Origin of the sequence: Entomomonas asaccharolytica (genome assembly GCF_016653615.1) — a bacterium.
GTDB classification, from domain to species: Bacteria; Pseudomonadota; Gammaproteobacteria; order Pseudomonadales; family Pseudomonadaceae; genus Entomomonas; species Entomomonas asaccharolytica.
On record NZ_CP067393.1, the window covers coordinates 2,420,843 to 2,478,513 of the forward strand.

At 37.4% G+C, this 57,671-nt stretch carries 54 protein-coding genes, 1 tRNA gene and 1 other RNA gene (2 of these 56 running past the window's edge); 20 read left to right on the forward strand and 36 right to left on the reverse strand.

Features of this window, described 5'->3' with window-relative positions; translation table 11 throughout:
* On the forward strand, positions 1-1,177 hold the 3' portion of the coding sequence (locus tag JHT90_RS11215) for a malic enzyme-like NAD(P)-binding protein (RefSeq protein ID WP_201090983.1). Its footprint begins 92 nt before the window's first position; the window shows 1,177 of its 1,269 coding nt (coding positions 93-1,269); the start codon falls outside the window, past its left edge; it ends in the stop codon at positions 1,175-1,177.
* A 112-nt stretch (positions 1,178-1,289) separates the two neighbouring features.
* Here the strand turns inward: JHT90_RS11215 and JHT90_RS11220 are convergent, their stop codons facing one another.
* From JHT90_RS11220 to JHT90_RS15380, 9 genes are all read right to left on the reverse strand, one after another.
* Positions 1,290-2,084: a leucine-rich repeat domain-containing protein gene (locus tag JHT90_RS11220; RefSeq protein ID WP_201090984.1), complete on the reverse strand. Its 795-nt coding sequence runs from the start codon at positions 2,082-2,084 to the stop codon at positions 1,290-1,292.
* A gap of 15 nt (positions 2,085-2,099) precedes the next feature.
* Positions 2,100-2,765: an epoxyqueuosine reductase QueH gene (locus tag JHT90_RS11225; RefSeq protein ID WP_201090986.1), complete on the reverse strand. Its 666-nt coding sequence runs from the start codon at positions 2,763-2,765 to the stop codon at positions 2,100-2,102.
* 108 nt (positions 2,766-2,873) lie between these two features.
* Positions 2,874-3,335, reverse strand: a complete 462-nt coding sequence (gene azu / locus JHT90_RS11230; protein ID WP_201090988.1) for an azurin — start codon at positions 3,333-3,335, stop codon at positions 2,874-2,876.
* A gap of 1 nt (position 3,336) precedes the next feature.
* On the reverse strand, positions 3,337-4,827 hold the full coding sequence (locus JHT90_RS11235) for a leucyl aminopeptidase (RefSeq protein ID WP_201090990.1): 1,491 nt from the start codon (positions 4,825-4,827) through the stop codon (positions 3,337-3,339).
* Positions 4,828-4,854: 27 nt separating this feature from the next.
* On the reverse strand, positions 4,855-5,166 hold the full coding sequence (locus tag JHT90_RS11240; protein WP_201090991.1) for a DUF2845 domain-containing protein: 312 nt from the start codon (positions 5,164-5,166) through the stop codon (positions 4,855-4,857).
* A 139-nt stretch (positions 5,167-5,305) separates the two neighbouring features.
* On the reverse strand, positions 5,306-5,614 hold the full coding sequence (locus JHT90_RS11245) for a DUF2845 domain-containing protein (RefSeq protein WP_201090992.1): 309 nt from the start codon (positions 5,612-5,614) through the stop codon (positions 5,306-5,308).
* A gap of 206 nt (positions 5,615-5,820) precedes the next feature.
* Positions 5,821-6,180: RNase P RNA component class A (gene rnpB, locus JHT90_RS11250), an RNA gene on the reverse strand.
* A gap of 159 nt (positions 6,181-6,339) precedes the next feature.
* Entirely contained in the window at positions 6,340-7,206 is an 867-nt protein-coding gene (gene rsmI, locus JHT90_RS11255; protein ID WP_236253932.1) for a 16S rRNA (cytidine(1402)-2'-O)-methyltransferase, read from the reverse strand.
* A 32-nt stretch (positions 7,207-7,238) separates the two neighbouring features.
* On the reverse strand, positions 7,239-8,198 hold the full coding sequence (locus tag JHT90_RS15380) for a M23 family metallopeptidase (protein WP_201090993.1): 960 nt from the start codon (positions 8,196-8,198) through the stop codon (positions 7,239-7,241).
* Between the two features lie 158 nt (positions 8,199-8,356).
* Between JHT90_RS15380 and JHT90_RS11265 the strand changes: the two genes are divergently transcribed.
* Positions 8,357-8,731: a DciA family protein gene (locus JHT90_RS11265; RefSeq protein WP_201090994.1), complete on the forward strand. Its 375-nt coding sequence runs from the start codon at positions 8,357-8,359 to the stop codon at positions 8,729-8,731.
* Between the two features lie 28 nt (positions 8,732-8,759).
* On the opposite strand, the gene lpxC is transcribed toward JHT90_RS11265, so the two are convergent.
* The 16 genes from lpxC to mraZ form a co-directional block, all read right to left on the reverse strand.
* Positions 8,760-9,671, reverse strand: a complete 912-nt coding sequence (gene lpxC, locus JHT90_RS11270; RefSeq protein ID WP_201090995.1) for a UDP-3-O-acyl-N-acetylglucosamine deacetylase — start codon at positions 9,669-9,671, stop codon at positions 8,760-8,762.
* A gap of 156 nt (positions 9,672-9,827) precedes the next feature.
* The gene (ftsZ, locus tag JHT90_RS11275; protein ID WP_201090997.1) at positions 9,828-11,006 is read right to left on the reverse strand and encodes a cell division protein FtsZ; all 1,179 of its coding nucleotides are present in this window, start codon (positions 11,004-11,006) and stop codon (positions 9,828-9,830) included.
* 183 nt (positions 11,007-11,189) lie between these two features.
* Positions 11,190-12,431, reverse strand: a complete 1,242-nt coding sequence (gene ftsA / locus JHT90_RS11280; protein WP_201090999.1) for a cell division protein FtsA — start codon at positions 12,429-12,431, stop codon at positions 11,190-11,192.
* 116 nt (positions 12,432-12,547) lie between these two features.
* Entirely contained in the window at positions 12,548-13,411 is an 864-nt protein-coding gene (locus JHT90_RS11285; RefSeq protein WP_201091001.1) for a cell division protein FtsQ/DivIB, read from the reverse strand.
* 1 nt (position 13,412) lies between these two features.
* A complete protein-coding gene (locus tag JHT90_RS11290; protein WP_201091003.1) occupies positions 13,413-14,345 on the reverse strand; it encodes a D-alanine--D-alanine ligase in 933 nt (310 codons plus the stop codon).
* Positions 14,332-15,828: a UDP-N-acetylmuramate--L-alanine ligase gene (murC, locus tag JHT90_RS11295; protein ID WP_201091005.1), complete on the reverse strand. Its 1,497-nt coding sequence runs from the start codon at positions 15,826-15,828 to the stop codon at positions 14,332-14,334. The genes JHT90_RS11290 and murC overlap by 14 nt, the downstream gene beginning before the upstream one ends.
* Positions 15,821-16,894 (reverse strand): undecaprenyldiphospho-muramoylpentapeptide beta-N-acetylglucosaminyltransferase, encoded by a 1,074-nt coding sequence (gene murG / locus JHT90_RS11300; protein WP_201091007.1) that lies wholly within the window; start codon positions 16,892-16,894, stop codon positions 15,821-15,823. The genes murC and murG overlap by 8 nt, the downstream gene beginning before the upstream one ends.
* Positions 16,884-18,107, reverse strand: a complete 1,224-nt coding sequence (gene ftsW / locus JHT90_RS11305) for a putative lipid II flippase FtsW (protein ID WP_201091008.1) — start codon at positions 18,105-18,107, stop codon at positions 16,884-16,886. Before ftsW ends, murG begins: the two co-directional genes overlap by 11 nt.
* Entirely contained in the window at positions 18,104-19,456 is a 1,353-nt protein-coding gene (gene murD, locus JHT90_RS11310; RefSeq protein ID WP_201091009.1) for a UDP-N-acetylmuramoyl-L-alanine--D-glutamate ligase, read from the reverse strand. The genes ftsW and murD overlap by 4 nt, the downstream gene beginning before the upstream one ends.
* Before the next feature lie 12 nt (positions 19,457-19,468).
* Entirely contained in the window at positions 19,469-20,557 is a 1,089-nt protein-coding gene (gene mraY, locus JHT90_RS11315) for a phospho-N-acetylmuramoyl-pentapeptide-transferase (RefSeq protein ID WP_201091010.1), read from the reverse strand.
* Positions 20,557-21,924 carry a UDP-N-acetylmuramoyl-tripeptide--D-alanyl-D-alanine ligase gene (locus JHT90_RS11320; protein WP_201091011.1) on the reverse strand — a complete coding sequence of 456 codons (1,368 nt, stop codon included), beginning with the start codon at positions 21,922-21,924 and terminating at the stop codon, positions 20,557-20,559. Before JHT90_RS11320 ends, mraY begins: the two co-directional genes overlap by 1 nt.
* Position 21,925: 1 nt before the next feature.
* Complete coding sequence (gene murE / locus JHT90_RS11325) at positions 21,926-23,392, reverse strand: UDP-N-acetylmuramoyl-L-alanyl-D-glutamate--2,6-diaminopimelate ligase (RefSeq protein WP_201095863.1); 1,467 nt, start codon at positions 23,390-23,392, stop codon at positions 21,926-21,928.
* A gap of 2 nt (positions 23,393-23,394) precedes the next feature.
* On the reverse strand, positions 23,395-25,107 hold the full coding sequence (locus JHT90_RS11330; protein ID WP_201091012.1) for a peptidoglycan D,D-transpeptidase FtsI family protein: 1,713 nt from the start codon (positions 25,105-25,107) through the stop codon (positions 23,395-23,397).
* A complete protein-coding gene (ftsL, locus tag JHT90_RS11335; RefSeq protein WP_201091013.1) occupies positions 25,104-25,394 on the reverse strand; it encodes a cell division protein FtsL in 291 nt (96 codons plus the stop codon). The genes JHT90_RS11330 and ftsL overlap by 4 nt, the downstream gene beginning before the upstream one ends.
* Positions 25,394-26,338: a 16S rRNA (cytosine(1402)-N(4))-methyltransferase RsmH gene (rsmH, locus tag JHT90_RS11340; RefSeq protein WP_201091015.1), complete on the reverse strand. Its 945-nt coding sequence runs from the start codon at positions 26,336-26,338 to the stop codon at positions 25,394-25,396. Before rsmH ends, ftsL begins: the two co-directional genes overlap by 1 nt.
* 5 nt (positions 26,339-26,343) lie before the next feature.
* Positions 26,344-26,799 carry a division/cell wall cluster transcriptional repressor MraZ gene (mraZ, locus tag JHT90_RS11345; RefSeq protein WP_201091016.1) on the reverse strand — a complete coding sequence of 152 codons (456 nt, stop codon included), beginning with the start codon at positions 26,797-26,799 and terminating at the stop codon, positions 26,344-26,346.
* Positions 26,800-27,172: 373 nt separating this feature from the next.
* Here mraZ and JHT90_RS11350 point away from each other — a divergent pair, with 373 nt between their 5' ends.
* Positions 27,173-27,493, forward strand: coding sequence for a DUF2388 domain-containing protein (locus JHT90_RS11350; RefSeq protein ID WP_201091017.1), 321 nt, complete (start codon positions 27,173-27,175; stop codon positions 27,491-27,493).
* 129 nt (positions 27,494-27,622) lie between these two features.
* The gene (locus tag JHT90_RS11355; protein WP_201091022.1) at positions 27,623-28,381 is read left to right on the forward strand and encodes an NUDIX hydrolase; all 759 of its coding nucleotides are present in this window, start codon (positions 27,623-27,625) and stop codon (positions 28,379-28,381) included.
* Positions 28,382-28,421: 40 nt separating this feature from the next.
* On the opposite strand, the gene pgi is transcribed toward JHT90_RS11355, so the two are convergent.
* On the reverse strand, positions 28,422-30,086 hold the full coding sequence (gene pgi, locus JHT90_RS11360; protein WP_201095865.1) for a glucose-6-phosphate isomerase: 1,665 nt from the start codon (positions 30,084-30,086) through the stop codon (positions 28,422-28,424).
* A 257-nt stretch (positions 30,087-30,343) separates the two neighbouring features.
* Here pgi and JHT90_RS15420 point away from each other — a divergent pair, with 257 nt between their 5' ends.
* Entirely contained in the window at positions 30,344-30,421 is a 78-nt protein-coding gene (locus JHT90_RS15420; protein ID WP_379971721.1) for an SEC-C metal-binding domain-containing protein, read from the forward strand.
* 111 nt (positions 30,422-30,532) lie between these two features.
* Here JHT90_RS15420 and JHT90_RS11370 read toward each other — a convergent pair whose 3' ends face one another.
* Positions 30,533-33,994 (reverse strand): autotransporter domain-containing protein, encoded by a 3,462-nt coding sequence (locus tag JHT90_RS11370; protein ID WP_201091027.1) that lies wholly within the window; start codon positions 33,992-33,994, stop codon positions 30,533-30,535.
* Between the two features lie 207 nt (positions 33,995-34,201).
* Here JHT90_RS11370 and dinB point away from each other — a divergent pair, with 207 nt between their 5' ends.
* Positions 34,202-35,266: a DNA polymerase IV gene (gene dinB, locus JHT90_RS11375; protein ID WP_201091033.1), complete on the forward strand. Its 1,065-nt coding sequence runs from the start codon at positions 34,202-34,204 to the stop codon at positions 35,264-35,266.
* 92 nt (positions 35,267-35,358) lie between these two features.
* Positions 35,359-36,975 (forward strand): FMN-binding glutamate synthase family protein, encoded by a 1,617-nt coding sequence (locus JHT90_RS11380; RefSeq protein ID WP_201091035.1) that lies wholly within the window; start codon positions 35,359-35,361, stop codon positions 36,973-36,975.
* A 72-nt stretch (positions 36,976-37,047) separates the two neighbouring features.
* On the opposite strand, the gene JHT90_RS11385 is transcribed toward JHT90_RS11380, so the two are convergent.
* Positions 37,048-37,266: a DUF2061 domain-containing protein gene (locus JHT90_RS11385; RefSeq protein WP_201091037.1), complete on the reverse strand. Its 219-nt coding sequence runs from the start codon at positions 37,264-37,266 to the stop codon at positions 37,048-37,050.
* A gap of 188 nt (positions 37,267-37,454) precedes the next feature.
* Here JHT90_RS11385 and JHT90_RS11390 point away from each other — a divergent pair, with 188 nt between their 5' ends.
* The gene (locus JHT90_RS11390; protein WP_201091039.1) at positions 37,455-38,495 is read left to right on the forward strand and encodes an NAD(P)H-dependent flavin oxidoreductase; all 1,041 of its coding nucleotides are present in this window, start codon (positions 37,455-37,457) and stop codon (positions 38,493-38,495) included.
* Here the strand turns inward: JHT90_RS11390 and JHT90_RS11395 are convergent.
* Positions 38,478-39,584 (reverse strand): saccharopine dehydrogenase family protein, encoded by a 1,107-nt coding sequence (locus JHT90_RS11395; RefSeq protein WP_201091041.1) that lies wholly within the window; start codon positions 39,582-39,584, stop codon positions 38,478-38,480. The two genes, JHT90_RS11390 and JHT90_RS11395, sit on opposite strands and share 18 nt — an antisense overlap.
* Positions 39,585-39,595: 11 nt before the next feature.
* Positions 39,596-40,516: a 1-aminocyclopropane-1-carboxylate deaminase/D-cysteine desulfhydrase gene (locus JHT90_RS11400; RefSeq protein ID WP_201091043.1), complete on the reverse strand. Its 921-nt coding sequence runs from the start codon at positions 40,514-40,516 to the stop codon at positions 39,596-39,598.
* 179 nt (positions 40,517-40,695) lie between these two features.
* On the opposite strand from JHT90_RS11400, the gene JHT90_RS11405 reads away from it, so the two are divergent.
* The 12 genes from JHT90_RS11405 to JHT90_RS11460 all read left to right on the forward strand — a co-directional run bounded on the left by JHT90_RS11405 (position 40,696) and on the right by JHT90_RS11460 (position 53,480).
* The gene (locus JHT90_RS11405) at positions 40,696-41,577 is read left to right on the forward strand and encodes a universal stress protein (protein WP_201091045.1); all 882 of its coding nucleotides are present in this window, start codon (positions 40,696-40,698) and stop codon (positions 41,575-41,577) included.
* A gap of 135 nt (positions 41,578-41,712) precedes the next feature.
* Positions 41,713-42,513: a hypothetical protein gene (locus JHT90_RS11410; protein ID WP_201091047.1), complete on the forward strand. Its 801-nt coding sequence runs from the start codon at positions 41,713-41,715 to the stop codon at positions 42,511-42,513.
* A 68-nt stretch (positions 42,514-42,581) separates the two neighbouring features.
* Positions 42,582-42,657, forward strand: a tRNA-Ala gene (locus tag JHT90_RS11415).
* Positions 42,658-42,904: 247 nt separating this feature from the next.
* A complete protein-coding gene (locus JHT90_RS11420) occupies positions 42,905-43,573 on the forward strand; it encodes a CatB-related O-acetyltransferase (protein ID WP_201091049.1) in 669 nt (222 codons plus the stop codon).
* Between the two features lie 484 nt (positions 43,574-44,057).
* A complete protein-coding gene (locus JHT90_RS11425; RefSeq protein ID WP_201091051.1) occupies positions 44,058-44,573 on the forward strand; it encodes a hypothetical protein in 516 nt (171 codons plus the stop codon).
* Between the two features lie 11 nt (positions 44,574-44,584).
* Complete coding sequence (locus tag JHT90_RS11430; protein WP_201091053.1) at positions 44,585-45,157, forward strand: hypothetical protein; 573 nt, start codon at positions 44,585-44,587, stop codon at positions 45,155-45,157.
* Entirely contained in the window at positions 45,154-45,282 is a 129-nt protein-coding gene (locus JHT90_RS15425; RefSeq protein ID WP_201091055.1) for a DNA methyltransferase, read from the forward strand. Before JHT90_RS11430 ends, JHT90_RS15425 begins: the two co-directional genes overlap by 4 nt.
* A gap of 422 nt (positions 45,283-45,704) precedes the next feature.
* Positions 45,705-47,930 carry a type VI secretion system Vgr family protein gene (locus JHT90_RS11440; RefSeq protein ID WP_201091064.1) on the forward strand — a complete coding sequence of 742 codons (2,226 nt, stop codon included), beginning with the start codon at positions 45,705-45,707 and terminating at the stop codon, positions 47,928-47,930.
* Positions 47,906-48,772: a DUF4123 domain-containing protein gene (locus JHT90_RS11445; RefSeq protein WP_201091066.1), complete on the forward strand. Its 867-nt coding sequence runs from the start codon at positions 47,906-47,908 to the stop codon at positions 48,770-48,772. Before JHT90_RS11440 ends, JHT90_RS11445 begins: the two co-directional genes overlap by 25 nt.
* A gap of 2 nt (positions 48,773-48,774) precedes the next feature.
* A complete protein-coding gene (locus JHT90_RS11450; RefSeq protein WP_201091068.1) occupies positions 48,775-52,128 on the forward strand; it encodes a hypothetical protein in 3,354 nt (1,117 codons plus the stop codon).
* Positions 52,112-53,167, forward strand: a complete 1,056-nt coding sequence (locus JHT90_RS11455; protein WP_201091069.1) for an SEL1-like repeat protein — start codon at positions 52,112-52,114, stop codon at positions 53,165-53,167. The genes JHT90_RS11450 and JHT90_RS11455 overlap by 17 nt, the downstream gene beginning before the upstream one ends.
* A gap of 16 nt (positions 53,168-53,183) precedes the next feature.
* Complete coding sequence (locus JHT90_RS11460; protein ID WP_201091071.1) at positions 53,184-53,480, forward strand: hypothetical protein; 297 nt, start codon at positions 53,184-53,186, stop codon at positions 53,478-53,480.
* Between the two features lie 524 nt (positions 53,481-54,004).
* Here the strand turns inward: JHT90_RS11460 and JHT90_RS11465 are convergent.
* The 6 genes from JHT90_RS11465 to JHT90_RS11495 all read right to left on the reverse strand — a co-directional run.
* Complete coding sequence (locus tag JHT90_RS11465; protein ID WP_201091073.1) at positions 54,005-54,583, reverse strand: hypothetical protein; 579 nt, start codon at positions 54,581-54,583, stop codon at positions 54,005-54,007.
* A gap of 648 nt (positions 54,584-55,231) precedes the next feature.
* A complete protein-coding gene (locus JHT90_RS11475) occupies positions 55,232-56,092 on the reverse strand; it encodes a hypothetical protein (protein ID WP_201091076.1) in 861 nt (286 codons plus the stop codon).
* A 6-nt stretch (positions 56,093-56,098) separates the two neighbouring features.
* The gene (locus JHT90_RS11480) at positions 56,099-56,359 is read right to left on the reverse strand and encodes a hypothetical protein (protein WP_201091078.1); all 261 of its coding nucleotides are present in this window, start codon (positions 56,357-56,359) and stop codon (positions 56,099-56,101) included.
* A gap of 10 nt (positions 56,360-56,369) precedes the next feature.
* A complete protein-coding gene (locus JHT90_RS11485; RefSeq protein WP_236253934.1) occupies positions 56,370-56,885 on the reverse strand; it encodes a hypothetical protein in 516 nt (171 codons plus the stop codon).
* 8 nt (positions 56,886-56,893) lie between these two features.
* A complete protein-coding gene (locus tag JHT90_RS11490) occupies positions 56,894-57,349 on the reverse strand; it encodes a hypothetical protein (protein WP_201091081.1) in 456 nt (151 codons plus the stop codon).
* Positions 57,346-57,671, reverse strand: the 3' portion of a protein-coding gene (locus JHT90_RS11495; RefSeq protein ID WP_201091083.1) for a hypothetical protein. Its footprint extends 247 nt past the window's final position; only the last 326 of its 573 coding nucleotides appear in the window; its start codon lies off the right edge, out of view; the stop codon is at positions 57,346-57,348. Before JHT90_RS11495 ends, JHT90_RS11490 begins: the two co-directional genes overlap by 4 nt.

Genomic DNA, 57,671 nt, shown 5'->3' on the forward strand with positions numbered 1-57,671 from the left:
TAAAGACCTCGCCTTAGCCTATAGCCCAGGAGTGGCTGAACCTGTTCGTGAAATCGCCAGAGACTCAGAACTAGCCTATAGCTATACAGGCAAAGGTAACCTTGTAGCTGTAATTTCTAATGGTACCGCTATTTTAGGTCTTGGTGATCTAGGCGCTCTAGCTTCTAAACCAGTGATGGAAGGAAAAGGCGTATTATTTAAACGTTTTGCTGGTATTGATGTATTTGATATTGAAGTTGATACAAAAGACCCACAGGCATTTATTAATACCGTAAAAAATATTGCTGGTACTTTTGGTGGTATTAACTTAGAAGATATTAAAGCGCCTGAATGTTTCGAAATTGAGCAAAAACTGATCGAGCTTTGTGATATTCCTGTATTCCATGACGATCAACATGGCACAGCGATTGTAACCGCAGCTGGTATGCTAAATGCTTTAGAAATTGCTGGCAAAAAAATTGAAGAAGCGAAGATTGTGTGTTTAGGTGCAGGGGCAGCTGCTACTTCTTGCATGAAATTATTAGTGAGTGTTGGCGCTAAAATAGAAAATATCTACATGGTTGACCGTAAAGGTATTATCCATGCAGAACGTACTGATCTCAATCCTTACAAAGCACAATTTGCTAATAAAACTGATAAGCGTACATTAGAAGATGCCTTAACAGGTGCGGATGTGTTTGTCGGTTTATCTGGTCCTAACTTATTATCGGCAGAGGGCTTAAAACTAATGGCAGCAGATCCTATTGTATTTGCTTGTTCTAATCCTGACCCTGAAATTAGCCCAGAGCTTGCTCACGCTACTCGCCCTGATGTTATTATGGCGACAGGTCGTTCAGACTACCCTAACCAAGTGAATAATGTTTTAGGTTTCCCATTTATCTTCCGTGGTGCATTAGATGTACGTGCTACTGCGATCAATGAAGAAATGAAAATAGCCGCTGCTTATGCATTAAGAGATCTGGCTAAACATGATGTTCCTAAAGAAGTGTGTGATGCTTATGGTGCGGACTGTTTTAACTTTGGCCGTGAGTACATCATTCCTAAACCCAATGATCCACGCTTATTAACTGTTGTATCAGATGCGGTAGCTAAAGCTGCAATAGATTCAGGGGTGGCAACATTACCTTACCCTAACAACTATCCATTACAATCAGTGGAAGATGTATTTACCAAGTAATCTTTGCAATCAAAAAAGGGTAGTTTAACTACCCTTTTTTATTTTATAAAATAAATAGTAGCGACTGCTGTTACTGCTTAGCTACTATAAGCTAATCACTCAACGCCATCCCTTAATACGATTGATTATTTATTGCTGATATACCATTAACCACACAATTGGGTAATTGTTTTCGTAGTTCTGTTATCTGTGTCTGTTTGCCACTGATCGTTAAATACTTCAAATATTTTAATTTTGATAACTGTTTAAACACTTTAGGATTATCTAATAATTCCATGTCTAGCAATTGCAAAAAAACTATCTGGCTACTGGCTAACAAAAAACTTAAATCTGTTAATTGCTGATTACCTGATAAATCTAACCACACTAATTTTTTTAGTTTTTTAATAAAGCTAAAATCAGTTAATTGCGGACATTGATTAACAGCTAAATACATCAATCCTTTTGCTTGCTCTATTTGCTGTAGATGCTGTAACTGTGCTAAGTAACTTAGCTCTAATGCTTCCAGTTGCTTACCTGCTGGAATTATTACGGTTGTTATCGTATCAGAAGTACTTATCACTAATTTAGTAAGTGCTTTTGTTAAAACAGTAAAATCTAAACATTGGCTGCTGTCTTTATACAGATAGAGGCCATGATAAAAATCCTCTAAACCATTTTGCTTAATATATTCTTCAAAATGATCTTGAAATAGATTATATGCTGGCCCATCTTTAATATAACGGTGCTTTAATAAAGTAATAAAGGCTAATAATTCTTTTTTAGAAAGTGCCTCAAAAAATAAAGGCTTTATATCAGCTAATAATTCAATATGGGGAACATCTTGTAACCACTGCCCTACATCCGCATAGCCAAAACCTGCTGGTGCTGTTTGCAGTTTATTTTGTAGAAAGGCTAAATCCACCATATTGACAGTTATTAACTAAACCTTTTCATCATCATAGCCGTAGAACTTAACACCTAATTTAATAACTTCACGGCCTTTTTGACGACGCCAACGGTTTGTATCACGCAGTGAATAAATACATCCACAATACTCTTGTTGGTAAAATTCTTCGCGCTTGCTAATTTCAATCATGCGTTGCGAGCCGCCCTTTTTCCGCCAATTATAATCCCAATACACAATATCAGGGTATTTAGCTGCTGCTCTTACACCACAATCATTAATCTGTTGCATATTTTTCCAGCGTGAAATCCCTAATGAGCTACTAATTACATGAAAACCATGTTCATGGGCATATAATGCGGTACGTTCAAAACGCATATCAAAACACATGGTACAGCGTATGCCACGCTCTGGTTCATCTTCCATTCCTTTGGCACGCTCAAACCAATTATCCGTATCATAATCCGCATCCACAAAAGGAATATTATGTTTTTCTGCAAAACGAATATTCTCTTCTTTACGAATTAAATATTCTTTTTCAGGATGAATATTAGGATTATAGAAAAACACGGTATAGTCGATACCAGAAGCCTGTAATGCTTCCATTACCTCACCCGAACAAGGCGCACAGCAAGAATGGAGTAATAACTTATCTTGCTCATTAGGTAACACTAGTTTTTCACGGATAACAGCTGTACTCATTTATTAATACCAAACAACAACAAAATTAAAATTATATCACTATCCCCAAGTCAGCTATAGTTATTGTTATACAATTTTAGACAAGGCGAATGACTGAAAACACTACAATTAATCTACTAATTCTAAAGTGCCTTGCATTAATCCTATATGCTCTGGATAGCTACAAAAAAAGCTATATTGTTGTCCCTGCTGTAATTGGCTTACTCCAAAAGTGATGGTTGTACGTTGTCCACCACCAATTAGTTTTGTATGAGCAATAATACGCGGATCATTATTAATATAATCCGTTTCTTTTTCAAGAATAACTGCTTGGGCTACTTGCTCTTTATCTTGGGCTTTGGTTAACACCCAATTATGCCCCATCACACCTTTATCTAAATGGCCATCATGGATAAGATTGATAGTAAAGCTTTGACAGCTTTGACTGACTTTAATATGGTCTGTATCCCATTCAATTCGATCATTACTATGAATGGTTATGCTACAGCTAGGAGAAGCTATTACATGACTAATAGCTCCTAGCAACATAACTAAGCCAACAATGACTGGCTTAATATACCCCGTTGTCATACTAATTTTTAACTTGGCTTAACAGATACTCTGTTAACAAGGGTACAGGGCGACCTGTTGCGCCTTTTTCTTTACCACCACTTACCCATGCGGTACCTGCCACATCTAAATGGGCCCAAGGATATTTGCTAGCAAAACGAGAAAGGAAACAACCTGCAGTAATAGTACCTGCTTTAGGCCCTCCGATATTCGCCATATCTGCAAATGGGCTATCTAATTGTTGCTGATACTCATCAAATAACGGCAATTGCCAAGCTCTATCATCTACTTGTTTACCTGCTTCAAGTAAATCGTTGATTAACTCCTCATCATTACCCAATAAACCACTGACTTGCGTACCTAAAGCAACAATACAAGCCCCTGTTAGGGTAGCAATATCAATCACTACTTTTGGTTTATAACGTTCTGCATAAGTTAATGTGTCGCAAAGCACTAAACGACCTTCAGCATCTGTATTTAGGATCTCTACTGTTTGTCCATTCATGGTTTTTACAATATCGCCTGGACGAGTAGCATGGCCACTTGGCATATTTTCAGCACAAGCCATTAACCCCACCACATTAATTGGTAATTGCAATTCAATTAATGCTTTAAATACACCTAATACCGAAGCAGCACCACACATATCATATTTCATTTCGTCCATGCCAAGCGCAGGTTTCAGGCTAATACCACCCGTATCAAAGGTAATGCCTTTACCCACTAATACAATGGGTTGCTCAGATTTTTTCTTAGCCCCATTATATTGTAAAGCAATCAATCTTGGTGGTTGTTCACTGCCTTGTGCTACCGCCAAAAAAGCGCCCATTTTCAGGGTTTTCATTTTCTTTTCATCAAGCACTTCTATCGTCACACGCTTATCTAATTTAGCCAATGCTTCTGCTTGTTTTGCAAAATAGCTAGGATGGCAAATATTAGCAGGGGTATTACCTAAATCACGGGTTAAAGCCATACCCGCAGCAATCGCTTGCGACTCAATAATTGCTTGCTCAACCAATCGGCTGTTTACTTTGTCAGTACATAAGGTAACGGTTGAGAACTTATAAGGTTCTGCTTTCTTACTTTTATATTCATCAAAACAATAACTACTTGTTTCTAAAGTTTCTACCAATAAGCGCGTTTTACTGTAAAGATCTCGACCTTTAACATCTACATCATCTACTACAAATAGCGCATCTGTACCACCTAATTGCTTTAAGGTATTAAAACAAGTTATAGTCCATTTACGGTATTGGGCATCAGATAAAGGTTGCTCACCCACACCTACTAGTAATACGCGATTAGCCTTTAGTTGCTGATTAGTTTGCAATATAAATGTTTGTACCAAGTTGCTCTGAAAATCACCCCATTTAATAATATTTTTAATCGCACCTTGGGTTAATGTATCCACTATTTCGGCTGTCGCACTCAGTTTGCCGCCCTTACCAACAGCTACCACCCACGTTGAAATTTTAAGCGCTTCTGGGCGATTATTCTTAACATTAAATTGCATGTTTATCCTCTAATTCATTCACTTATTTCAATAACTAAAATGACTGGTAATCTCTTTTAACTCGTTACCTTCAAACTTCAATACATAATAAAGGCTATTAGAAACAATATAAACCCATTCCTCAATAGGTACATCCTCAAAATAATTTCCCCAGCCTTTAGTAATTCTGCGTCCCCATCCTAGGAAACTCTTGCTGTAAGGCTCACCACAACGATTAATAACATCCATTTGACTATTACCTGTGCCTACTAAACCCCCACTGCAACGCCAAGTACTAGCAGCAAATGCACTAGGGGTAAGAACACTAATAAATAAAATTAATGCTATTAATTGTCTCATAAATTTTTCATATTAGGATGTAATATTTGTTTAATAATTATAATCACCAAAATTAGTATTGAACTGCAAAATAAGTGCGTTCTATCTGCGTTAACAAAAGTTTATAACAAACAATAACTAGCCGTTATTATAAGGCCACTCAATTGGTTGGAAAATAAGACTCTATGCTAACTAATTTACCACCTTCAAAACGTAATAAACTATAAGCAGTTGCAGAGCCTGTAGTTTGATTATATATCCATTCTTCTATAGGCACATTACCTTCGCTACTTCCATCTCCAGTGAATCCTACAAATAGTTGTGTATCAGGTATGCCACATTTTCTTTCAACTTCAAATACACGTTCGCCTACTGAAACTACTTTTGTACCACAACGCATGGTTTTAAACTGAGCTTGAGCAGAAAAAACACTCATCATCAGAACCAATAATAGATATTTGTTTTTCATATAATTACTCTCTGCCAACAAGGATTAATATTAATTATTCTTTATATATAAACTTTATACGCTTTTATAATAAAACAACTGTTTATAAAATTCATTGTTATTATTGGTATATTGCCTGATATTTCACAAAACATTGATGTTTAGATAAGCTATTCTAAAATTATTTTTTGACGCATCATCTTTTTTGGTAGTTAAAGAATAAGAAAAGCAAGAGCCAGTCGATAAGCCGGGTTCTGTCGCGAACAGTCATTCATCTACGATGGCCATCACTGGACATCTTTAGCAACCTACCCGAATCCAACGCGGGCCACGCTTAGGATTCCTATTTGGTCTTGCTCCAAGTGGGGTTTACCTAGCCACAAACTGTTACCAGTTGTGCGGTGCGCTCTTACCACACCTTTTCACCCTTACCGTTAGCATATGCTACTTAGGCGGTTATTTTCTGCGGCACTTTCCGTAGGCTTTCACCTCCCAGGCGTTACCTGGCACTTTGCCCTATGGAGCCCGGACTTTCCTCCCCTTTTTATAAACATGTTATAAAAAGCAGCGACTGTTTGACCGGCTCTTGCTGGAAGTAAGCATACCCTTTTAAATACTGAGAAACAAGCTAAAAACTTTTTTCCTTTAGTGAGTATAGTTTAAAGTTTTTCTATTAGAGTCACGCATTAAAAAATATAATGATAAAACCAGTAATTACATTAACTACAATCATGACTATATACTGATTACTGTTTATTATTGTTATTAGTTAGTTGCAAGGCATATTGATACAGTTTATTTTTACGCTCTCCTGTAATTTCAGCCGCTAAAGCTGCAGCTTGCTTAACAGGTAAGTCAACTAATAAGATTTTTAAAACTCGCTCAGTTTGTTGATTAATCTCTGCTTGTTCTGGGGCTTTCCAACCTTCAATGAGTAGTACACATTCACCACGCTGCTGATTACTATCCGCTTCTACCCATTGCACTAATTCAGCTAATGGAGCATTTTTAATGGTCTCAAAGGTTTTTGTTAATTCTCTGGCTAATACAGCTTGACGATTTGCGCCAAAAATAGTCGCTAAATCTTGTAAACTTTCTAATAAACGATGGGGAGCTTCATAAAAGATAATGGTTCTTTGTTCTTCTTTCAATGCTTCTAGGGTTGCTTTTCTCGTTGATGATTTAGCTGGTAAAAAACCTTCAAAACTAAAACGATCAGAAGGTAGACCTGCTACTGATAAGGCAGCGATTACTGCACATGCCCCTGGAATAGGGACTACTTTGATCCCTTGTTGTTGTGCTTGCTTGACTAAATGAAAACCAGGATCAGAAATCAATGGCGTTCCAGCATCGGAAATGAGAGCTATATTTTTTCCTGCCAATAATAACTGCACAAAATAGTTTTGTTGTTCTCGCTCATTATGATCGTGACAGGCTTTAAGCGGTGTATTAATGGCAAAATGCTGTAATAGTTTGGTGCTATGGCGGGTATCTTCAGCCGCTACCAAGTCTACTTCACGTAAAATTCGCAAAGCACGATTGGTAATATCTTCCAAATTACCAATTGGTGTTGCCACTATATAAAGTGTTCCACTAGCAGACTGCTCTATCAAAATAATACCTTTTAAACAAATAAAAGGTTATTTTACTCCACCATAGCCATTTGTATAGGTAAATTATCAGACTTACCCACTCGTGTGATGTAAGTGATGGGATTAACAGCTTGATTATTTTTAACTACTTCAAAATGTACATGTGGTCCTGTCGCCCGACCAGAACTACCTAACTTAGCAACTACTTGCCCTACCTGTACCAGATCACCAGCACTTACTAAGTTTTGTTGGTTATGTGCATAAATAGTTTTGTAACCATCTAAGTGGCTGATTTCTACTACATTACCATAGCCTGTTTTAACGCCAGAAAAGGTAACAACACCTGCTGCTACAGACATAATATCAGCACCACGAGGCCCTGAGAAATCTACTCCTTTATGTCCCTTAGAACGCCCTGTAATTGGATCTATTCTTGTACCAAAACGCGAGGTAATATAACCATTTTTAACAGGATAACCTGCAATATAATTTTCTTGTCGAATGCTACGCTTAACAATTAATTGCTCTAATATTTCTAACTGTTTTTCTCTGGTAGTAATTTTATCTGATAATCTATTGAGCTCTTGCATAAAAGTAGGAGGTGTAAACGCTTCCTTACCGTCGCCTACATTTTCTTCAGAACCACCTAAACCGACACTCTCAGAAAAATCAAACTCATTATCAATACCTGCTAATCCTGTTAAGCGCTCACCCATTGCGTCTAAACGAATCAATCGTGCTTGTATATTGGCTAAATAGGCACTGTAAGCATCTAAACGTGCTTGTGCTTTTTGACGTATATTAGCTATCTCTTCCAAGGGCTCTTTCATTACAGTGGCTATTTGCTCATCTGTAATTACATTCGTCTTTATAGCTTGTTTAGTAAACCAATAGCCCAAACTCGCAGAAACAACACACAACACCACTAAACTTAAAATGATGGTAGATAAATCCGTTGCAAAAGTAATGCGACTACGCTGAGCATTTTGTTCAGAAATGAAGATAAGGCGCATACAAACTTCCTTTAATTAAAACTATTCACTTACATAATCCCTGTATTTTGCTAAAATAATTAAGCCATATTAAATACAGAGTTCATATGTCTTTCCGACCGTTATATGCAAAACATTCTAAATCGCTCTTGATAAAAACCTCTTCACTAAAACAACTCGTGAATAGAGCTTCGTACCTTAGCCGCTTACAAGAATGTTTAAATCTGTACTTATCAACTGCTATAAGAGAAAACTGTGCTATTGCTTCCTTCCAAAATGGAATATTAACTATTTTGGTAAATAATGCGCACTGGGCGACTCGCTTACGCTATCAACAAAATAAGTTAAAACAACAGTTACAAAATCACCATGAGTTTAATGGTATTGATAAAGTTACTATAAAAGTTTCCCCCAGACCCTTAAAAGAGCCAGAAGAAGTACATGGTTTAACCATGTCTTCCAAAACAGCAAAAATTATTGCTGAAACAGCTGAAAATATAAACCATCCAGCACTTCGAGAAGCACTGGAACGTTTATCTAAACATACTACATAGACTTTAGTCTAAAGGGGATTTTAACAGATTATGCAGATGTGGCAAGTTGAATATAAGAAATAGGTGCTTTGTCAACGCCTTCAAAGGTCACCATTTCCCATGCATCGGGTTGGCTGATAAGGGTTCTCAGTAATTTATTATTTAAGGCATGGCCTGATTTAAAACCAATAAACTCACCGACTAAACTGTGGCCTAGTAAATACAAGTCACCGATGGAATCAAGGATTTTATGTTTTACAAATTCATCTTCATAACGAAGACCATCTTCATTCATAACGCCCTCATCACCTACAACGATAGCATTTTCTAAACTACCACCTAATGTTAGGTCTTTGGAACGTAAATACTCAATTTCTCTCATAAAGCCAAAGGTTCTAGCACGGCTAACTTCTTTTACAAAGGTTGTACTTGAAAAATCAATAGTGGCTGATTGAGTATGCTTCTTAAAGGCTGGATGATCAAAATCAATTTCAAAACTGACTTTAAAACCATCAAACGGTAAAAAAGTAGCTTTTTTACCATTATCTTCTACAGATACTTCTTTTTTAATACGTATAAATCTTTTTGGCGCGTCTTGTTCTTCTAAACCAGCAGATTGAATTAAAAATACAAACGGACCAGCACTACCATCCATAATAGGTACTTCTGAACAAGAAAGTTCAATACGAGCATTATCAATACCTAAACCTGCCATAGCAGATAATAAATGCTCAACTGTATCAATACGAACCCCATCTTTCATTAATGTAGTAGAAAGTGTTGTTTCACCTACATTTTCAGCCCTAGCTGGAATTTCAACCATAGGGTCTAAGTCAGCTCTACAAAAGACAATACCTGAATCTACAGGGGCTGGCTTTAAGGTAAGGTATACTTTTTTACCTGAATGAAGACCTACACCTGTAGCGCGAATGGTGTTTTTTAATGTGCGTTGTTTAATCATACAATTCTCGTTCCAGCAAAATGCGAATTGCTATCAATAATAGCAGATTGCCCTTTAACTGAACACCCTTCCCACCCTGAAAAACCATTGATAAAATAAAATAGCGTTATAGGTTTTTACCTATAACGCTATTATTACACTGCTTTACTAAATAAATTAGTCAGCTTGATTTCTTAGGAATGCTGGAATATCTAAATAATCTAAATCGTCTTGTGCTTCTAAATTAGTAGCAGCATTGCCATGAGCACCGCGATTACGCATTACCGTTGGACGATCAAAATCACGATAATTAGTTTCTGATAAACTCTCAGAACGCATAGTGGTAGGCTCAACTGCGTTGACAGTAGGAATGGTATTATCAATTACTTTTACAGGTCTACTCATTTCTTGACCTAAACCAGTAACGACAACAGTTACATTCAACTCATCGCCCATGGTTGGATCGATCGCAGAACCAATTTTTACTGTGGCATGATCAGACACTAAGTCTTCAATGATTTCACCGACATCATTGAATTCACCAATCGTCATATCACTCGCCGTAATATTAACTAATACACCACGTGCACCTTGTAGATTAATATCTTCAAGTAAAGGATTACGAATAGCTGCTTCTGCTGCTTCACGGGCACGATTAGGACCACTAGCACTGCCAGCACCCATCATTGCCATACCCATTTCACTCATTACTTCTTTCACGTCAGCAAAATCGATATTGATTAATCCAGGACGTTGCATAATATCTGAGATACCACGTACAGCACCTGTCAACACATCATCCGCCTTAGCAAAAGCAGATAATAAGCTAACGTCTTTACCTAAGATAGTAATTAATTTTTCATTAGGGATAGTGATTAGAGAGTCAACATGTTCTACCAGCGCATCAATTCCCTGATCCGCTACTTTACTACGTTTACGGCCTTCAAAAATAAAAGGACGGGTTACTACAGCAACGGTTAAGATGCCCATTTCTTTGGCTACTTGAGCAATCACAGGCGCTGCACCAGTACCTGTACCACCACCCATACCCGTAGTAATAAACACCATATTAGCGCCTTGTAAGGCTTCGGCAATACGCTCACGGTCTTCTAAAGCAGCTTGTCTACCTACCTCTGGATTAGTGCCTGCACCCAATCCTTTGGTGATATTAGCACCTAATTGAAGAATTGCACCACCAGTGACGCTTTTTAAGGCTTGTGCATCAGTATTCGCACAAACGAATTCAACACCTTCAATATTGCTACGAATCATGTGGTTCACAGCGTTACCACCGCCACCACCGACACCAATTACTTTAATTACTGCATTAAGCTGGGCTTCTACCATCTCAAACATTGCCTCTCTCCTAAACCGAAACAACATGCCTTGTCGTCTATATCTTGTTATTCTAACGTTAGATAGCACGAATATCTAGTGTTCTGTTGTACTATCTTAGTATAAAAATCAAAGTTTTTTCTGATTAATGTTGATAAATTTAATTTCAATCAACAAATCACTACTCTATAAGCCAAAATAATACTAAAAATTACCTTGCACCCATCTCTTTAAACGACCAAACACTGAACCACTTTCTCTATTACCTTTATTATGCTCAACATTACCACTTTCTGCTTGTTGTTGGGCACCATATATCAATAAACCGACTGCTGTGGCATAAATAGGATTATGAATCACACTTTCTAACCCCTTCACATTGTAAGGGATACCTAATCTCACAGGCATATGGAAAATTTCTTCTGCCAGTTCCACAGCCCCTTCCATTTTGGCTGTTCCACCAGTTACCACAATACCAGCAGGAATCATATCTTCATAACCACTACGGCGTAATTCTTTTTGCACGAATTTAAATAATTCTTCATAACGTGGCTCTACCACTTCTGCTAGTGCTTGTCGTGAAAGCTCACGCGGCGGACGCTCGCCAACGCTAGGGACTTTAATCATCTGCCCAGCCCCTGCTAATTTAGCCAGTGCACAAGCATAACGGATCTTAATTTCTTCTGCGTATTGAGTAGGCGTACGTAAAGCCATTGCAATATCATTGGTAATCTGATCGCCTGCTATAGGAATAACCGAGGTATGACGTATTGCACCCTCTGTATAAACGGCAATATCGGAAGTACCTCCACCCACATCAACTAAGCAAACACCTAATTCTTTTTCATCTTCGGTTAACACAGAATAAGAGGAAGCGAGTTGCTCTAAAATGATATCGTCAACTTCTAAACCACAGCGTCTTACACATTTTTCAATATTTTGTGCTGCATTAACCGCACAGGTTACCACATGAACTTTAGCTTCTAAACGAACACCATACATACCTAAGGGTTCACGTACCCCTTCTTGATTATCAATTACATAATCTTGCGGTAAGGTATGTAGCACTCTTTGGTCGGCTGGAATAGCTACTGCTTTCGCTGAATCTAATACACGTTCAATATCCGCTCTAGTAACTTCACCTTCACGAATAGCTACAATACCATCTGAATTTAAACTGCGAATATGATTACCTGCAATCCCCACATAAGCAGAGTATATTTGGCAACCTGCCATTTGCTGAGCTTCATCAATAGCATACTGAATAGATTGAACCGTAGATTCGATATTCACTACCACCCCTTTCTTTAAACCACGAGAGGGATGTGATCCAATACCTACTACTTCTATTTGACCATCAGGCGAAATTTCACCCACTAACGCTACAACTTTAGAGGTACCAATATCTAAGCCAACGATCATTTTGCTACTTTGTTCTTGCGCCATAAGACTCTCTATTCTCCTCTAGGCACTTCACTCAAAATAATGACAAATACTGCCATTTCTCAAATACCTAAACTACTCATTTTGTATTTAATAAATGGCCTATTATGAATAGTTTTTTATTGTCTTGCTACTATCTTAGTTGCATTATTCGTATCAATTTCTTTACTTGGGTCTTTCCATGCTACCGCTAGACCATTACTGTATCGCATATCAACTCTAGCAATATTATCCATTTTAGCTTTTAAATTAATCTCGTAAGCCTTACTAAAACGTTTGATTTTTTCTGCAACATCTCCGCTACCAAGCACTAACTCAAGACCTGTACTAGTTGTTAATGTCCAACTACCACGCTCTGTTAAAGTTAACGAAGTAATACCAAGCTCCATAGGTCTTAATAATTGGCTAATAATTTGGTATTGCTGCATAACTTGGGCATGTGCATAATCTGGCCCTGCTAATAAAGGTAATGATTGATAAACAGCAATATCCTTAACAACAAAAGGCTCACCCACATTATTTAACAAACTATCTTCACCCCAACGAGCAATAGGTTGACGACCATTTAATTCAATTTTTAATTCATTAGGCCAAACGCGTTCTATTTCTACATGAGAAATCCAAGGCGTGTTTTCTAGCTTATTACGCAAACCCTCTAAATCGACATTTAAAAAGCCTGTAGTCACTAATGGTTCTATGCGTCTCTGTAAGTCTTGCTGATCTATATAGCCTAAATCCCCTAAAATACTTACCTTAGAGATAGGTTGATTAACATAAGCCATTACTTTATTAGTAACGTTATAAGTCACAATTGCAAATACAATCGCTACCACTACATAGCCTGCTATTTTTAAATAATCAGCCATTGACTTTAAGGTAGTCATCACACCTTTTTTAGGCATAGGTCGGCTAGCACCACGCTGATTAGCACGTTGCTTCCATGGTGCTATTGGCTCTCCATGTCTTAATCTTACAGTTAACATTTTAACCTCCTTGCTCCAAAGTAGTGGCCAATATAGTTAATACAAGTTGTTGATAATCCATCCCAACTGCTTTTGCTGCCATAGGCACTAAGCTATGATCTGTCATACCAGGGGAAGTGTTAACCTCTAACAAGTAAAAATTACCTTGTTTATCCTGCATTACATCAACACGCCCCCAACCTTCTATACTGATTAACTGACAGGCCTTTAATGTCAGTGCACGTAGTTCTTTTTCCTTAGCTTCATCTAAACCGCAAGGAATTTGGTATATAGTGTCGGTTGCTTTATATTTAGCATCATAATCATAAAAGGTATGCGGGGTTACTAAACGAATAGGTGGCAACACCTGATTATCCACTACTGCGATAGTAAACTCTGCTCCTGTAACCCACTCTTCAACCAGTACTTCAGTGTCATAAGCCAACGCATCTTGCCAAGCAGCGATTAACTCATCAACATTATTAACTTTTGCCATGCCAACACTTGAGCCTTCATGGCTTGGCTTAATAATCATTGGAAAACCTAACGACTGCGCAGCTTGCTGGCAATCATCTGCTGTAGCCAATACAGCATATTTAGGCGTAGGTAAACCAAAACTTGACCAAATTTGTTTAGTTCTCAACTTATCCATTGCCAATGCAGAAGCTAATACACCACTTCCTGTATAGGGAATTTTCAATGTTTCCAATAAGCCTTGAATACAGCCATCTTCACCACCACGACCATGCAATGCAATGAAAACTCTGTCTACTTTGTCCGATAAAAACCTAACTAACCATTCGCCTTTAGTATCAACTGCGAAAGCATCCACACCAGCCTCTAATAAAGCTTGCAATACCATTTTTCCAGAGTTTAAAGAAACCTCTCTTTCAGCACTTTCACCACCAAAAAATACAGCCACTCTGCCAAAGTCATTAGGATTATATTTTTTCATTTTTCTTTTTCCCTTTTTTCAAAGGTTTAACTGGTTTACTAATAAAAGATTTTGCATTCTTCATAATTTGGTTAGCTATACTGCCGATATCCCCTGCCCCTTGGCAAAGTAAGATATCGCCTGGTCTTAAAATCGGCTTAACCACATCTACAATATCAGTATCACGTTCCACATATATTGGATCTAATACACCACGCTGACGAATACTGCCGCATAACTGACGGCTATCTGCACCAGGAATAGGCTCCTCGCCCGCTGGATAAACTTCCATCAGCAACAATAAATTGACCCCAGATAATACTTGTACGAAATCCTCATACAGATCACGGGTACGGGTATAACGATGAGGTTGATAGAGCATCACTAAGCGACGCTCTGGCCACCCATCACGAACTGCTTGAATAACTGCTGCCACTTCTGTGGGATGATGACCATAATCATCCACCACCATCACAGTTCCACCATCTAAAGGTAATTCACCATAAACTTGGAAACGTCTACCCACACCTTCAAACTTGCTAATACCTGCTAAGATAGTTCTATCATTAATACCGTCATCACAGGCAATAGCTAAAGTAGCTAAAGAATTCAATACATTATGCTTACCGGGTAGATTCACCACCGCTTTTAATGGCTCATAGCCTTTTCTTAAAATAGTAAAATAGGTGCGTAATTCTTCTTGATAAACATCTACAGCACGTATATCTGCATCTTCACTAAAACCATAGGTCATAATGGGACGACTGATTTGTGGAATAATCTCACGTACCACTGGATCATCAATACACATTACTGCTAAACCATAGAATGGCAAGTTATGTAAAAAGCTAATAAAGGTTTTCTTTAATTTATTGAAGTCACCATCATAAGTAGCCATATGGTCGGCTTCAATATTAGTCACTACAGCTACCATTGGCTGTAAATGCAAGAAACTAGCATCACTTTCATCCGCTTCTGCAATAAGGTATTGACCGCCACCTAACTTCGCGTTAGTCCCTGCTGCATTTAAACGACCACCAATAACAAAAGTAGGATCTAACTTAGCTGCTGCATATACTGAAGCAATTAAACTGGTTGTAGTTGTTTTACCATGGGTACCTGCCACAGCAATACCGTAGCGATAACGCATTAGCTCGCCTAACATCTCCGCCCGAGGCACAACAGGTATACGTCGCTCCAATGCAGCGGCTACCTCAGGGTTCTCTGTATTAATAGCACTAGAAACCACAAGCACGCTCGCATTGGCTTGGTTTTCAACACAATGACCAATATAAATAGTGGCGCCCATTTTCTTTAAGCGTTCAGTAACAGGCGATGCTTTAATATCAGAGCCTGATATTTTATAGCCAAGATTTAACAAAACCTCAGCAATACCACACATTCCCGAGCCACCTATACCTACAAAATGAATCCAATGGACACGGCGCATACGACGCATACGGCGTGACTCAGGTTGTAAAACTTCATAACGACTTTTAACCATTGGCTACCTCCAAACAGGTATCAACCACGTCGCTAGTAGCTTTAGGTTTCGCTAAGCTTTTGGCGATTTTTCCCATTTCTATCAATTTTTCAGGATTTTTTAATAATGCTTGTAAATGATCAGCCATCACTTGTGGTGTTAATTGGGCTTGTATCAACTTAATTGCCGCCCCTCTACACGCAAGATAATCAGCATTAAAACTCTGATGATCATCAATGGCATGAGGTAAAGGGATCAGTACAGCGGCTGAACCTGTTGCTGCTAACTCACTAACGGTTAAAGCACCTGCCCGACAAACCACTAAATCAGCCCACTGATAGGCTTGTTGCATATCTGTAATAAATGGTTCTACCTTTGCTTGTACTGCCACTTTCTGATAACGCTCTTTAGTTATATCAGCATGTTTTTTACCTGCTTGATGAAATACCTCTGGGCGTATTGACTCATCAAGAAATGCTAACGCATCAGGCAATAATTTATTGAGCGGTTCAGCCCCTAAGCTACCACCTACTACTAACAATCTCACCTTACGACCTACGATTGACTCTTTAACCTGTTCAATAAATAATTCTTTACGTACGGGGTTACCCGTAGTTATTAAATGCTCTTTATTCACAAAAGTATTTGGGAAAGCTTGGCAAATACGAGCCGCCATCTTAGCTAAATAACGATTAGCTGTTCCCACCTTGGCATTTTGCTCATGAATAATTAATGGTATACATGCTAACTTGGCAGCCAGACCACCTGGACCTGTAACAAAACCACCAAAACCTACTACACAGACTGGCTTTATTTCTTTAATTAATTTACGGGCTTGTAATAATGCACCTAACAATAAAAAAGGTGCTTTTATTAATGTCGTAAGACTTTTACCACGTATGCCTGTCACATGAATGTGATGCATTGATAAACCTGCTTTAGCCACTAATTCATTTTCCATGCCTTTAGGTATGCCGAGCCAATGAACGTTATATCCTCTTTCCTGAAACTCTTTAGCACAAGCTAACGCAGGGAATACATGGCCGCCTGTTCCTGCTGCCATAATCAATACATTGTTAGCGACCATGCTTCACCTCCAAAGATTCTTCTGGAAAATCCTTATCAGTAAACACATAAGATAGTTCAGGGTCTGGATAACGTCTTTCCCAATCAATACGTAATAGTATTCCTAAACAAAGACAGCAAATAACCAAAGAACTACCGCCATAGCTTAAAAAGGGCAAAGTCAGACCTTTGGTAGGTAATAGCCCGACATTTACCCCTACATTAATAATAAATTGACCAAGCCATAACATCGCAATGCCATACGCCACATAAGCTGAAAAATATCGTTTTTCATGCTCTGCCCATAGGCCGATAAATAATGCCCTGACACCTACAAATACAAATAATGCCACTGTACATAGCGAGCCTACTAAACCTAGCTCCTCAGCTAACACAGCAAATACAAAGTCAGTATGTGCCTCAGGTAAGTAAAATTGTTTTTGAATACTATTACCAAGCCCTAATCCTAATAAATCACCCCGTCCAAAGGCGATTAATGATTGGCTTAATTGATAGCCAGAACCAAACTGATCAGCAAAGGGGTCAGTAAAGTTCATCAAACGGTGCATCCGATATTCTTGCGTTAAAACCAAAAATACCACCGCCCCAATACTCATTAATACCATCAATAGGAAGCGTCCCATACTAACACCGCCTAAGAACAACATCGCCAGTGCCGCACCCATCATCACCACTGTTGCACCAAAATCAGGCTCTAACAAGAATAGCCACGCCACAGGTAATAACACAACAAAGGGCTTAAAGAAACCTGACCATGTATCTCTAACCTGCTCTTTACGACGAACTAAATAACCTGCTAAATAGATAACAGCAAATAACTTTCCTAATTCAGAGGGTTGAATATTAAATAAACCTACACCAATCCAACGACTTGCACCATTTACATTGCGCCCAATTCCTGGAATTAATACAGCCACTAATAACACCACTGCGACACACAGTAAATGCGCACTGTATTTTTGCCATACTTTAATAGGTACTACTAAAACAGCCGCCGTGGTCATCATACCAATAGCAAGATAAACCAAATGTCTTGTTAAGTTATAAAAGGTGTTACCTGTTTGTACCGATGCTACCTCAGAAGAAGCAGAGGCAATCATCACAGCACCTAGACCTAATAATAATAAGCAACCTGCTAACAGTGGAAAATCAACATCAAAACCGCGTCGGCTATAAACAGGAGAAGGATTTAAACAAACAATAGACTGTTTCATTCACTTAACCTCTTCACAGCTTCTGCAAACAGCAGACCGCGCTCTTCAAAGTTTTTAAACATATCCCAACTAGCACAAGCTGGCGCTAATAATACAGCGTCATTTTTTTTAGCTAAATCAGAGGCTTCTGTCACGGCTTGCTCAATACTATTTACATATATTCTTGGTACAGCAGTATCTAAAATTTCCTCTATTAAAGGCGCGTCCTTACCTAATAAAATGACTGCGCGACAATAGTTTTTAATAGGTTCTTTTAAACTACTAAAGTCAGCGCCCTTGCCATCACCACCTGCCACTAACACGATCTTACCTGAAATATCTCTACCTAAACCATCAATTGCCGCTAAAGCAGCACCCACATTAGTGGCTTTAGAATCGTTGTAGTAAACGACTCCTGCTTTTTCTGCAACCCATTCACAACGGTGAGGTAAGCCTTTAAAGTTTACTAAAGCGTCTATCATCGCTTCAAACGATAAACCTACAGCATGCCCTAATGCTAATGCAGCCATTGCATTAGACCAGTTATGACTGCCTCTAATTTTTAATTTATCTAAAGGTAATAATGGATCATTATTAAAAACAATCCAACCCTCACCCTGTAACGTATCTAATTTAAAACCAGTAAAATCTGAATTAGCTACCTGAGTAGTAAATGTCCAACGTACCCCAGTGTCTGCAGTCCCTTTGGGTGCTGATCGTGGATCATCTAAATTAATTACTACTTGTTTAGCACCTAAAAAGATACGCTGTTTAGCATCACTATAGGCTGCTAAATCAGCATAACGATCCATATGATCTTCACTGACATTCAACAAGGTAGCTACTTCTGCATTTAATTGTTGGCAACTTTCTAATTGAAAACTCGAAAGCTCTAAAACATACAGCTCAATATTATCTGCTAAAAGATTTAATGCAGGTTCGCCCAGATTACCGCCTACAGCTACTTTTCTACCTGCTGCTTTCGACATTTCACCCACTAATGTGGTAACCGTGCTTTTTCCATTAGAACCTGTGATTGCTATAATTGGGGCTTTTGCTAATTGTGAAAATAAATCAATATCACCTGATAGCTTAACACCTCGTTTTGCTGCCTGTTGTAAGGCTGGCGTTTTTAAATCAAGGCCAGGACTCACAAATAATGTTTTAGCTTTACATAGGAAATCTACATTTAACTCGCCACACTGTACTTCAACCTGTGGATAGTCTGTTTTTAAGGTAGCTAATTCTGGTGGATTACTACGGGTATCAGCTACAGCAAAAGATGCCCCTTGACTCGCTAAATAACGAACCAATGACATACCACTTTTGCCGAGGCCAACCACTATATAAAAGTCACTCGTAGTAATCATAAAACTACTCTATTACCTTATCTTCAAGGTAGCTAAACCAATCAATACTAAAATTACTGTAATAATCCAGAACCTCACTATCACCCGTGGTTCTGGCCAACCCTTTAACTCAAAATGATGATGAATAGGTGCCATTCTAAAGACACGCTTGCCTGTTAATTTGAAAGACGCTACTTGAATAATCACTGACAGTGTTTCCATTACAAAAACACCGCCCATAATAAATAATACAATCTCTTGGTGAACAATCACCGCAATAGTACCTAAAGCAGCCCCTAATGCTAACGAGCCCACATCCCCCATAAATACTTGTGCAGGATAAGTGTTAAACCAAAGAAAGCCTAAACCTGCGCCAATTAAAGCGGCACAGAAAATGACTAATTCACCTGAACCATGTACATAAGGTATTAATAAATATTTAGCAAATTGCATATTACCTGACAGGTAACAGAACACACCCAATGCACCACCTACCAATACAGTAGGCATAATAGCTAAACCATCTAAACCATCTGTTAAATTTACCGCGTTACTGGTACCTACGATCACAAAGTAAGCAAATACAATAAAAAATAGTCCTAATGGATAAATACCGTGTTTTAAAAACGGTAAATATAAAGAGGTATCTTGCGAACCTTGATCGGCTGTCATATATAAAAATATACCCACCGCTAGCGCAAACACTGATTGCCAAAAATACTTCCAACGGCTAGGCAACCCTTTGGTGTTTTTCTCTATCACTTTACGATAATCATCTACCCAACCGATAGCGCCAAACATTAAAGTAACAACAATAACCACCCAGACATATTTATTAGCTAAGTTTGCCCACAATAAGGTACTGATAGTTATAGAGCTTAAAATCAACACGCCACCCATTGTAGGTGTTCCTGTTTTAGATAAATGCTCTTTAACACCTTCTTCACGCACCACTTGACCAATTTGTAGATTCTTTAACGTGCGAATCATGCGTGGCCCTAAAAATAATGCTAATAACAACGCTGTTAAAACAGCCATAATGCCGCGAGTAGACTGGTATAAAAATGCCCCAAATCCTGAATGCACATTTTCTTGTAAGAAACTAAATAACCACACTAACATTAATGAATTCCTTCTGCAGAACCACAAAGGCTACCTACCAATGTTTCCATCCCCATACTACGTGATCCTTTAACCAAAATTATATTGTTCACATCATCATGAACATGTAATGCTTTTAACAATTCTTCTTTAGTTTCGTAGTGATGTGCTTTTTCACCAAAGGCTTTAACTGTAAATGCAGTTAATGGCCCTAAGCCATATAAAATATCAATTTTACCTTTAGCATAATCACCGATTTGTTGATGGGTTTGTTCAGCCCATTGTCCTAGCTCCCCCATATCACCTAATACCAGTATTTTTTTGCCCGTAAACTCAGCTAACAAATCAATAGCAGCCTTTACCGAAGCAGGGCTAGCATTGTAACTATCATCAATAACACGTGCGCCACCTAATGATAAGAAAGTGCTAGTGCGCCCTTTTACTGATAACTGAGCATTTAACCCTTCTTTAATAACTTCTAAATCAATCGCTATTGCATAGCAAGCTGCTGCTGCCGCTAATGCATTACTCACATTATGTTGCCCTAATACATTTAATTGAATATCCGTTTCGCCAACAGGGCTATGTAAAGTAAAAGATTGGCAACCATTGGTATTACTATTTAAATCGCTGGCATAGAAATCGGCTTGGTTATTTTGTTTTGCAAAACTAATTACCCTGCGTTGCCCTGCTCGCTTTTGCCAAATAGCAAAAGAAGCATCATCCAAATTAAGAATGGCTGTTCCATTGGCGTCTAGGCCATCAATAATTTCACCTTTAGCTTCAATAATATTCTCTAAGCTACCAAACTTACCTACATGGGCATTACTTGCATTGTTTAATACAGACACATCTGGCTTTACTAAATTAACACTATAGTTAATTTCACCGATTGCTGAAGCGCCCATTTCAATCACAGCAAACTCATGTTCTGCTGTTAACTGTAATAACGTTAAAGGTACCCCTAAATCATTATTTAGATTGCCTTGCGTAGCATGCACAGTTCCCTGTTTACTTAAAATACTGGCAATAAACTCTTTAACAGTTGTTTTACCACTAGAGCCTGTAACACCTATTACTTTTCCTTGAAAAGCTTGTCGATTCAATGCGCCTAATTTACCTAAGGCTTGTCGTGTATTACCAACAACTAACTGTGGAATATCGACACCTTGTACAGGGAACTCAACCATAGCAGCAATAGCACCATTTTCTGCTGCTTTAGCTACATAATCATGGCCATCAAAGTTTTCACCAGAAATGGCAATAAATAACTCGCCTTGTTTGATAGTTCTAGTATCAATGGATACCGCATCAAAACTTACACTATCACAAATCAATGTAACTTCTAATAATGTTGCTAGTTCTGCCAGTGACATTGGTTTAATCATATTATTTACTCTCCCAAGTCTTTAATGCTTGGTTAGCTTGTTCTATATCAGAAAAATGACTACGCACACCTTTTACTTCTTGATAATCTTCATGGCCTTTACCTGCTATTAACACCACATCATCTGAGTTTGCTTGTGTGATGGTTTGTAAAATAGCTTGTTGCCTATCAGCAATAGTCTGTACTAACTGAGGATTATTAAAGCCTTGTAAAACATCATTAATAATCGTAGCGCTCGCTTCCTCACGAGGGTTATCATCTGTTACCACTACGTGATCTGCCAATCTTTCAGCAATAGCGGCCATCAAAGGGCGCTTACCTTTATCTCTACTACCACCGCAGCCAAAAACACACCATAAGTTGCCTTTAACATGAGGTTTTAAGGCTGTTAAGACTTGTTCTAAAGCATCAGGGGTATGTGCATAATCCACAATAACTAAAGGTTTTTCATCACCACCTAAACATTGCATTCTGCCTTCAGGCGCTTTTAATTGGGGTACTACTGTCAACACTTTGGCTAAGTCATAACCCAACCCTAATAAGCTGCCAATCACCGCCAACACGTTACTTAAATTAAACCGTCCAATAAGCTGACTCTGTAATAAACCTGTTCCTTGTGGTGAAACTAGGTTGGCCGTAACACCCTGCTCATTAAACAAAATATTGGTACAGTGCAAATCAGCAGTTGTGTCTTCAATACTATAAGTAAGCAACTGCTTTTGATGGTTTTGGCTTATTAACTGTTTACCATAACTATCATCTTGATTTATCACTCTGGCTTGTAACGTTTCCCAAGCAAAAAGCTTGGCTTTAGTAGCAGCGTAATTTTCTAATGTTTGATGATAATCTAAGTGGTCTCTGGTTAAATTGGTAAACACCGCCACGTTAAAAGGTAATGCAGCCACCCTTCCTTGATCTAAACCATGGGAAGATACTTCTAAAGCAACCGCTTTAGCACCTTCTTGTAATAACTTAGCTAAACTTGCTTGAACACTTATTGCATCTGGTGTTGTTTGTTTACCTTGCTGTAATCTTTGCCAAAATCCTGTACCCAATGTACCTATAATGCCGCAAGGTTCATTTAATAAATCCATTGCTTGTGCAATTAGTTGAGTAACTGTGGTCTTACCATTGGTACCTGTTACCCCTATCAGACGTAATGAGGCTGCTGGTTCAGCATAGAAACGGCCAGCAATATCAGATACATGGGTATCTAATTTTTTTATTGCAATAAACTCAGCGTTAGGGTGCTGATTAACTAAAGAATCTGCTAACTGATAATCTTCAGGATCATATACGATAGTTAATGCACCCTTGTGGAGAGCTTGTTCAATATAGTCTCTACCATCTTGCTGAGTACCCTTGACAGCAAGGAATAAATCACCTTGCTGCACCATTCTGCTATCTAACTTCAGCCCTGTTATTTCAATAGAGCTTTGTACTTGAGGTAATAATTGGCTGAGCAACATCATTACCTCCTTAAATTAGAAAACTGTGCGATAGATTGATCACTCGCCATTAAATTATCAGGCGTGATATTCATCATACGCAATGTGCCAGACATCACTTTACTAAACACAGGGGCGGCAATTAGACCACCAAAATAGCCCACTTTAGTCGGCTCATCAATCACTACCACCATAGCAAAACGTGGATTAGTCGCAGGGGCTATACCTGCAAAAAATGAACGATAGTGATTTTCACCATAGCCTTTATTAACAATCGTTTTTCTTGCTGTACCGCTTTTACCTGCTATGTGATAACCATTAACACGTGCCCGAAATACACCGCCTTCATCTTCAACAACTGCTTGCAACATGTTAAGTACGGTTTTAGAAATAGCAGGATCAATAACTTGTGTACCTACTGGAATTTCATCCCTCTTAATCAGAGAAAGCGGTAAATTCACCCCATTATTAGCCAAGGTAGCATAAGCATGGGCTAACTGAACGGGTGTTACTGAAAGACCATAGCCATATGATAAAGTAGCTGTTTCTGCTGGCCCCCATTTACGGTGAACAGGTAATGAACCTGTTGACTCTCCAGGGAATCCTAAGCCTGTCGTTTCCCCAAAACCTACTTTTTTCATTGTTTCATAAATAGGTTCAGCGCCAATATCAAAGGCAATCTTACTCATACCAATATTACTAGATTTCTTTAAAACACCTGTTAAATCTAGAATAGTAGCGCGCGATACGTCTTTAATTGTATAGTGACCAACTTTTAACTGACCGCCTGTCACATTGACAGTATCTTCTGGTTTCCAACGTCCTGTGGCTAAAGCAGCCGCCATCGAAAATGGTTTTACTGTAGAACCTGGTTCAAAGGCATCTAACATCGCACGATTACGTACTTCTTCTGGTCTTAATTGGCTGCGATTATTAGGGTTATAAGTAGGCTGATTCGCTAATGCTAAAATTTCACCTGTTTTAATATCAATCAATACTAAACTAGCCGAATTAGCCCCATACTCTTCCATGGCATTGTGTAATTCACGAATGGCAAGATATTGTAGTCTTAAATCAATGGATAACTCGATTTGTTTACCTGGTTTAGCACGGCTAACAATTTGCAAGTCTTTAATTAAATGACCGCGACGATCTTTTAACACTTCACGCTTACCAGAAACACCTGTTAACCAGCCATCATAGGCAAGCTCAACCCCTTCTCTACCTTTATCATCAATATCAGTAAAACCGATTAAATGAGAGACTGTATCTCCAGCAGGGTAAAAACGACGATACTCCTCAAGGGAGTATACGCCAGTAAATTCTTGTTGTAGGATCTCATTTCCCTTATCAGGGTCTAATCCCCTAGCAAGGTAAATAAACTCCCTATCATCATTCTTTTTAATTTTTTCTGATAATGTTTTAACATTCTGTCCTAATGATTTTGCTAGCTTAGGCCATTCATCTGGCTTTTGTGATAGCTCTTTAGGATTAGCCCATAAACTAATAACAGGTGTACTTACTGCAAGGTATTGACCATTACGGTCTGTAATCATGCCACGATGGGCTGAAATTGGCATATAACGCACTGATCTTAAATCGCCTTGTAATTTAAGAAACTCATTATTAATAACATGGCGATCAAGCAATTTCCAAACAATAGCCCCTACCATCAGTGCTAATAACACTAATACAAATTTAAAACGCCCTGGATAACTATTTGTATTGGCTGTCATTGGCCTATTATCCTTACATCATTAGGGACTGGAATATGCATGGTTAGCTGATTAACGGCTATTCTCTCAACACGACTATAAGCCGTCCAAGTACTTTGTTCTAAAATTAAGCGACCCCATTCTGCTTGTGCTTTATTGTAAATACTCATATTTTGATAAAGCTCATTTAGCAGTTGTCTATTTTTATGACTGGTATAAATGACCATTACTGCTGAAACCAATACAGCAATAAAAAGTATTAGCATTAATAAACTGCCTTGTGGCATGGCACTTTGTTTTTTATCCATTACCTTAACTTCTCTGCAGTTCTTAATACAGCACTACGAGAGCGAGGATTACTTTTTACCTCCTGCTCACTAGCGTAAATTGGCTTACCAATTATCTGTAACTTTGCCTCAAAAGGTTTTACCTGTATGGGTAAATCCCTTGGTAATTGGTCAACTTCACCTTTTACCTGCCTCCGCATAAATTGTTTTACAATACGATCTTCCAATGAATGAAAGCTAATTACTGCTAATCGACCACCAACTGCTAGAACATCAAGTGCTGCTTGTAAACCGTGTTCTAAATCGCCTAATTCATTATTTACAAAGATACGAATTGCTTGAAATGCACGAGTTGCTGGATGTTTACCCTTTTCCCAAGCGGGATTAGCTACCGTTATAACGTCCGCTAAATCTAATGTCCGCTCAAATGGTTTAACTTCCCTTCTCTGTACAATCGCTCTTGCCATTCTTTTAGCAAAACGCTCTTCACCATAATCTTTAAACACTCGGCTAATTTCATCTTCACTGGCTGATGCGATCCACTCTTTAGCGCTGATACCTGACTGCGGATTCATGCGCATATCTAATGGACCATCTTGATTAAAACTAAAGCCACGATCTGCATCATCTAACTGTGGTGATGAAACACCTAAATCTAATAAAACTCCTGATACCTTCCCTGCTAAACCACGTTTTTCTAATTCTTCTTTCATTGCAGCAAAAGAAGTTTGGATAATTGAAAAACGTTTATCCTCAGCCATTAATAAATTTCCCGTATTAATGGCAAGTGGATCTTTATCAAATCCTATCAACTGACCTTGCTTACCTAACCGACTAAGAATCAATCGGCTATGACCACCACGACCAAAAGTACCGTCCACATAACAACCATCGGCCACTATGGCAAGCTGTTCAACGGCTTCATTCAACAACACCGTTGTATGAGTAAAATTTTGTGTTGTCATGGTCGTTATAAAATTAAGTCACGTAATTCTTCTGGTAAACCACCAGCTTCTTTTATGGCTGCCATATCATCTAGCTCAATAGCATTCCATGTATCTTCATCCCAAAGCTGAAACTTATTCAGTTGTCCTACTAGAACAACTTTTTTATCCAACTCTGCTCGTGCTCTTAAACGGGGAGGTATTAAAAAACGCCCATTACCATCCAACTCAACATCTTGAGCACTACCAATCAAGGTACGGTGTAAACGACGGGTTTCTTCACGTAAAGAAGGCATTTGACGGAGCTTACTTTCAATAAGCTCCCACTCTGGTAATGGATAAATATTTAAACAAGGGTCAACTGCATCAACGGTTACAATAAGCTTGCCTGAGCAGCGCACACTTAGCTCGTCACGATACCTACTAGGCATCGCTACACGACCTTTAGCGTCTAAACTGACTGCATTAGCTCCGCGAAACAATTATTGAATCCTCATTTTCTACTTTCTTTACCACTAAAAGAGATTATTTAACCACTTTCTACCCTTTTTTACCACTTTAAACCACTTATGCACACTATAGAAACCAATGCAACATCAGTCAAGTACAATCTGCATAAAAATCAGTAAATACACCTGTTCTTGACTAAAGTTTGATAATCATTACTTGGTTTTTTTACAGGAAAATTAGTACAACAAAAATAACAATAAGAAAATTTATTAGGAGTTAACAAATAATAGATTTAAGTAATTAATAATTATTAAAAAAACAGATTCTTTATCCATTAATAGCTAATAGGGTATTCCTAAAAAACACGCTATACTAAAAAAATTATTCATTGAGTAAGGGTAAGATATGCGTCATCTATTATTACTTGTGTTAGGTTGTTTATTTTCAGTGCAAGTATTTGCATTTGGTGCTACTACGAATGCCATTAATGATATTGCCACCTCAGGTAGTACAGCAGGTACTTCAGGTTCAGCAGCATCCACAGATACCAGCAAGCGAGATAAAATTATTGAACAAGCACAAAATGATGCGGCTGCTTTTGTGGGTAGCAATGGCAAAATACGTGGTGTATATTTAGAAGTAGCATTACAACACCTTCGCCAACACTATCACGTAGCTAATCATATTGCTGATTTGACACTAGCTGAAGCGATTTTGACCTATTAAGTAAATGAATTAAAAATAATAATCTAATTAACTACTCTGTACTAATACTCCTCTATATTATTAGTAGTTGAGTTTTGCTTAGTTGTACTATAATTCTAACGATATTCTAATTTATAAAAGCCTATGCCTATGTCAAGACATCCTTCTAAATCAAAATTTACAGGCTCTTTAGACGCTATTATCCGCCCTTTAGTAACGGTAGACATTGCTATTTTTACGGTTAAAGATGAGCAACTACAGGTTTTACTGGTGAAACGTCCTAATGTTGAGCAAGAACCTTTTGCTAATTACTGGGCATTACCAGGTGGTTTGTTGGATGTCGCTATAGATCAAGATTTAAATGGTTGTGCTTTACGTAAATTAAAAGAAAAAACCAATGTTGATACGCCTTATCTTGAGCAAGTAGGCGCTTGGGGTAGTAATAATCGAGATCCTCGAGGCTGGTCTGTTACCCATGTTTATTTTGCCTTATTAAGTGCTGACAAAGTTATCTTACAACAAGGCGGTAATGCGACTGAAGTTGCTTGGTTTCCAATCACCAATGATAACATTCAAAAACAACTCGCCTTTGATCATAATGAACTACTGAGTAATGCCATTCAACGCTTACAAGCAAAAGTAGAGTACACTTCTTTGCCTGCTTTTTTGCTACCTGATGAATTTACATTACCTGACTTACAAAAAGTCTATGAAATAGTGCTAAACCGCCAGCTTGATAAAAGCTCGTTCCGTACACGTATTCTAGCTACCAGTTTAGTAGAACCTGTCACCAATAAAATGCGACCTGCTACCAATCGTCCTGCACAAATTTATCGATTAACGAATCCTGATAGACTGACTTACTTTCCACGTAGCTTTAAATACAATGAGAAAACGCTAAAATCATAATAATGATTACAGCAATGCCTTTGTCTATTGAGCTAACAGACTAACCCCTATGGTGATTACGAAAATAGTTAATTAACCCTTGGGTTGAGGTATCTTCAGCAGGAGTAGGTTGATAATCTGTTAAGCCTTTATAAACAGCTAAGCCTAATTCTTTGCCTAATTCTACACCCCACTGATCAAATGCATTAATTCCCCAAATCACACTCTGCACAAATACTTTGTGTTCATATAAAGCGACTAATGCACCTAAACTACGCGGGCTTACACGCTCCAAAACCAATGTATTAGAAGGTCTATTGCCCGCAATAACTTTATGAGGTGCTAATTTCTCTATTTGTTCGGCTGAATAGCCTTTTGCTGTTAATTCTTGCTCAACTTGTTGTTTATTTTTACCTAACATCAATGCTTGGCTTTGGCTTAAACAGTTTGCATAGAGCCACTGATGATGATTATTTACTGGATTAGCACTGACCACAGGAACAATAAAATCAACCGAAATAAAGCGTGTTCCTTGATGTAATAATTGATGATAGGCATGCTGGCCATTACAACCTACACCACCCCATATAATAGGCCCGCTATCAATTGTTAATGGACTACCATCTTGGCGCACACCTTTGCCATTAGACTCCATATCTAATTGCTGCAGATGCCTTACAAAATCTCTTAAATTGTGGTCATAAGGTAAAATAGCATGGCTTTGTGCATTAAAGAAATTACTATACCAAACACCTAATAATGCCATTAATACGGGCATATTTTTCTCAAAAGGTGCTGTTAGAAAGTGCTGATCCATCATGTAAGCACCTGCTAACAATTCTTTAAAGTTCGACATACCTACACTTAAAGCGATGGGTAAACCAATTGCTGACCAGAGCGAATAACGGCCACCTACCCAATCCCACATTGGGAAAATATTTTCTTTAGCAATACCAAATTCAACAGCCGCTTTTACATTAGATGACACAGCAATAAAGTGCCTTGCTAAATCTTTTTCTGTACCACCTTGGGCAAAAAACCAATGTCTTGCCGCTTGCGCATTTTTTAATGTTTCTAATGTGCCAAATGATTTACTGGAAACAATAAATAGGGTAGTTTCAGCATTTAATTCAGCCACTACTTCCCTAAACTCACTGCCATCAATATTGGCTAAATAATGGCAAGTTACTCCCTTTTGCGCAAAAGGCAATAACCCCTCTGATACCAACATAGGGCCTAAAAACGAACCGCCAATCCCAATATTCACCACATCAGTAATAGGTTTTTCTGTAAAACCACGCCATAACTTGTTATGAATACTATTAACCAGCTCAGTCATTTGATGTAGAACTTGATGCACCTCTGGCATAATATCTACATCATTGATAAACACTTGATCGCCATAAGGTCTTCTAAGAGCCGTATGTAAAGCCGCTCTATTCTCAGAGGCATTGACAAACTTACCTGAGAATAAATCTGCTCTTGCTTGTGTTAAACCTACATCATTCGCTAATTTGACTAATAATTGGATGGTTTCTTTAGTGATTAAATTTTTAGAATAATCAAACAGTAACTCACAACCTTCTAATGAAAACTCCTTAAAACGATTAGTGTTTTCAGAAAATGCTTGGCGCATATCAAACTTTTTCATTAACTGGTAATGTTCAGTTAATGCTTGCCAAGCTGAAAGCTTAGTAACATCTTGTGGTTGTATATAGTAAGGCACTGTCATCAATTCCTTGCCGATTAATTTGATGGTTAACGTTATTATAATATCATTTATATATTAACTAATAACCATTATAATGGTTAAGTTAGATAAAAGTATCTAACACACTACTTAAATCTCTTACTACAGGAGAACCATCATGAATACTTTTAACAATAAAGGCTTTTTTTGAGCCAACCAGCAAACGCCGTAAAGGCTTCCCATCAGAAACCAACGTTAAACGTGGCTTAGTTCGTACAGTTCACGGTGATAAAGTGCTAGAAGAAAAACTAGGGCGTAATGATCCTTGCCCTTGTGGCTCTGGCCATACCTTTCAAAAAATGTTGCCTTAAAACGGGTTGTTTTCGATGGCAGTAATCGTCATGATTATTACCGTAGATAATTAAATAAAAAAGCGCTTCATAACTTGAAGCGCTTTTATCAACAATAGACTGTAGTGGCTATTAGAACTTATACTCAAAACCAACTACTAATGCATCATCACTGGCATGTGCATATTCCTCTCTATTATAAGAAACATTAACCGCCCATGAGTTGCCAGATTTTAAAATACCTGTTGTTTTTAATCCCACTCCCATCATTAAAGCATTTTGCTCTTGTTTTCTAGATTTAACTTCAAAGGGTGCAGTAGCTGGACCACTAGAGCTTAACAAGCTAGCACTGGTAGTAAGTTTTTTAGGGCCATAGTTACTTCTCCAGCCTAACATGATATTAGGTGATACCACTGCTTTATCATTTATAGCAAAATCTTGGGCTAATCTTGCACCCATGTTAGTGGTAAAGAAATCCGTACTAATATTTTGTACTTTCGCATTTATTGCCCCACTATGCTCAGTAAAGCATTGTTGATGCATCCATACTTGTCTACCTGCCACAAAAGGAGTTAAACGACCATTTTTCCAAGGTTCAATATCATAGGCTAACTCGAGGCCAACACTGTATATATTTTGTTTAAAATTACCTTTACTGGCAGCTAAACCACCAGGGTATCTTTTCATATCATTATCATGATAGGAATAGGCTAAATCTAATGTAGTGTGGAAACCATTTGCTAAAGAATAACGGCCAAAAATACCAAAATGCCCTGCTTTAGAGTCTGCATCAGCACTTAACTCGCGGAAATTAGTATCGGTTTTAGTATAGCCTGCATAACCACCTGCACTCCAATTTTCATCAAATTTAAGTGTTACACCACCAATAAAACCATTTGTTCTCGCATCATAACCAGAATAGCCACCTAAATTTCTGGCACTTTGATCGAAACTACCTATATAGCCGCCCCACACATAAAAGTTTTCATCTTCACAGCGTTTACTGTTTTTATCTATTAATAACAGGTTATTTTCCCCACAATGACTAAATGCCATATCTAACGAATTACGGGCTAGCTTAACATGGGTATTCATACTCACTTGCCCTAATGTAATAGCAGCTTCTGGTGGGATAGAGTTGACATCATTACGGATTCTATCAAAATCTCTAGTAAGCACAGTCAACCCTTCATTTGTGTTATGTAACCAATCTTCAATAGAATTAATTGCTTTGTCACCATCAGGACTTAAGCCAGCCAAATTAGGGTTAAATTCCATAGTTAACCAAATATCATTGCCTATGATTTCAAAGATCGCTTTAAAGGATTCATTGGTGTTGTGAATAATATTAATCGCCTCTAACTCAGCTTGAGTTGGCATCTGGCTTGGATCTAAATCCTTAACCATCAAATACCTGCCCACTTGTGCTAATAATGATTTAGGAGAAGAAACCGTGGTGCCTGCTTCAATATTAAATACAGAACTAGAGGACGCACCACTATAATCAAAGATAGCTAAATTAGGATCACGATCTGCAAGATAAATAGAGAACCGCTCATTAGCACCTAAGGTTACATCCATTTGGCTACCATTATGAGCAACTAATGTATAATCAGGACGGAACTGCGTAGCACCCGTACTAAAGTTGATATCAGCAGTACCACCTAAAATATCATTCTTACCACCCCAGTAAAATAAACCTGAATCACTGGTTGCATGCTCTAAACTAAAATTGCCATTGGCCACCGTAATAGGGTCATAAAGAAACACTGAGCCACTGCCAATAATGGACATATTGCCACCGTTATTGAAATAAAAACTATTATTTGACGCGTTGCCTGAGCCATCCGCATTATTGGTGAATATGGTTGATTTTCCAGCATCGGCAGATAAGCTAAACGTTCCGCCATTAGCTACATAAATAGCACCACCATTGCCACTGGCAGTATTAAAACTAAAAGTACTGTTATTAATATTGCCATTTAAACTATCTACACTTAGCGCACCACCGTTTACTGCGCTATTCAGAGAAAACGTTGAGTTACTGATACCGCCATTCAATGTACCAATAGAGCCAGCTCCACCATCACCGTCACTTTGATTACGATAAAAGTTGGAATTAGTAATGCCATTGTTTAACACGCCTGTTACAGAGAAACCACCACCATCTGCACCAGCAATATTATTGGTAATTTCTGCGCTATCAATGCCTGCTAAATTACCATTAACCGCAAAGCCACCACCACTACCATCTGCTTTATTATTAATAAAATTAGTTTTATTGATACTGCCATCAATATTACCGCTAGCAAGATTGAGCCCACCGCCATTACCTACTGACGTATTACCCGTAAAATTTGAATTAATGATACTTCCTGTAATATTTCCTGCTGTTATATTCACAGCGCCACCATCACCACCTGCAGCATTACTTTGAAAACTGGAATTATTTATATCGCCTGTAATATCGCCATTATCGAGGTTGATTGCGCCGCCATTATCGGTATTCGTTTTATTATTAGTAAACTGGCTACCAACAACTCCACCCGTTACACTGCCGTTTGCTAGATTAATAGCACCACCAGAGGTACCTGCTGTATTATTATTAAAACTACTATTAATAATACCACCACCAATATCGCCATTATCAACATGTAATGCACCACCACTACCATTAGTGGCTGTATTATCATTAAAGTTACCTGTAACCTGATTAGTAATTGACCCTGTCCAGATACCGCCGCCACTGCCTGTGGCAGTGTTATTATTAACAATTGCACCATTAATAGTAGCTAAGGTTCCGCCTACATATAAGCCTGCGCCATTACCACCGGCGGTGTTATTAATAAAGAATGAATAGCTTGATAAAGTACCATCAAGATTATTACCCACATATAAGCCACCACCATCGCCACCTGCGGAGTTAGTTGCAAAGTAGTTAGCACTTATATCGCCACTAAAATCATTGCCCACATACATACCTCCACCATTACCAGAGGCTTGGTTACTATCAAAATGGGTATCCCCACCAACACCTTGAATACCACCAGAAAAACTATTTCCTACATAAATACCACCACCATCACCATTAGTGGTTTTATTTGAATCAAAATGGATATTTGTTTTGATACCACCCGATAAATCATTAGCAATATAAACAGCACCACCGCCATTGACACTGACATTATTTCTAAAAGCAGAATTTATAATGCCATTACTCATACTTCCTGCTGTTAAAGCACCGCCTGTACTTGCAGAATTACCATTATTAATTTCGATATTTTGTACTGAGTTAACTGCATTGGTTCCCATATTGATAATGGCAACCGTGTTATTACCTGTTAATCTGCCTGTCTGCCCATCTAATATAAAATTGCTAGCACCACTACTACCATCAATACCAGTGGTGATATTGATTGATTTTGCCTTAGGCGTTAACTGGATACTTCCACTGGTAGTTGCACTATTTTGCAATGCTGTTCTTAAAGAGTCCTCATCAGTAAATACTACTTGCGCCTTCACTGATAAAGAAGCACTAAAAATAGGTACAACACTAATCAAAACAACTTTATGGAATATATTAGAAAATGACATATGGAACCTGACTCATCATTAATTATAGTGTAATCACTAGTACACCTATTTTGCTCCATTCTATTGGCTGCCAATTAATTATCTATTGCATATAAGTCGTAGACTAAAGTAATAAATAAAATCTGCTGACGACCAACTAGAATAAATTATTAAAAATCTATATTGTGTAGCTTATAATTTGTTTATTGATTTGCTTGAAATTTATTAATGGTTAAAGCGTTGCCTAGGAAAATCATCCATATAGACTGTGACTGTTTTTACGCCTCAATAGAAATGCGTGATGATCCAAAGTTAGTTGGCAAACCTATTGCAGTGGGTGGCACTCCAGATAAGCGAGGGGTTGTTGCCACCTGTAATTATGAGGCAAGAGCTTATGGCGTACGCTCTGCCATGTCATCGCAAAAAGCCTACAAACTATGCCCTGATTTACTTTTTATTAGGCCGCGTTTTGATATCTACCGTGCTGTTTCAAAGCAAATACACCAAATATTCCAAGATTACACATCCGTTATAGAACCGCTATCACTGGATGAAGCCTATTTAGATGTTACTGATAGCCCGCTCTACGATAATAGCGCCACACGGATTGCCAAAACCATTCAACAACGAATCTATCAAGAGATTGGCATTACTGCTTCAGCAGGCGTAGCGCCCAATAAATTTTTAGCTAAAATCGCCAGTGACTGGAAAAAACCCAGTGGCTTATTTGTCATCACACCTGACAAAATGGATGATTTTATTCTGCACCTACCTGTTCATAAACTACATGGTGTTGGCAAAGTAACAGCGGTGAAATTAAATCAATTAGGCATTAACACCTGTTATGATTTAAGACAGTGGAGCCGTTCAGAACTACTGCGAGAATTTGGTAGTTTTGGTGAAAGACTTTGGCATCTTGCGCGAGGTATAGATGATCGCCCTGTTAAAACACACCGTCGCCAATCAGTAAGTGTAGAACGTACTTTCGAAGAAGATTTACCCGACTTGCAACATTGTCTTACAAAACTACCTGAGTTAATAGACGAATTAAATAACCGAATAGCACGCTTAGATAATAGTTATAAAACAGGCAAACCTTTTGTCAAAGTAAAGTTCCACGACTTTACTCAAACAACCCTAGAACAACAAGGCGCACCTCTAGACCTTAGCAGTTATCAGACATTACTTAAACAGGCTTTTGAACGTGGCAATAAGCCCGTTAGACTATTAGGCATTGGTACTCGTGTGATTGATTTAAAGGATATTAATATCCAATTAACACTTTTTAACTAGTCTTTAATCAGCTTATGTTAATCAAGGATTTAGTATAATCCTATTTATTTTGCTAAATACAAAAGCTAACTACAATTTATCGTGAGAGATTAATGAAAGCTTTACAATTATATCGCTACAGTTTTTTTGTTTGCTGTATTTTTTTTACTGTTATTACAGCACCTTTTGCTATGATTCATAATTGGTTATGGATGTTTACATTAATAGCTGCTGTATTATCACTGATTGGTATCTATGACCTTTTTCAACCAAAACACTCCGTTTGTCGCAATTACCCTATTTTAGGGCATATGCGCTTTATGATCGAATATATACGGCCAGAAATTCGTCAATACCTTATTGAATCGGATACTGAAGCATTACCATTCAGTCGCCAAGAGCGCTCCTTAGTTTATAGACGAGCTAAAAATTTAGATGCTAATAAAGCATTTGGCACAGTAGAAGATATATACAAAACAGGCTTTGAATTTATAAGCCATTCCATTATACCTGCCACTATTCACGACCCTGAAAGTTTCCGAGTAATGATTGGTACTGACCAATGCAAACAACCTTACTCAGCTTCACTGCTAAATATCTCCGCCATGAGTTTTGGTGCATTAAGCGCTAATGCTATCCGCGCCTTAAATAAAGGGGCTAAAAAAGGTAATTTCGCCCATGATTCTGGCGAAGGCGGCCTGAGCACTTACCACAAAGAAAATGGTGGCGATCTCATTTGGCAAATTGCCAGTGGTTACTTTGGTTGCCGCACCGATGATGGTAAATTTAATCCAGAGCGTTTTGCAGCACAAGCGGCTAACCCACAAATAAAAATGATTGAAATAAAACTCAGTCAAGGTGCCAAACCTGGTCATGGTGGTATGCTTCCGAAAGACAAAGTAACCGCTGAAATTGCTGCTACCCGTGAAGTACCTATGGGACAAGACTGTATCTCTCCCCCTTGCCATAGTGCATTTTCTACGCCCCTTGAACTTATGCAATTTATCGCCCAATTACGTGAGTTAAGTGGTGGCAAGCCGATTGGTTTTAAAATTTGTATAGGGCATCCTTGGGAATTTGCAGCTATTGTAAAAGCCATGCTAGAAACCAAAATATTACCTGACTTTATCGTTGTCGATGGTAAAGAAGGCGGTACAGGTGATGCCCCTGTAGAATTTAGCGATCATATTGGATTACCACTAAGACAAGGTCTTTCTTTCGTTCACAATATCTTAGTAGGTGCCAATTTAAGAGATAAAATTAAAATTGCTGCCAGTGGTAAAATTATCAGTGGCTTTGATATTGTACGTGCGTTAGCAATGGGGGCAGATTGGGTTAACTCAGCACGCGGCTTTATGTTTGCTATTGGTTGTATCCAATCCCAATCATGTAACACCAATAAATGCCCTACTGGTGTTGCTACACAAGATCCATTAAGACAAAATGCACTGGTTGTTCCTGATAAAGCAGAGCGTGTTTATCATTTTCATAAAAACACCTTACATGCCTTTGCTGAAATGCTAGCGGCTACAGGTTTGAATCATCCTACTGAATTAAAGCCACATCACGTGGCAAGACGTATTTCAGATAATGAAATTCGCCTCCTTTCAAATATTGACTATTATTTAAAACAAGGCGAACTATTATCAGGGCAAATTGCTAGCCCTTTCTATTCTGATGTATGGAATATAGCCCAAGCAAACTCATTTGAACCTAACCATAATGTGTAATTGTTAGAGTGATTATCGGCAAACGGACTATGTTCTAGTTCCGTTCGTCGGTAATAGTGTTGACATATCACATTAAGCGGAAATAGTTTCATAATTTCTCCTTACTGAATTTTTTGCCTTAGTTGCGTTAATACGACTCCATACTTTCTCGTGAAAATAAAAACCAACAGCATTACACAATGGCTCAACCAACGCGACTAAACCACCTACTGCAATACTACCTGTTAATAAATAAGCGACACTAAAAGCGATAATAAAGTGCATACAAGTAAAGGTTATAGTCTTAATCATTTCTCTTACCCCAATTAAGAATAGTTCTTAATTACAGTATAGGCCTTTCTATGATTTAATAAAATTTATTATTACTATGCATTCAATTATAAAAAACTATGGCAAGACTCAGTTAAGACAAAAAATTAGACATCAATTAAATAATATACTACTGTAAGCCCCTACAATGATTAAACAGGGAAATTACAATGAAAAACATTATCACCTTGTTAGATGTTAATATTCCAATTATTCAGGCGCCGATGGCAGGTGTGCAAGATAGCCAACTAGCGATTGCGGTTAGTAATGCAGGCGGTTTAGGGTCATTACCGTGTTCCATGCTCTCTGTAGAAGAACTCCATCAACAATTAACCATTATCAAAGAACAAACAAAAAAGCCCATCAATCTTAATTTCTTTTGCCATAAAATGACTGAACCTAACCAGCAACAACAAGCTGCATGGTTTACAGAATTAGCACCCTTTCTTAATAAGTATCAGATTGATCCTAGCACGATAAATATTGAAACCAATCGTCGTCCTTTTGGCCAAGAACAACTTGATGTATTAGCAGAATTTAAACCTAAAGTAGTGAGCTTTCATTTTGGTTTGCCAGACAAAAACCTACTAGACCAACTTAAAGAATGGGGAACTACAATACTATCCACAGCAACCACAATAGAAGAGGCTCTTTACCTACAAGCCAATGGTGCTGATGTGATTATTGCACAAGGACTAGAAGCAGGTGGACATCGTGGCATGTTTCTCACTGATGATTTAATGACCCAAATAGGTACAATGGCTTTAGTCCCACAGGTCGTTGCAGCAGTAAATATCCCTGTTATTGCTACGGGTGGTATAGCCAATGCAAACTGTGTAAAAGCAGCCATGACGCTAGGTGCTTCAGGCGTACAAGTTGGCACCAGTTACCTATTATGCCCAGAAGCAAAAACCAGTTTGTTACACCGCCAAGCCATTCTTTCAGACGAAATTAAACACACCGCTATCACCAATATTTTTACTGGTAAACCTGCACGAGCACTTATTAATAAAGCTATTCAAGAAATTGGCCCACTTAATTCTCTAGTTCCTAGTTTCCCTTATGCTACGCCAGCCATGGCGGCACTAAGACAAATAGCCGAGTCGCAAGATAGTAATAACTTCACCCCGTTATGGGCCAGTCAAAACATCAGTGGTTGTAATATTATTCCTGCCGCAGAAATTACTAAACAACTAGCTAAAGGGATATAACTCATGCAGTTTAGTGGTTATATGCAAGCCTGCTAATTCTGCTAAGTATTCATCTAGCGTTAGCAGTCCCATGCTAGACATTGCTCCTCTAGCTACTAGCTTACCAGCTAGTAGTTTCCGCGTTAAAGCAACAGAAGAAAGACAAGGGATATTGACGCCATCATTCGCTTCAGCAATAAGCTCCCAAACTAATTTAAGTGGTTTTTGATCCTTATCCAACCCCGTGAGTTGGATATACATTGCGCTATTACCATCACCAAAGCGTTCTAATCTTAAGGAATTTTTATGCAACATTGCTGCATACTTTTGTGGCTTACTAATAAGTCCGTAACGAATCAACCAAGAAAAAAGCCATGTACCATAATGAGTAAGTTTTAAACCCGTACCTGCTGAAAAAGTGACCGTATCAACCCCTTTATAATGCTCAACAAATAAACTTAAATCAGGCACCTCACAAGCAGCCAGTGAACGTTTACCAACAGGCTCTGAGAACTGATGGGTATATAAATCCTGCCAACCAAAACGATCTTGCCATGCGCCATCTATCCATTGTTTAATAGGCTTACCACAATAGGCCAACATCCCCTCAATAGTAGATTTTCCAGGTATTTTTTCAGACGTACTAATGCCTATTTCAATCCTACGTAATGCTGCAAATCTAGGCAATAACTCATTGATTACAGCACTGCTTAAACCAGGCACAGAACTAGCACCAGCGCAAACTAATACATTTTGCTTTAGTGCTTGCTTATGCAGCGTCTTAATACCACAAACAAACTCGCGCCCATCGGCTAGATCAATATAATGAGTTTTCGCCTCAATAGCTGCCTCTGCTACTGCATAATTTTGCCCCTGAAAAGGGCCTGCTGTGGAAATCAATAGATTAATCTGTTGATGTTTTAAAATAGTGGCTAAATCGGCTTGATTAGCATCTAACTGTATAGCTTCTGCATTTATCGTCCCTGCAAACTGCTGTGCTTTTACTAAATTTCGGCCTGCGATAATAAGCTCAATGCCAGCTATTGTATGTAAATGGCGTGCTATTATTTGCCCAAAGTTACCATAACCACCTAAGATTAATACACGCATTGCATCGCTCCTCAGCTATCAAGCAATACTCGTCTTCCTTGTAAGCCACCTGTATGAATAAATACAATCCGTGTGCCTTTGGCAATAAGTCCTGCCTGTACTTGCTGTTGTAAAAAAAATAATGTTTTGCCTGTATAAACAGGATCTAGTGGTAAACCTGTTGTTTTTTCAACTTCGTTAATAAAATCAAGTAGCTCTCTATCTGCTTGACCAAACCCTTTTCTAGCTGCAGATTGTAATTGGTAATTGGCTATTTTAATAGGAATCTCATCCAACAAATTTTCAATTTGTTTATCCACATGGTAACAATCAGGCACTGCTAGACAACCTACCACCTGATGCCTGTTTTCTTTACCCCAAATAATTCCTACTAATGTACTGCCAGTACCTACACTTACATAGATACTATCAAAATCATCCCAACCAATGGTTGCTAATTGCTGCTTGATCATTTTAGGAATAACCTGACAACCCTTAGCACCTAATAACCCACCACCGCCTTCTGGCACAAAATAATAGTCTGGATATCGCTGCACCCACTCTTGCCAAAAAGCGTCTTGATAGCGACGACGAAATTCACCATAGCTTAGCCAATGAAGCTCCATACCAAGATTTTGCAAATCTATAACCGTAGGCGTTTGTATAGGATTACCACGAATTAATCCCACTGTTTTAAAACCTAACCTTTGCCCTGCTGCCGCCAATGCATGTAAATGATTAGAATGAGCGCCACCTACACTCACTAATCCTTTTGCTTTTTGATCAATTGCCTGATGTAAATGGTATTGCAACTTAAACCATTTATTACCTGAAATTAAATAATCTGTTTTATCCAGTCGTAAAACTGCTAACTCCACTCCCGCTTGTTCAAAAACAGGTAAATTTAAGCGATTGAGTACCACCTTGTCCGTTACAAAAAACAATTTATCCATAAAAAAACCATCACAAATTTTTGTTGATTATATAACAGCCACTTAATTCACCAACATTAATTAATTATTATTGCTTAATATAATTAAACTATTTCCTTGTATTAGCAGTGTTCAACTTATACAAAAACGCTTATAGTATAAATATAAACTCATCCAGCACTCTTTAATTAGGATAGATTATGAAAACCATCTACAGTATTCTTGTGATTATTGACCCTAAACATGATAATAATCCCGTACTTACACGCGCTAAAGAGTTTGCCACGGTCATGAAGGCATCACTGCATTTACTGATATGTGATGAATCCAAAAACAAAGCTGGTTTACTGACAAGCCTAGTAAACAACCTACAGCAAGAAGGTTTTCAAGCTACTTCTGAAATTGCTTGGTATAACAACTACCATAATACCATTGTCACGATCCAGAAAGCCCAAGGCTGTGGTTTAGTGATTAAAACCCATCTCGCTGATAGTGCATTAAAACGCGTTATTATTACCCCTGAAGATTGGAAACTACTGCGCACCTGCCCTTGCCCTATTCTTATTGTTAATCAAGATAGATCGTGGTTAGGTCGCTCTGTGTTAGCCGCTGTAGACTTAGGCAACCCTGATAAAAACCATATCGCATTGCATGATGGAATAGTCAAACTAGCTAATACATTAACCCGTGTTGCAGAAGGCAATCTGCACCTAGTGAGTGTGTATCCTTCACCTATTTTCTCAGAAATTCATCCAGATTCTAATGTGCCTGGTATGACACCTGAAATTAAAGAAATATACACTTCTGCTTGCAAAGCATTTGAAGATCAATACCCTGCTCTTGCTAAAGAAAATATTCATCTTGCTGCTGGCGCAGCAGATATTATTATTCCACAAGTGGCTAAAGAGCTTGACGCTGCTGTTTGTGTAATTGGTACCGTTGCTCGTACGGGTATTTCTGGGGTGTTAATTGGTAATACTGTGGAAGCCATTTTAGATGATTTAGATTGTGATATCTTAATTCTCAAACCTGACAGTATCAACGAACAACTACAACAACTTATCAAACAAATTCAATACTAAGATAAGCAAACAGGATAGTTTTTACTATCCTGTTACCCCGCCTAACACAATACTAAACATAATGTATTAGTTGCACTTCTCTGACTAACTCACCATAATTTATTAAAACTACACTTATTAGTAAGGCATACTACAATGAACATCAAATATAATATTCTAAATAGTATTATTATCACTATGGCAATGGCTGCCACTGTAGCCTATGCAAACCCCAAAAGTTGTAATACTGCAGATATCATTCAAAAAATAGAGCAACGAGTAGACAGTATCACTGATTATCGTGTAACCATTGTGTCTGCTGTAAATGAACAAAAACCTGCTGAAATGACTTTGTATGGCAAACGCCCTGATCTACTAAAAGCAGTTATGCAGCTTTCTGAAACAGATAAACTAACCATTGTATATGACAAACAATACCAATGGATTGAAGAAGGTAATATGGTTTATCAAGTCAACTTAAGTAAAAGTGAAAGAAGAACCGCTGAACGCCCTTTTGATACAGACTACTCATTAGCAGGTGGTTTATTAAGTGGTGAAGATTATGTTGGCACTATCAAAACCATGTTAACCATTTATAATCTAAAAGCCTCGTGCCAAGCGAATACCATTACTTTAATAGGCGATCTAGATATTCCAAAATTTACTGAATATACTAAGAGTCGTAATATCACGGCTCCTTTAGAGGAGTTTGTTGAGCAATTTGCCAAAACCCTTAAAAAAGCCACTATTAAAGTAGATAAAAATAACTACCTAGTCACCAGCTATCATTTAGTAGGTACAGATAAATTTAACGTACAGTTTAATAATTATGACTTTTCATCCCTTTCAGCTGAACAGCTAAGTTATAAAATACCTGAAGGAATAAAACCTATTGATATTACCCCAGGAGCACCCCAATCTGAGCCAGTACCTGCCACAGATGGGGAAAGTAATTAGAATACACCCTAACCAGAAACTTCTTGACAGACGGGGCTTGCCTATGTAATATTCGCTCCGTCTTTATTGGGGCTATAGCTCAGCTGGGAGAGCACTTGCATGGCATGCAAGGGGTCAGCGGTTCGATCCCGCTTAGCTCCACCAATTTTCAAGCTAGTATATTGATACTAGCTTAACCTCTAAAATTAATTCTTAAGACTATTTTGCTAGCTTCTAGATCATTCATTATTAGTTCACTTAGCTTGATGTTATCAATTCATTTAATGTAATAATTATAGCTTTTATAAGCTAAATGTTAAATTAAGGCTCTTATTCTTTTAGAAACCTACTATTAATGATATTATTTTTATAAATACCTTTATAAAATTTATTAATTAATTTAGCAAACATTATGTCTATATTTTCAAGATTCAAAAAAAAACGCCTTAAAAGAAAAAATAAACAAATCCTTAAAGAAAAACTCGCTACTAGCCACCCTTTAGAAAAAGGAAGTATTTTATTTGAAAATGTTTATCCGCTACATAAAATGGGATTTGGCAGCTATGGAATGCCAAAGGTTTTTAATGCTGAGTCTATAGAATGTAAATTAACGATTGGTAAATTTTGTTCAATAGCTGATGGGGTTAAAATAATTTTAGGTGGTAGACATTTCGCTAATTGGGCAACAACTTCACCTATATGGATATTAGACAACAATATTGAACCGCCTAAAAGCAAGCCAAAATTTAATAATAATGTTATTATTGAGAATGATGTATGGATTGCGACTGACGCAATAATATTGTCTCCCGTAAGACTTGGAAATGGTTGTATTGTTGCGGCTGGCTCTATGGTTACTAAAGATGTACCACCTTATGCTATTGTAGCAGGTAATCCTGCGAAAATAATAAAATATAGATTTTCACCAGATATTATTGAAAAATTGCTTGATATTGCTTGGTGGGACTATCCAGTTGATGAGATTAAAAAAATCTCACCTATTTTAAATTCTGAAAATATTGATGCATTAATTAATTATTCAAATAACCGTAAAACAGCAATGGCAACAAGAGCTAGTTAAATAAAATTAGAGTTTAAAGATTTAATAACCAAGGCTGTTACGAATATAAACTATATTAAAATTAGCTAGGTTACCTTAGGATATACAACTAGTATGATTTCTATTAAAAAATGTCAGGAAACTGAACATTTAAAATATAAATAATAAGTAAATAATTTTATTTTAATAAGTAGATGACAGGCAATAAAAAAGCCTTGTACATATTATGTAACAAGGCCTATATTTGGCGGAAGCGCAGAGATTCGAACTCTGGGAGGGCGTTAACCCTCGCCGGTTTTCAAGTCCAGATATAAAATCATTATAATCATAGTGTTAAATCAAAATCATTTCCGCAAATACTTATTTTCATAGCCTTTAAACCCCTTGTAATTACTAAACTGCTATTTTAATTGCGGAAATGATTTTGTATACTTATAACCATCTTTAGTCTTATTTATGTAATAATATTTTCTGCTTAATTTAAAAAATAAATAAAGAATGTGTTATGTTAAAAAAAATTGAAGATATAGAAAAAGCTTTAAAAGCCAAGGCATATCTTTCGGCATTAGCCTTAGCACTGACTTTACCAGATATATGTGGAAAAGTAGCTTATCCTAAACTTAAGGTTGGTGAAAGATATATCAAGTGGTTCGATGAGCATGTTACTGATGACTCTCCCAATGAAATTGCCAATTACCCAATACTTGATGGTAAAAAATGTTATAAGTTGCGTTGTGCATTTCTTCATGAGGGCAGTATCAACGGTATACCTGATGTTGATAAATTTGAGCTATGCATAAATGGCTACTCTTCATTTGGAATCATTACAAGCTCTTTTGGTGAGAATGAAGAAAATCTGCTTCACTCTATTAAACTAGAGATTAGTCAGGTTTGTCTTTGGATTTATAGCAGTGCAAAAGTATTCTATGATAAGCATGAAGATAAATCAGTATTTGAAGATCAAAACATAACCATAATTGATATCGATGCTGAAGCAAATAAAATTCAGAGAAATGAATAAGGATTTTTTATATGATTGATACTCCCTCTCAAAAAGATATTTTTATAGATATATTGAACTCCAAACCATATAGTAATAGGGTATCTTTACACTTAAAAAGTAAACTTATAAATGGCAATGACCTTTATTTTCATGGTGTTATACATGTTATAGATGTGCTTGAAGGAATAACAAAGCCTAGAATACAAGATTTGAGAGTAGATTTATTAATAGATCCGTTAAAACAAAACTTAAAAGGAGAATTAATAGGCTATAAACATGTTCATTACCAACATGATAATGAACCCTATGCTTTAGCTAATATAAGCTTAGGGTTAACTGGCAGTCCTGATACTTTTCAGTCTATAGATGACCTAAAAAACTATAAAGAACAACACAATATTTCATCTAATGATATGGTTGAAAACCTACTAAAAAGAAGAAATGAAGGTAGATCAACTCAACATTGGTTGCTATTTGTCGAAAATAGCAAAGAAAATTATTATTTAGATACTAGCGAACATGTAAAATCAAAGTCCACAGAAGAAATTAATTTAAAAAATAATTTAGATAATCTAAAACGTACAATTCATATGAACAAATGACTGTACTTGACAACACAATTGGAAGTGGTACTACTGGTGTTGCCTGTGTAAGAACTAACTGTCATTTCATTGGAATAGAAAAAGAAGAAAGGTATTTCAATATTGCTCAAGATCGTATCAATTAAGAAATTCAACATCAAAAGATGCAAACAGCATCTTTATTCTAACACTATAATTTAATAAATTTATTGAAGAATACTTAGTTGTAGAGTTTCTACACTTGGATCTAATACTAAAGTCTAACAAGCAAATAAAACAATAGCTTTACAAAGACTTGTTTTTTATATGGACATAATGTTTAATTGATACGCTTTAACTAAATCGTTAAGGCTGGGATTGACCTCCCATTTAAGTATCCTACCGCCATAGATATAACTTAGTGCATGTCTAGTGCTTTGTTGTATCCGCTTTTATGGCGGACTATGGGTGGGACATCTTCGGATGTGCCGTTTGGATACTTACGGTAAGGTCAACCCTCTCATAGTCCGCCCCCATATCTGAGCTGTTATAGGGCTTTAATTTAATAATAAATAAGGATGTACCTATTATGTTTCACACAGCTAACGAAACACATTTCTATTTTGATGTACAAGGTATTTCTAATAATAATCTTCAAGTATTAGCTTTTGATGGTATAGAAGGTTTAAATAGTGAATATATTTTTGAAGTAACATTAGTTTCAAATCATTTACGTTATGATATAACTAAATTACTGAGTCAATCTGCTTATCTATCCTTTACCCCTGATAAGTCTCAAGGTGTACATGGCAATATTCAATTTGTTAAACGTGGTGCAGTAGGTAAAGACTATTCATTGTTTAAAGTAATTTTAGCTCCAAAATTTAGCCACCTGCATAAACGCTTTAATCAAAGAGCTTTTATCAATAAATCTGTTATTGAAATCATTACAACAATACTTAATGAACATGGGCAACAGCAAACCATAGACTTTGATTTCAAATTAAAAGAACAATACCCCAAAAGAGAATTTTGCTGTCAGTACGAAGAGACAGATGCTAGTTTTCTCTATCGTCTCTGTGAAGAAGAAGGTTTAAGCATTCACTACCAACATAGTCAAGATAATCATTTAATGGTAATCAGTGATAATAATAACTTTTTCCCAAGCCATCAAAATAGTTTTAGCTATGCTAGTGATACAGGTTTTGTAGCTGATTATCCCATCTTTAAACGATTTGATGTAAACCTTTCTAGTACCACTACTGCTGCCAGTTATAGAAATTATAATTTTCAAAACATGAAAATACCTGAAGGCAATGCACAAGGTACTCAAAATAAAAAGGCTAATGATGCCCAAGAACCAAATTTAGAATACTATGATTACCCTCAGCACCACCTTGATAAAGCCAGAGGTGATTATTACTCTAAAATAGAAGTAGAACGCTTACGTGCTAACCACATACTTGCTGAATGCTACAGCGATATACCTGATCTAAAAAGTGGCTACTGCTTTACAGTAGAAGATTATCCAGCACTAGATACGCTTGATAGTAGTGATAAATGGCTAGCTATACAGGTGTACCATCAAGGTAGACAACCACAGGTTTTAGAAGCAGTAGGCAGTGAAGTTAGTGCAATCATGCAACAACCTAACTATTTATTTAAATACTACAAACACCCAATTAACGAAGCGCTACAATTTCCCTTTGATAAATTTGCCCAAGGGTATCGTAATACATTAGTTAGCATACCTCACGCTGTACCACACCGCCCTCAAAGACTACATCCAAAGCCTAAAGTGTTAGGTGCACAAACCGCTATTGTAACAGGTGCAGCAGGTGAAGAAATCTACTGTGATGAATATGGACGTATTAAGCTGCAATTTCATTGGGATCGTGAAGGAAATTATAATGAGAATTCATCCCACTGGGTAAGAGTAGCCAGTAACTGGGCAGGTGATGGTTATGGCACAGTAGTAGTACCTCGAGTAGGTATGGAGGTCACCGTTGACTTTTTGGAAGGTGATATTGATAATCCCATTGTAACAGGGGCTTTACATAATGGTGTCAACAAAGTCCCTTATGATCTCCCTGCCAATAAAACCAGAAGTGTTTTTAAAACCTCTAGCTCAAAAGGTGGCGTAGGTAGCAATGAGCTTAGAATAGAAGATAAAGCAGGTCAAGAACAAATCTTTGTACAATCTCAAAAAGACTTTGATCAACTTACAAAAAATAATCACACAGTACAAGTTTTAAATAATAGTCACCTTCAGGTGCAAAATGAACACTCAGAAACCATAGTAAAGAATCGTTACCAGCACCAAATTTCTGAAGAACATCATCTGACAGCATTAGACCGTAAAACCCAAATCATGATGAATGATTATAAAACAGTGGGTATAGCAGAACATGAAACCATAGGTACGATTAAAACCACTGAAGCTGGGATGGAAATCCATTTGAAGGCAGGTTTACAAGGTATTATAGATGGTGGCTTGTCACTTACCCTTAAGGCAGGTGGGCAACATATTGTACTTAATCCAGCAGGTATCTGGATGACTATGCCCGTATGGACAGGTGGTGTCCCAATGGAAGGAACACCAGCAATACCGTTACCACCAATGAGTAAAGCAAATACAGTCGTTGCTACAACAGCACCGCCTGTTATCTTGCAACCAAGGCCAGCTACGGTAGTACCTAACTTCCAAAGTGCTAGTATGCAAGGTGCAATGATTATTCCTGTTTGTGGCAAACAAGCTAATGCCCCATGTACTAGAGGGGAGGCTTGTCCATGCAAGAAAGCATTAACCGCTTAATAGCACAATCTAAATCAGCAAAGCCACAATTTGCAGCTAATTTGAATACATGGTTTCTACTGGATAAAGTACGTGGTGAAAAAACCTTACCTGCTTTCTATCAAGGGGGTAACTCAGGGCTTATTGCTAATATTGACTATCTCGTGATGGGTACAGACCATGCAGACCTATTAGAAGCAAGTCCTTTACTGATTAAACTTAATCATACTCAACTAACAGAATCACTCTATCAACATATCCAGCAAGAGCGTAGCGGCCTATTTATCCAAGCCAAAGACGATAATATACTGCCTCATCTGCAATATTTATTTATTATGCAAAGTAAAGAGCAAGGCCAAGTCTATGCTCGTTACTATGATTCAATATTTTGGACAACATTACAACTCAGTTTAGCCGATCAACAATCCGCTATTTGGGGCAATTTACAAAAAGTCTATACCCTAGCACCTGATAGTAATGACAAACAGCTAAACTTTTTTAACTGGACAACACCTAATCCTGGTATTAATAAAACCACTACTCCACCAACAGAGCCAATCTATCTAAGTTCTGATTTTGTAGAGGTTAACGAAACCATACAACTCTACTACCTACTCAGCAAAGCTTGTTATCAGCAACAACTAACCATACCGCAAGATAGACTATCTAATGCCCTATTAAATTTTAGGACTATCGTTAAGACAGGTATTAACCAAATACACTTACTGGAAAAACTAGCCAAACTTTGTATTGAACAAAATAACCTAGCACTAATACCAGAAGTACAGCAGATATTACAACAAGCCGATTTACCAGATTATGACAAAGTTGAACAACTGGTAGACTTATATAAAGGGAACTAATCATGTCAGTAGATCAAGAAAAAAATACAACGGAAACCAAACAACTACCAACCGTACAACTTACCCCTTATGAGCCTATAAGATCAACTGATACCGTTTGTACAACCACAGGTACAGGTTGTAGCTCAGATGATAAAGTTTTTGAAGATATAATTTATATCCCTATGCAAAAAAAGTTTTGGCTTTTAACTAAGCAAGCCTCTTACGAACTTGAATATGCTACTGTTAGCTTATACACCAGCACCAAAGGCATTTTAGGTGCTTCGGCTGAAGAAAAAGCCAAACTCATGGAAAAATTAGATATTTCCCATCTAATGAAATTCTTTTATAACCCTAAACCAGCTGGCTTTCTATCAGAAGAAGATCAAAAACGCTATCAAGAGCTTCAACAACAACTACAAAAATATGGGGAAGATACATGGGAAGGTAAGTCTATCTATGTCTACAAAGTCACTAAAAAACAGTTAGAAGAACTCGATCGTAAAGGTATTCAAATAGCTGAACAACAAGGCTATATAGCTGATAAAGGGGAACTCTATACCCCTGAGCAAGCCATACTAAGAAAACTGCTTGCACAATATGTCAAAAACAAACAAAAGATTATGGCTAATGAAGATACCAAAAAGCAATTTACCACTGTTTTTGACAAACTCAATCAACTACAGCATACCAAGCAAGGCATACAAAATATTGCGTATATACGCTATTTTGCCCCTCATGCCATATTAGAATTACAAGATGAAATTGATAAACTCGATCAACTGGTTAAAAACCATATTACAGTCATCTTAGAATTAGCCACCATAGGCATTGCTACACCAGAGTTTGCATTAGGGCAAAATGCATTCTCCAAAGAAGGTCAGCATATTGTTGAACGGGGTATGCAACGTATCTTCTTTATGCAAACTGAAGAGGCAAAAAAAGAAGGCATTATTGATGAAATGAGCCAGCTTTTTGCAGACTGGCAATTTTTCTTAGGTAATATCGGCGATTCTGTACCCGCTACTGCTTTTATCGAAAAGCTAAAACAACTGATACGAATAGAGAGCAATGTACAAAAATTTGTAGACCATGCCGAACAGCTAGCCAGTCAATTTGTGCCACCAAAATTATTACTTTGGAATCCAGAAGATTACAAGCCACAACCTAATACGGCATTGCTGAATGCACCCATGTCTATGAGAGAGTTTACACGCCCTCTTACTTTTCAAAAACTAAAAACTAAATCAGGGGCAAAAGACCTTTATCAATTCTCTATTGATGACTTAGCTAAACGTACCAAAAATGCTCCTCAATTCCTTAAACGAATAGCCAACTATGCTGCTGAGTACCCCAAGTTAAAAAAACGCCTAAGAGACCTCAACAACAACCATGATGAGCTATTTGAAATTTATCTAACTGAACTAGGCTGTAAACCCATAGAAATTAAAGGCAATACATGGTTTAACCAAGAAAAGCTATTCGATCCTGAAGCTTTATATACATCATTAAGTAACCAAAAAATACAGGTTAAATCATTAGAGAATCCAGTAGATAGAGAAGCATGGGGTAAACTATTACAATACACCATCTTCCAAGATAACTTTTTAAACAAAATCATGGGCTTTGACCCCAGTTATGGCGCACAACTGGTACGTTTTTTAACCAAACATACTGAACAATATGTACCTTTTATGGAATATGCAGCAGAGTTCTCTACAAACTCCCCTTCTTTACCCAACTTCACAGTAGGGGGTGTAGGCGCTAAATTAGTGGTTTCACCCTACCATAATAAAGCCTCGTTGGGTCCTTTTTATCTGCCTAACCTAGCCAATGCTATCCATCCTGTAGTTTCCTTCGATCACCACAAAACCCATCAGCCTATCGAATTAGACTTTGGCTACTTTATCTTTAAACTGGTGGTAGAAGGATCAGGCTTTGTAGGGGCAAGTTTAGCCCTATCAGGCAACCTAGCACTGAATGCTAGTCTTGGACGTTTTCAGGTAGAACTAGAACAACCTGCTTATTTAGGCGAGAAACCGAGAGGCGTAGTCGCCTCCGCAGGTGGTGAACTCTTTGCAGGGGTACAAGCAGGTGTTAATGGTACGGTACAATGTAAATGGTGTCCCCCCAAAGGCACTAAAGGCCATTTTTGGAAACGCCTTGATCTAACCCTGAGACAACTACAGGGCGACCAAACCATCGCAGGTAAACTCAACGATGACCTAGACCCACTGCAAGAAAACAACTACAAAACCCTTGCTTCCTTTGGATTAGGCGTAGCAGGTACCATAGGAGCTGGGGGCAATGCCATGTTTGCACTAACCGCTAATCGAGAAAAAATCAGACTTCATCTAGGATGGGGCTTAACCTATGGCATTGGGGCTAAAGGTGGTCTAAGCTTTGAACTAGACTATGCCTCTGCTATAGATATTGTGCGCATTGTATTACAAGCCATTCGTAAAAATGATAATCGCCCTATTGGTTGGTATGATGATATGGGGCAAGCAGTAGATGACCTACCATCAGGCAGAGATGAAAATAACCAAATTATTATCAGTGAGAGTTTCTATCGCTTCTCCACTGCCCTAATGCTAGTTGGTCGATCAGTAGCTAGCCTAGCCTTTGCTTGGACACTAGGTATTAGCAAAATAGAAACACTTTATAAACAAATGACGGCTGATTATGGGGTAATGGCTGCTCATTTAGCTAATCCTGAACACCTAAGAGAACTAACTGAATGGTTTGCTGAATTGCATCCACAAGCCATTGGTGCGCTTTTCTATCATCTAACTAAAGACCTAGCAGGTAATAACTCATGGGCTAGTATAATTTATATGCACCATTCAAGTAAGCTCTCTACAGGTGAATTAATTGCCTGTCAGCAAGTGGCTATTGCTAACTGCATTAAATGGTTATTAGCCCGTAAAAAACCGAATGAGCGTGATCACCAACTGTATCCTAATACCGCCCAAGCCATTTTTGGGGAAGCCGTATTGCGGATGGATAATGCTGAGGGTACTAATGGCAGTTTAGATAAATATTATCAAGCCATTAATCCCAATAAAACTCAGGTATGGGCAGAAGATGCGGATAAAACCAACTACTATAAAAATATTAAGTTAATTCGTGAAACGATGAAAAGAAAGGTTACTGCTGATAATACACGGGTAACGATAGGTAACCCCATAGGAGACCTTGGAGCATTACAAGCAAGCAGTAGAAAAGCAAAAGAATATTTTGATGGTAATTTTGATAAACTTTTTAAACCTGCTTTTGCTAATAGCTATACCTTAAATGACTTTATCGAGCAACGTAATACCCGTTTGATTGCGCTTAATACACTAGGAGGAAAATCTAATGAACAAACGGTTTAAACAACAATTAATATTACTAGTTTGTTTATTAGTTACTTTAACTAGCTGGGCAGAATTAACCCCTGAGCAAGAAGCAGCTAAACAAAAAGGTATTTTACTCTATCAGCAATCCCATCTATATGAAGATACTGAAAACTACCTATTACCAGCAGTCGAAGCAGGTGATGTAGAGGCAACAGTTTATTTAGGTATTGTTTTTAAAGTCACCATGCCATTAATGGCAGGAAAATATTTAGAAAAAGCAGCTAATCAAGGTGATCTCTATGCTATGTATCAGCTTAGTATGGACGGTGCTATTTGGGATCAGTTTGGTTATACCGAAAATACAAATAAAACGGATTGGAAAAAGAAAGGGGCTGAACTAAGCCTTGAACGAGCAAAACAAGGTGATATAGAAGCTATGCACCTTTACTATAGATTTACAGGCGATTTAAATTGGTTAAAAAAATCCGCTGATGCAGGTTGGTTACCTGCCCAAGAAGATATTACATATCAAGTAGATAAAGGTAAACCACCCTTTGATAAACTAACCAAATCAGAGCAAGAACAACTATTTAGACAGTATAGAGACAGAGCCATTGCAAATGGCTCATTAAAAGTAAAATATCGTGCATTTTTAAGTTATGACAGTGAATTTCATACTCATTCAACGATTGACCAAGCTGTCGCCCAAAAATATTTATTAGAGTTAGTAGAAAAAAGCTATCTCCCTGCTATGGAAATTTATATATATGCATTAAGAGGTAATTCTAAATATTTTAATAAATATGGTATTGAGCCAGACCCAGTAAAAGCCTATGCCTTGACTGCATGGATGGTCGATATGGGCATAAAAAATAAAAATGATTTAACCTACTATACAGAGGGCGCTAATATATTAAATAATGATTTAGAAAATTTAACTTATACTTATGTACCCCCTTTAACTCCCGAACAAATTAAACAAGGTGATATTTTAAAAGAACAATGGGCTAAAACCCATCCGCCTTTAAGAAATAGTAATGACAAATTACGCAATGTTAATAAAGCTTTTGAATAAAAGCAGAGTAGCACTAATGAACAAACGGTTTAAACTAAACTTTATTTGGTTATTTTGTTTGTTTTTAGCACTACCTAGTTGGGCAAAGCTAACCCCTGAACAAGAGCAAAATAAACAAAAAGGTATTTTGCTTTTTAATCAGTCTCGACCAAATGACAATATTGAAAAACTCCTATTAATAGCAGCCGAAGCTGATGATATAGAAGCAATGGTCTATTTAGGAATTGTCTATATAGAGCAAGGTAAACAAGGCGACCCTGAATCCATGTATATTTACTATAAATTTACAGGTGATTTAAATTGGCTGATCTAGGTTGGTTACCAACTCAAGAAAATATAGCTTATGAAGTAGATACAGGTAACCACCCTTTAATAAATTTAATAAAACCAGCAAGATGAGCTTTAACATCAGTACCTTTTATTAAGGCTGAGGAGTTGAATGGAAAGGAATAGGTAGGACTTTATCAATCCTACCTATTTTTATCTATCAGAATCTTTCAATATAAATCTTGAAAGGTTTTACTGTAGCTCTAATAACAAGGCCATTCTTTAATTTACGACTCCAGCGTAAAATAAAAACACCTTTTTCATCTGTAAAAGTGTCCATAAACACCTCCATAAATAAAAGGTTGCCACTACTTAACCAGTATATAGACACAATAATTGATTAGATGTATACTAAAAGAGTAGTCTTTAGTAACCCATTAGTTATTGTACAAGAAGCGAGTGGGGAACTTCTTTAATAAGGTACTATCAATACCTTATTACTATTTAATAAAATGGCTAGGTTTGCTGTAAACATTCCTAGTCATTTTATTTTATAAATCTTTAACTATTTTACACATTCGTATTATCTCCAGAATATAAATCATTAAACTCATTATCAGGCAATGACTGGTTAACTTTTTGTGCTAATTTATAACGATTAGGTATATTTCCACCGCCCTTAAAAGTTTGCTCAATCTTCCCCTTCTTATGTAACTTACTTAATACTGTAGAAACTCTTGATGATGGGGTTTTTCCTTCCACCTCTATACCTTTTGATGTTAAAACAGTCATTATTATTGGGGAATCAAACTCCTGATCTCCAAGTTTTAAAATAATGCTCCATATATCATCAATTAGAGTTCTTTTACGGGGAATAGGTATATTTAATTGAGATAAATCAATTAATTCATTTACCCCTTGACTTTCTTTATCAGTATATATGTTGCCAGTAATCTCTTTAACCTCAGGTGCATCTTGAAGATATGTTGACTTCTTATTTTCAAGATACTCTAAAACACCATATTTACCATGTTGTTGGATTTCAAGCTTTTCAATTTCACCTCTTAATTTATTAATCTCAACATCAAGTAGTTCTAATTGTTTTTTTGTCTGATTAATTTCGTCATCATAAGGTGTATTATTAATCATCTAAAATCTCCAGAATTCTTTATTATTCCAATAATAACACAACAAGAATAATGGAAGCAACAAAAAGATTCGAGTTTAATTGTATAGATTCCGTTGAATATTAATTCAATGTTTAATAAAGGATATGGAGCTTATTCTTTAGAGTAAAGTATGATCAACCATCCTAAAAGGCACGCTATTGTGGTTGTCGTCAAACTTATTTAGAGGATGAAAATTATTTTGAATTTGAACTAATAAACTTTAAACCTTTGGAGATGTAAATAAGCTCTTCAAAATGAGGTAACCAAGCTAAATTATTATTACTATCCCTGCCTAAATATTGGGACTTTACCCAACAAACTAATTGTCTGATTGAATCACCATCATACGGCCTACGAAAGTCCTTGAAGTAAGCCCGTACTGCTCTATTATGTGTAATATTTTGATCTTTAGCTAAATCATCAAGTGAGTCTGACACCTTTAAGCCCTCACTTAAAACTGCGTAAGGCTCATCAGAGTAAACTAGATTTTGTGCAAATACAGAAGTTGAAAGAGCTATTTCCTTTTTCAGGTTTATAGTAGAAGTTTGAGGTGATTATTTATTATGGATTGAGCAAAAGATTTTAATCTTATTTCAGTGATTGAAAATAATATTCTATTATAATTAAGTCATGCTTTTATTCCATTAATCCCTAATAGCTGACCACCTTGATTTAAATAATCAGGTGTACATTGTGTATTGGGATACGAAATAGCATAGCCAGCAAGTCCTACTTGAGAACCATCACCTGCTAATCCCACCACAGAACCTAAAGAGCCATTTTGCCCTAAATCACCACCCTTGCCACCAGCTATAGTATATCCATTAGCAAGTGTTTGACCTTTACCACCTGTTTCGATAGTAGCCTCAATGGCACCATTACCATTAGGTGTAGTACCTATTGCCTCACCAGCACCGCCTCCACCATGAGCTAGACCTACTGTAATCTGGTTATTATTAACTATTCTAAAACCTCTGGCAGTAGCACCACCGCCTCCTCCACCACCAATAACAGCAAAGTTTTGAATTTGTGTAAATTTGTACCCATTTCTGATAGCATCACCACCGTTATAGGCTTTTCCCCCTACTAATGGTGGGATACCATGACCACCTTTACCGACAATGTAGCCAATATTAAGAATAGTAACCATGCTACCCTCAGGAAAGTTATCATCAATTAATAAGGCTGGTTTAGTTATATCTTGTGAGCCTATTATGCCTTCATTCACTAATACAAAATTTTTAGACAATTTACTCATATCAAATAAACTGGACAAGGTAATATTGTATAACGTTTGATCGACTGGATTATGATAAAGCTGATCATCTTTCAAATTTCCATCTGGCAATGGGAAAAATTGATATTTTCTACCCCAATCCCCTATATTAATAACACCCTTTTTTACTTCGTGCATTTTGCCATTAAGATTTAAAATAATTTTATTTACTTTATGATAGGCATTATTCCAAGCTAGTTTTACAAGTATCATAATCAACTAATTCCAGTAGGGATTAGGGTCATAAATAAGATAGCCTTCTAAATGCTCACCCGTTCCATCAGGAGGCACTTCTGTTGCTATATTCCATTTAATTTGACGATCTAAAAAATAGGGAATACTACCTGCTACCCTTGTACTACGTTCAGGATTTTCTCTTTCGTAGGCAATACATACACTGTCTACTTCTGTATCTTTGGCTTGTGCAATAACATTATTAGCCGTTCCTAGAACCAGTGGCTTTTTCTTTTCATCTGCCATAATAAACACCTTATAGTTGTGTATAATCTTCTTGAATGGTCATTAATTCGGTAGCAGATTTTGCTTTTCCCACATATTGATGAATTTTCCCATCATTAGTGTTAGGGTCTAAAGGCGTAGTAACAATTTGTCCTGTTGTACCTAAATAATAGCGTGAACCAATGGTTAATCCTGATAATGCAGCATTAACAGTGCCTAATGGATAAACGGCTACTGTCTCGCCTGAAGCTACCGCTTCTTTAATAAATCCCTCCCCTGGTCGAGTATTAGAATTATCTGCCATCCGAATAGAGGCTGTACCGCTATCCTCAAAGATATTAACAAATGATCCTGCACTAATCGCTTCACTTGCCATAATAATATCAGGTGTTTCGGTAGTATCAGGTAGCATTGAAACATCCAGTTTACCTTCACTGTCTAACGCAGGGATTTTTCCTGCATCAGCCGCACCTGTACTGATCGTAATTGCACTCACTAACTTACGTACACCATTTACTAATGTTAAAATCTTTTGTACTGCCATCATTTACCTACCTATAATTCAATGGGGTCTTGGATATTTAATAAAATTGTTTTGTCTGCTATTGCTGTACCAATAAGTACACAATAACCTTTATTTAAAGGTGTTTGAGTCAATGCACCCTCTACCCCTAAATAAACTCTATCTAAATTAAAGTTAAAAGATTGGTCTGTTAGTTCACCCTGTCTTTTAATTTTTATAGGATTATTTTGCATAGCTCCAGTTACTGCTATACCTGCAATAAAGAATATATTGTCACTGTCTGAACTATCGAGTTGATAAGCCTTACCTGTTTTTACATAGACTACTTTTAAAGCTGAAATAGTTTGCCCTGCATTCACTGTCAACAGATCGGTATCACCATCCTTACCTGCTGCCCCTCTAATACCAGCCATGACAATGTGTGGTTGTTTTGTGATTGTATTATTAACCACGATTTGAGAGGTATTATCCGCATCAATTACTTTCATCGCGTGACCTCTGGTTCAATAGTTACGCTACTTGGACTAACTACTGATAACACTTCACCTGAAGGAGCAATAGCTTCTATATCATAGATAGCATTACGCCAACAAAACGTTGCTGTTACTTCCGCAGGAATTTGTAAGATAATTACATGGTTTTGAGCATCTACAATAACCTGATCCCATTGATAAAATATTTCTTTACTGTTGATATGGGGTCTAATGCTTGCTCTTGCTGTAAATCCTGTTAAGTCATAAGGTTTATAGTAAGAAATCATGCCATTTCCTAAATAAGGACGTTTGCAACAGACTGTCATTTGGTTGATTT

Bases quoted from the DNA above. Each gene is read 5' to 3' on its own strand.
- JHT90_RS11220 (WP_201090984.1), bottom strand. From the start codon at position 2,084: ATGGTGGATTTAGCCTTTCTACAAAATAAACTGCAAACAGCACCAGCA.
- JHT90_RS11330 (WP_201091012.1), bottom strand. From the start codon at position 25,107: ATGACAGCCAATACAAATAGTTATCCAGGGCGTTTTAAATTTGTATTA.
- JHT90_RS11400 (WP_201091043.1), bottom strand. From the start codon at position 40,516: ATGGATAAATTGTTTTTTGTAACGGACAAGGTGGTACTCAATCGCTTA.
- JHT90_RS11245 (WP_201090992.1), bottom strand. From the start codon at position 5,614: ATGAAAAACAAATATCTATTATTGGTTCTGATGATGAGTGTTTTTTCT.
- JHT90_RS11235 (WP_201090990.1), bottom strand. From the start codon at position 4,827: ATGCAATTTAATGTTAAGAATAATCGCCCAGAAGCGCTTAAAATTTCA.
- JHT90_RS11290 (WP_201091003.1), bottom strand. From the start codon at position 14,345: ATGAAAAAATATAATCCTAATGACTTTGGCAGAGTGGCTGTATTTTTT.
- ftsL (WP_201091013.1), bottom strand. From the start codon at position 25,394: ATGGATAAAAAACAAAGTGCCATGCCACAAGGCAGTTTATTAATGCTA.
- JHT90_RS11240 (WP_201090991.1), bottom strand. From the start codon at position 5,166: ATGAGACAATTAATAGCATTAATTTTATTTATTAGTGTTCTTACCCCT.
- JHT90_RS11425 (WP_201091051.1), top strand. From the start codon at position 44,058: ATGTTAAAAAAAATTGAAGATATAGAAAAAGCTTTAAAAGCCAAGGCA.
- JHT90_RS11225 (WP_201090986.1), bottom strand. From the start codon at position 2,765: ATGAGTACAGCTGTTATCCGTGAAAAACTAGTGTTACCTAATGAGCAA.
- JHT90_RS11410 (WP_201091047.1), top strand. From the start codon at position 41,713: ATGAACATCAAATATAATATTCTAAATAGTATTATTATCACTATGGCA.
- lpxC (WP_201090995.1), bottom strand. From the start codon at position 9,671: ATGATTAAACAACGCACATTAAAAAACACCATTCGCGCTACAGGTGTA.
- murG (WP_201091007.1), bottom strand. From the start codon at position 16,894: ATGGTCGCTAACAATGTATTGATTATGGCAGCAGGAACAGGCGGCCAT.
- JHT90_RS11465 (WP_201091073.1), bottom strand. From the start codon at position 54,583: ATGATTAATAATACACCTTATGATGACGAAATTAATCAGACAAAAAAA.
- JHT90_RS11420 (WP_201091049.1), top strand. From the start codon at position 42,905: ATGTCTATATTTTCAAGATTCAAAAAAAAACGCCTTAAAAGAAAAAAT.
- JHT90_RS11480 (WP_201091078.1), bottom strand. From the start codon at position 56,359: ATGGCAGATGAAAAGAAAAAGCCACTGGTTCTAGGAACGGCTAATAAT.
- JHT90_RS11320 (WP_201091011.1), bottom strand. From the start codon at position 21,924: ATGATTAAACCAATGTCACTGGCAGAACTAGCAACATTATTAGAAGTT.
- JHT90_RS15380 (WP_201090993.1), bottom strand. From the start codon at position 8,198: ATGCGCCTTATCTTCATTTCTGAACAAAATGCTCAGCGTAGTCGCATT.
- JHT90_RS11390 (WP_201091039.1), top strand. From the start codon at position 37,455: ATGAAAAACATTATCACCTTGTTAGATGTTAATATTCCAATTATTCAG.
- JHT90_RS15425 (WP_201091055.1), top strand. From the start codon at position 45,154: ATGACTGTACTTGACAACACAATTGGAAGTGGTACTACTGGTGTTGCC.
- JHT90_RS11445 (WP_201091066.1), top strand. From the start codon at position 47,906: ATGCAAGAAAGCATTAACCGCTTAATAGCACAATCTAAATCAGCAAAG.
- ftsW (WP_201091008.1), bottom strand. From the start codon at position 18,107: ATGAAACAGTCTATTGTTTGTTTAAATCCTTCTCCTGTTTATAGCCGA.
- murC (WP_201091005.1), bottom strand. From the start codon at position 15,828: ATGGTTAAAAGTCGTTATGAAGTTTTACAACCTGAGTCACGCCGTATG.
- dinB (WP_201091033.1), top strand. From the start codon at position 34,202: ATGGTTAAAGCGTTGCCTAGGAAAATCATCCATATAGACTGTGACTGT.
- ftsZ (WP_201090997.1), bottom strand. From the start codon at position 11,006: ATGTTTGAGATGGTAGAAGCCCAGCTTAATGCAGTAATTAAAGTAATT.
- JHT90_RS11455 (WP_201091069.1), top strand. From the start codon at position 52,112: ATGAACAAACGGTTTAAACAACAATTAATATTACTAGTTTGTTTATTA.
- JHT90_RS11460 (WP_201091071.1), top strand. From the start codon at position 53,184: ATGAACAAACGGTTTAAACTAAACTTTATTTGGTTATTTTGTTTGTTT.
- JHT90_RS11285 (WP_201091001.1), bottom strand. From the start codon at position 13,411: ATGTTAACTGTAAGATTAAGACATGGAGAGCCAATAGCACCATGGAAG.
- JHT90_RS11490 (WP_201091081.1), bottom strand. From the start codon at position 57,349: ATGAAAGTAATTGATGCGGATAATACCTCTCAAATCGTGGTTAATAAT.
- JHT90_RS11385 (WP_201091037.1), bottom strand. From the start codon at position 37,266: ATGATTAAGACTATAACCTTTACTTGTATGCACTTTATTATCGCTTTT.
- JHT90_RS11380 (WP_201091035.1), top strand. From the start codon at position 35,359: ATGAAAGCTTTACAATTATATCGCTACAGTTTTTTTGTTTGCTGTATT.
- JHT90_RS11430 (WP_201091053.1), top strand. From the start codon at position 44,585: ATGATTGATACTCCCTCTCAAAAAGATATTTTTATAGATATATTGAAC.
- azu (WP_201090988.1), bottom strand. From the start codon at position 3,335: ATGACAACGGGGTATATTAAGCCAGTCATTGTTGGCTTAGTTATGTTG.
- murE (WP_201095863.1), bottom strand. From the start codon at position 23,392: ATGTTGCTCAGCCAATTATTACCTCAAGTACAAAGCTCTATTGAAATA.
- murD (WP_201091009.1), bottom strand. From the start codon at position 19,456: ATGATTACTACGAGTGACTTTTATATAGTGGTTGGCCTCGGCAAAAGT.
- JHT90_RS11355 (WP_201091022.1), top strand. From the start codon at position 27,623: ATGTCAAGACATCCTTCTAAATCAAAATTTACAGGCTCTTTAGACGCT.
- JHT90_RS11350 (WP_201091017.1), top strand. From the start codon at position 27,173: ATGCGTCATCTATTATTACTTGTGTTAGGTTGTTTATTTTCAGTGCAA.
- mraY (WP_201091010.1), bottom strand. From the start codon at position 20,557: ATGTTAGTGTGGTTATTTAGTTTCTTACAAGAAAATGTGCATTCAGGA.
- JHT90_RS11395 (WP_201091041.1), bottom strand. From the start codon at position 39,584: ATGCGTGTATTAATCTTAGGTGGTTATGGTAACTTTGGGCAAATAATA.
- JHT90_RS11370 (WP_201091027.1), bottom strand. From the start codon at position 33,994: ATGTCATTTTCTAATATATTCCATAAAGTTGTTTTGATTAGTGTTGTA.
- JHT90_RS11405 (WP_201091045.1), top strand. From the start codon at position 40,696: ATGAAAACCATCTACAGTATTCTTGTGATTATTGACCCTAAACATGAT.
- JHT90_RS11485 (WP_236253934.1), bottom strand. From the start codon at position 56,885: ATGATGGCAGTACAAAAGATTTTAACATTAGTAAATGGTGTACGTAAG.
- JHT90_RS11475 (WP_201091076.1), bottom strand. From the start codon at position 56,092: ATGATACTTGTAAAACTAGCTTGGAATAATGCCTATCATAAAGTAAAT.
- JHT90_RS11450 (WP_201091068.1), top strand. From the start codon at position 48,775: ATGTCAGTAGATCAAGAAAAAAATACAACGGAAACCAAACAACTACCA.
- rsmH (WP_201091015.1), bottom strand. From the start codon at position 26,338: ATGACAACACAAAATTTTACTCATACAACGGTGTTGTTGAATGAAGCC.
- JHT90_RS11440 (WP_201091064.1), top strand. From the start codon at position 45,705: ATGTTTCACACAGCTAACGAAACACATTTCTATTTTGATGTACAAGGT.
- ftsA (WP_201090999.1), bottom strand. From the start codon at position 12,431: ATGGCGCAAGAACAAAGTAGCAAAATGATCGTTGGCTTAGATATTGGT.